A 57,671-nucleotide genomic window follows, 5' to 3' on the forward strand; every position below is an offset into this window, starting at 1 on the left:
TTAAGCCCCTCATGGCCGATGGTACTGCACTATCATGCGGGAGAGTAGGTAGTTGCCATATTCTTTTAAAAGCCTCACTTCTAGTGGGGCTTTTTTATTTTATACCATTGACGTAAACAAGCATGCCCTTATCTCGGAGCTGGATTTGTCATCATCATTTTTTCTGCCCATCTCAATCAGACATAACCAGTGCCCCCCCGCTAGTATTGACGCAATTTTTATTAGTACATATTTTCCTCAGTTTAATTCATCTCTGGTCAGTAATCAAATCGAATAATGCCCAGGAAATAAGCTATCTATTTTGATCATGAACTAAAGGGCTACATACACAGTTTTTTGTCATTTTTTTAATAGCATAATAACAAGCTCATAGCCGAATTTTTCACTGATTTTTCCCATTGCTTCGTTAGATTTGTTACATGCGTATTTTTCTATTGCTTGGCATATTGACTGCTGGATATTTTCAACGTGAAACTTGGCTAAAGAAACAGATCAGTGGTTTTGCTCAGGGTACAACTTATCACATTACTTATTATTCTGGTGATACAAGTATTACTCAAGCTAACGTAGACAGTGTCTTAAATTCAATTGACAGTTCTCTTTCGATCTACAAACCGTACTCCACAATTACACGATTTAATCAGTCCGAGAAAGGAACTGTAATTGATGCGCATTTTATCAAGGTCTTCAATAAATCAATAGAAACATACAAGGCTACAAATGGTCTTTTCGATATTACAGTAGCTCCTCTTGTTACCGCCTGGGGATTTGGCGCAAAAAAGAATAATAGCATGCCTGATTCGGCTCAAATAGAGCAATTGAAAGAATGTGTAAGTTCTGATCTTTTGAAACTGGAGGGAAATTTTTTGAGGAAGGAGAAGCCGTGTGTTCAGGTTGATGTAAATGGTATTGCTCAGGGTTATACCGTGGATGTGCTTGCTGATTATTTTGAAAGTCGGGGCATTACAAATTACATAATAGAAGTAGGCGGTGAAATAAGAGTTAGTGGCAGAAAAATGCCATCAGGAGAAGAAATGAAAATTGGTATTGAATCTCCAGGCGATGATGAGATTGCTCCGGAAATCATGCAGCAGGTTGTCAAACTGAAAACCGGCGCAATAACAACCTCCGGAAACTATCGAAAGTACTATGAAAGTGACGGAAAGCGGGTCTCTCACCTTATTGATCCCAGAACCGGCTATTCACTGCAGAATGAAATGATTAGTGTTACTGTATATGCAAAAGATGCCATCACGGCAGATGCATATGATAATGCGCTAATGACAATGGGAAGGGATAGTGCTTTGAGGTTTGTAGAGAACAGAAATGATATTGCGGCATATATGATTTATAAAAGAAAAGATGGCGTTGTAGCTGATACGGCGACTTCAAAATTTTATGAACTGATGAAACAATGATTCACATAACTTTAAAACTAAAATAAATCACTCTAACGATGATCCGAAGAAACTTCATTAAACAAGGCGGTCTTTTAGCCGGCGGTTTGTTATTACATAATCAGATGGTAAAAGCATTTTCTTCCAGCGCAGTTGAAGACAAAATAACAGTTGGTGTTATTGGTTGTGGAGACAGAGGGAAGGGAGTTATGCAAATGATTAATGAACTTCCTGACGAGTTTAACATCGTGGCCATTTGTGATGTGATGGATTTTAGAATTGAAGAAGCAAAAAAACAAAATCCTTCCGCTAATTATAAAGTGTATAAAGATTACAAAGCGCTGCTGGATGATAAGTCCATCCAGGCAGTATTGATTGCCGTTCCTTTGTATTTGCACCACGATATGGCTGTAGATGCATTAAAAGCCGGTAAGCATGTATATCTTGAAAAGACTATGACCTTTACTATTCCTCAGGCAGAGAACCTGGTTAAGGTGGCAAAACAATATCCAAAACAAACCTTGCAGGTTGGGCATCAGTACAGGTATTCTCCCTTATATTTTAAAGTTAAGGAGTATGTAGAAAAAGATTACCTGGGTAAAGTAACACAGATCGATTGTCGCTGGGACAGAAACTGGAACTGGCGCAGACCTGTACCTTCTGGCTTGTCTGATAAAGTAATCAACTGGAGGATGTATAAGGCTTATTCCGGCGGTCTGGCTGCAGAATTATTGTCGCACCAAATGGATTTTATCAATTGGGCATTTAATACGCATCCGGATGAAGTATTTGGAACAGGAGGCATAGATTTTTATAAGGATGGCAGGGAAACCTATGATAACCTGCAAGTGGTGCTGCGGTATAATAACGCAGGCATGATTGGAAACTTCGGTGCAACCTGCGGTAATGCTCATGATGGATATATATTTAAAATAAAAGGCACAAAGGGTGCTATTCATTTATTGGTTAATGACGGCATCTATTATCCCGAGCCAGGTCACAGAAAAGAACTGGAGACTGTTGACGGCGTTACTGCCGCCACAAAAATTGAATGGAACAAAGAAGGCGGTGTGCCCATTTTAAAAGAAAAATTGAAAGACGGCACATGGTATGCGTTGAAAGATTTTTATAAGAGCATTACCACAAAAACGCCTCCTGCATCAAATGTATTAACAGGAGCAACTACTGCGTTCTGTGTACATCTTGCTAACAATGCGGCTTATTCAAATACCGTACAAAATTGGAAAAATGAGTACACTCTTGCGTAAGGAATAGTACATATTATAAACAGCTTATAAACAAGAAGGCAAAATCATAGATGATTTTGCCTTCTTGTTTATTGTAAAGATTAACTAATATCCCTGGTAAATAACTATACTTTGGGTTCCCAGCCTTTCTCATATTCTCTTCTCCATAATTTCATTGCGTCTTTATTATTGGTTATATGACCATTTGAGGGATCACAGTGCAGTGTTGAATTGGAGCGCTGTGCAATATTGGCCAGATGGCAAAGAAGCACGCTCTTATGGCCTTCGGTTGCAGGCGAGTTAAGCGTAGCTTCACCCTTTATACTTTTAATAAAATTATTGAAGTGATATAGATCCAGATTGCCGGTTGCACTTACAGGATTTGTCGGATCTGCTTTTTCATCGCTCTTTACTTCCTTTACAAGCTTATTAGCAACATCAAATACCTTATAGTCGCCGCCACCGTAATTCACAAGTGTGCCCTTGTCACCATAAATAATAAAGCCTCTTCCTGCTCCTTCAACAGGGAAAATATTGCAGCTTCTGCTTTCCCATGAAATTGATTTGGAATCGCCGAATTCAAAACTGGCTACTTGCGTATCCGGTGTTTGCCAATCATCTTTAAATGCATATCTACCACCTGAAGATGTTACCTGAGTAGGGTAATCAACTCCTAAAAACCATCTGCAGCAATCTATTTCGTGCGTACCGTTGTTGCAGGCTTCTCCTGTACCCCAATGCCAGAACCAGTGCCAGTTGTAATGCACCAGGTTGTCCTGGTAATCTCTGCGGGGTGCCGGACCTTGCCACAATTCAAAATCAAGCGTAGAAGGAACTGCTACTTTCTTGCCAATGCCAATGCTCTTGCGGTTATTGGCATACCATGCTTTAGCAAAGTATGCGTTACCAATAATACCCTCGCGTACCTCTTTTGCCGCTTGTATTAGCGTTGGCATCGAGCGGCGCTGGTTGCCCATTTGTATCAGCTTATTGTATTTCTTCATGGCTTCCCCGAGAAGTTCTCCTTCGTAGGGATTCTGTCCACAAGGCTTTTCAACATAGACGTGCTTATCGTGCGACACGCCGAGAATGGCTGCCGGAGCATGCCAGTGATCGGGCGCAGCAATGATCAATGCATCAAAATCTTTCTGGGCAACAAGTTTTCTAATATCTTTTACAATGCCGGGTTTGCGTGGCGCTTTTTTCAATGCCTCCAGGCCGTTCCCAATTGCCTTTTCTTCAACATCACATATATACCCAACTTCTACATTTTCCAATTCAGAATAACATTTAGCCAGGTATGCACCGCGGCTGTTTACGCCCATTACAGCTACGATAACCTTATTGCTGGGAGCATTTTTCCCAAATACCGGAAAGTTAAGAATAGTAAGGCCTGCTGTAGCCAGAGAAGTGTTTTTTATAAATGTTCTTCGTTGCATATGGCATAAATAATTAAATGTTACTAAATGTATAATTATTTTTGGAAGTAGATATGAGCCAAATGAGACTAATTAAATTTATTCGAGGAGTTACAAACTTTTTTCGGTTGCCATGAAAAAAATTTCAATAAAAGATATTGCATCGAAGGCCGGCGTTTCAGTTTCTACGGTATCCTTTGTTTTAAACAATAAAGCAAAGGAAATGCGTATAAGTGATGAAAAGGTTCAGATCGTTAAGAAGATAGCTGCCGAAGCTGGTTATAAACCGAACCTCCTTGCAAAAAGTCTTCGGACCGGCAAAACGAAAACCATTGGTTTGATGATAGACGATATTTCCAATAATTTCTTTGCCAGTATAGCAAAAGTGATTGAACTGGAGGCCAAGAAGCTTGGATATAAAGTGTTTTATTGCAGTACCGAAAATGATCCTGTACGTGCCAAAGAAATCCTGCAGTTACTGGAAGATGCTCACGTAGACGGATTTATTATAACGCCTACTGAAAAGCTGCAGACAGAAATAAAGAGACTGTTACAAATAAACAAGAAAGTTGTACTGCTGGACAGGTATTTTCCCGACATAAACGCCACCTGCATAATGGTCGACAGCTATAAGGGCGCCTATGATGCAACCAGCTTGCTGCTGAAGAAAGGTTATAAAACAATAGCACTTGTTTCAAATGACCTGCACATGATTCAAATGCAACAACGCGAAAATGGTTACAGGGACGCCTTAAAAGCAATGAAGATTAAATACGATCAAAAATTAGTGACCAGGCTGCATTATATTGGAGGTGAAGAGGAAGATATGGTTGACAGGCTGGTTGATTTTTTTGAACGTTGCCCTGATGCTGATGCTGTATTCTTTTTGAATAATTCATTAGGGATTGTAGGATTGAAAGCACTTCGGAAACTTGAATATAAAATAGGCAAGGATATAGCTGTTATAAGCTTTGATGATAATCTTGTATTTGCGCTGAACACACCTGCTATCAGCGTTGTATCACAGCCAATACAGGATATAGGGACACAGGCAGTGGAGCTTCTCATCAGATCAATAGAGGAGGGTAAATCGTTGCCCGGAAAGACTATTTTAAAATCAGGGAAGGTTATTGTTCGTGAATCATTTTGATCCCACAAATACATTTAAATATAAACGAAAAAAAGCAGGCAAAAAAGCCTGCTTCTTTGTAGTTAAACATAGGAATAAGTTATAGCTCATTGCCATTATGGTCAACTGTTAATACCGGTATATTCGATTTGTATGACAATAATTTTTGTGTGATCTTATTCCACAGTCCGGGAAGGCAATACTCCTTCATGGAGGTAATCATAATAAGATCTGCATTTATTTTCTTTGAAAAATCGAGCGTTGCTTTTGCAAGGTTCTTTCCCTCAAGTATAAAAGATTGTACGGGAATTGTAGTAAGGCTTTGAATGATTTCAAGCGTATCATTTAAGATAGGAATGTCTGCACCGTTGTCTTTCTTTAATGACAATACATAGATGGTTGATTTAAAGTAGCGGCCCAGCATGGCTGCAAACCTTATTCTACGCATGGGCACATGATCATGCAATGGCAATACGATCTTTTTAAAATGACTAATCAACCCACTTGAGCGAACAGCCAGTACAGGAACATTCGTTTTTCTTGCAAGCGAACTGATGGAAACTGTTGACCATATTCTGTGAAGTAAATTAAATCGTGACAAACCTTTGATCACAAGATCCATTTTGTATTTGTCAATATAATCGGCGAGCACCGCCTGCGGGTGTCCATGTAACACACTTATCTCAATTTTACCACCGCTGCATAAATGATTTTCATACTGCGCTTTTAGCAATGCCAGTTTTTTGCCGGCATACTCCATGTCGGTTGTTGCATCGTAACTCCATACATACCCGGTATCACTTCCAATAACAGGTATTGCAAACGACGATACTACATGCACCAGGTGAATGTTACATGTAAATGTATTTGCAAGTTCTATTGCCTTGGCTATAGCCCATTTACTACGGGCAGTGAAATCAACGGGAACTAAAATATTGTATAAAGTGTTTGGCATGGGCAATATTTTTTGGGGTTAAACAATTTGGTTATTCTATTTCATTTAGTATTGATTGAAACTTGTATTCGTTAATTTCCTTCGTTGCCATTTTTTTAAGGATGTCATCCTTTGAACAAAATGCAAATCCTTTACCTGCGTGTCCTACAATGCATCTGTCGTCCTTACTATCTCCAATGGCAATGCAGTTTTTAAATTTCACATTGTACTTTTCACAGGCATACTGCATCGCATTCGTTTTGCAATATGCATGTCCGCAATTGCTGTCGGGCGAGGCGAAGAAATAAGATGGCATATTTACTTCACCTGTTGCCTTTCCTTCGAATAATTCCAACTGATTTGCATAAGAAAAATCAGCACCGATATTTTTCATAAGATAATTTGTTATCAATGTATAGCTGTTGCTGATTATGCCGACAGTATAGCCTCTTTCCTTAAGAGCACTGATAACGGGTTTAACATCTTCTACTATCTCAATGTTGTGGACTACGTCAAGCAATTCGTCAATCGTTCTTCCCTTTAATAAAAGTCCGATGTGTTTTGTAAGGATGATGGGGTCTGTATCTCTTTCCCTTAGATCTTCAAGTTTAGCAGAAAAGCCGAACTTTTTTGCACAGGCATCAATGAACCTGCCTTTTAAAATTGTATCGTCCATGTCGAATATAGCCATTTTTTTGAAGCTGGCTAATTTTTCCTGCAAAACATCGTGCATCTGCCTGTTAATTTCTTCCAGGGATTTAACATATTCTTCATCTACCTCAGTTGGATTTTGCTGTTGTGTCTTGGCAATGATTGCTTTTGCAACCTCCTTACTCATTTTTCCGAGTGCTTCCCAGGGCTTACTCTTATTTTCTATATAGCCAATATTAACTTCTTTAATTCTGGCTTTCATCAAATACATATCTATTAAAATGCCAACATCAACGCCATAGTCGTTATAAAACTTTATTCTGTCAAAAAAGTTCTTTTTTCCAGCGATCATTCCGCTTAATGGTTGAGAAAAATGGGCGAGACCAGGATAAAATATTGTGAGTAATGGCTTTGCAACGAGCTCTGTTACACGCCCGGCATTTCTAGCGAAAGTACCTTTTACAAAATCGACCTCATTTAGCAACAACGGCTCCGTTAACAGCGCAATTGTTTCGTCAGGATAGGGATTTATATCCCCATCAAGAAATACCAGTATTTCATTTGAAGCCTTATTAATGCCATCTCTCATCGAGATGCCTTTTCCCCGGGTTTCGCTGATGACCACAGTAGCACCACCAGAAGTAGCTTCTGCAACTGTGTTATCTTCTGATTTGTCATCCACCACAATAACTTCATTTACCAGGGGATTTTGCAAGCAAAACAGTACAATGCTTTTAATCGTTTTTTCTTCATTTAGTGCGGGGATAATAACACTCACCATAAAATTTCCTCCCAATTTTATTTTGTTTAGTTTTCCGGTTAAGAACAAACGCTCTGTTAATGCTATTGGTGCGCGTATTTACGCAAATGATCAGGTAATGCTATGAAGGCCTTCAAAGATAGTGGTTATCATTTATAATAATTCAAGCCCGTAAACACCGAAAAATTTTAAAAAGGCGGGTAAAACACTGATAATTCAACCTGGGATTGCGGAAGATCTAAAAAGCTTTTAAAGAGAGAACAAAGCCTCATAATTATTATTGCAGGCTTGTTAATTCATATAGGATTTGGGAGGAGATGGTGCTTTTGTCATTTTTTTCCAGTACCAAATTGATGGCAAAGAAAAAGTCCGGCATAAGCCGGACTTAACATGAATTGAGACTTTATTCTAATGTGATGATTAATAACGGTTGTATCCACCGCCGCCTTCGCCACGGTTGCGATTGTATCCGCCACCGCCGCCACCGCGGTTGAAGCCGCCACCGCCGCCGCCACGGTTAAATCCACCGCCGCCGCCGCCGAAGCTTTTCTTTTTAAATCCACCACCGCCACCATTGTCTTGTTTTGGTGCAGACTCGTTTACAACAATCTTACGGCCAGAGATCTCGCTTTCGTGCAGTTCGCTGATAGCTTGTCTCGCTGCGCTTTCATCACCCATTTCAACAAAGCCGAAGCCTTTGCTACGGTTGTTATTAAATTTGTCGGTAATAATTTTTGCGGAAACAACTTCTCCGTAAGGTGAGAATAAATTGTACAAATCATCACTGGTCATGTTCCAGTTAAGGTTTCCAACGTAAATGTTCATGGTAAAAAATTAAATAAATAAATAAAACCAAAAATTCAGTAGCCCAAGAAACCAAAAACATTTACGCTAAACGTTAAGGAAAAATGGAAGAACTGCATCTTGGATGATACAAAATTGTAAAAAAAATTTGGGATTTTCCAATATTTTTTTTAAGAATTTCCATTAAAAAACGCCTTAAAATGAAGCTTTTTTGCGATGTTCTTGCGTTATTTCAAAGAAGTTACAGAAATTAAAAATGAAGTTAAAATAATTAGCGTTCAATTGCTACTTTTGCGCCCTAATTAAAACTTTAAAACGATTATATGGCAACAACTTCTGATATCAGCCGTGGTATGATCTTGAAGCTGGATGGTAGTTTGTATACCGTTATTGAATTTGGCGAAAATAAAACCGCGAGAGCCGCAGCTAAAGTTTGGGCCAAATTGAAAGGGGTTGACAACAAACGCTCTATTGAAAAAACCTGGAACAGCGGTGAGAACATTTACCCGGTTCGTGTAGAAAAGAAAGCATTTCAGTATTTATATAAGGATGAATCGGGCTATAACCTGATGAACAACGAAACTTTTGAGCAAATTGCCCTGGAGGAAGAGATGATTGATGCTCCTCAGTTTCTGAAAGATGGAAGCGAGGTTTTTGTATTTATTAATACAGAAACCGAACAACCAATAGGAGCTGAGTTACCTGAAAAAATAGTTGTGCAGGTTACTTATTGCGAGCCCGGGTTAAAAGGCGATACCGCAACCAGGGCTTTAAAACCAGCTACTGTTGAAACGGGTGCAACCGTGCAGGTACCTTTATTTGTGAACGACGGAGAGCTTATACGTGTAAACACCAAAACTGGTGAGTACGTAGAAAGAGTAAAGGAATAATATTGTTTTTCTGCAATTATTGTGAAGGATGGCCCAAACCATCCTTTTTTAGTCAGCGTATACAAAAGTAAAAAACACCAAAAAACATAAGATTTTTAGCTTTTTTGCCTATTTTGCCACTCATTTTGGGTAAAAAAGCCATTAAATTAATCCAAACTCCAAAATCTGTCGTATGGACTATAAACAAATTCAGGAGTTGATAAAGCTTATCAACAAGAGCAACATCGGAGAAGTAAGCATAGAGGAAAAGGACTTTAAAATTACTATCAAACAAAAAGAAGAACCGGCTCAAACCCTTGTAGCTGCGCCTATGGCACAGCCAACTTATATGCAGGCTCCGGCTTTTTCGCAAGCACCTGCTCTATCATCTGCTCCGCTACAGGAACAGCCCAGGGCCGCGGCATCAGCTGCAGAACCCAAAGCTGACAACCTGATAACGATCAAGAGCCCGATGATCGGAACTTTCTATCGTAAATCAGCTCCCGACAAACCCAGCTTTGTAGAAGTGGGAGATGATGTAGCCCCGGGTAAAGTTGTATGCATTATTGAAGCAATGAAGCTTTTCAACGAAATTGAAAGTGAAGTAAGCGGTAAAATTGTAAAAATTCTGGTTGATGACGCCAGCCCGGTAGAATACGATCAACCACTGTTTTTAGTAGAACCATAAAATAATCTGAAATATGGCAGCTTGACGATCTGAAATTGGAAACCCACTTTCATTTTATCAGGTTGCTTTTTTTTAATTATCATTTTTCAGATTATTTAATCTTCAAATTTTCAAATTGATTAAATGTTTAAGAAAGTACTTATAGCCAATCGTGGTGAAATTGCATTGCGTGTTATACGCACATGCAGGGAGATGGGCATTAAAACTGTTGCAGTTTATTCCACCGCAGATAAAGATAGTCTGCATGTAAAATTTGCCGATGAAGCGGTTTGTATTGGTAAACCCCAAAGCACTGATTCTTATTTAAATATTCCTCACATAATGGCAGCGGCGGAAATTACCAATGCTGACGCTATTCACCCCGGCTACGGTTTTTTAGCTGAAAATGCCAAATTCTCGCAGATCTGTGCTGATCATAACATTAAGTTCATCGGGCCAACTCCCGAAATGATCAACAAGATGGGCGATAAAATGACGGCGAAAGAAACCATGATCAAAGCTGGAGTACCTGTTATCCCTGGAAGTGACGGGTTGCTTGAAAGTCTGGAACAAGCAAAAGAGCTAGCAAAAAAAGTTGTTGGATACCCTGTTATATTGAAAGCTACTGCCGGTGGTGGAGGCAAGGGGATGCGCGTTGTATGGCGCGAAGATGAGATGGAAAGAGCTTACAACACTGCAAAAGCAGAAGCCGGTGCCGCATTTAAAAATGACGGGATCTATATGGAGAAGTTCGTTGAAGAACCTCGCCATATTGAAATTCAGGTTGCGGGTGACAGGTATGGAACTGTTTGTCATCTAAGCGAAAGAGACTGCTCTATTCAGCGCCGCCACCAAAAACTGGTAGAAGAATCTCCTTCCCCCTTTATGACGCCTGAGCTCAGAAAGAAAATGGGAGAGGCAGCGATTAAAGCAGCCAGCGCAATCAACTACGAAAGCGTTGGTACCATTGAATTTCTTGTAGACAAGCACCGCAATTTCTATTTCATGGAAATGAACACACGTATCCAGGTAGAACATTGCGTAACTGAAGAAGTGATCAATTTTGACCTCATAAAAGAGCAGATAAAAATTGCAATGGGCGAGAAGATCTCCGGAATGAATTATGAGCCGCAAATGCACGCAATCGAATGCCGGATAAATGCAGAGGATCCATATAATGACTTTCGTCCTTCTCCCGGAAAAATAACTATTCTAAACACTCCTGGCGGGCACGGCGTACGTGTTGACAGCCATGTATATGCAGGATACGTTATTCCTCCTTATTATGACTCAATGATTGGTAAACTGATCACTATTGCGCGCACACGCGAGGAAGCGATCAACACAATGTATCGTGCGCTGAGTGAGTATGTTATCGAAGGTGTGAAAACAACCATTCCGTTTCACCTCCAGTTAATGCAGAATGAAGATTTCCGCAATGGAGATTTTAATACAAAGTTTTTGGAATCATTTGAAATGAAACCAATGTAAAATTTACAATACAGACTTGTTAAAAAAAAGCTGCATCAGGTTCTGGTGCGGCTTTTTTTATGCGGCTTTGTGGCACCTTTTTTTGCCATCAGGAGGAACGGTGACGAATGTCATAAATTAAAGAAAAGTCCTGCAATAGTTTTGCCCCCGTAATAGAATTTACCTGGCCTCAACGATCGCAATGTCATTCGACTATTAATGAGTATAGTATGGCTTCGGGCTTTTTTACACCGTCAGAGATTACGAAATATGTGGTAGAAACAGGTTACAAAAAATCCATTTTACCTGCAAAAAAAATGTTGCTTTTAAGCATTATGGCAGGTATTTTTCTCTCTCTGGCTGCCCATGGAACAGTAATAGCGTCACACAATATACAATACCCCGGAACTGCGAGAATTGTGAGCGCTATTATTTTTCCCGTGGGACTTGTTCTTATTCTTTTAAGCGGCTGTGAGTTATTTACCGGCAACTGTCTCATTATAGTTAGCTGTCTGCAGAAAAAGGCCAGGTGGCAATATTTTATGAAGAGCCTTCTCCTTGTTTATCTGGGAAATCTAATAGGTTCATTGGTTGTTGTGCTTTGTCTCTCATGGTTTAACAAAATAAGTCATACCGATCCGTTAATCAGTGCATATAATATAAAAGTTGCTGCATACAAAAGTACTCTAACCCCGGTTGCAGCTTTGGTTTCAGCAATCTTTGCCAATTTACTTGTATGTATGGGAGTATGGTTGTGTTATGCTGCAAAAGACATATCAGGAAAAATTATGGGGGCTTTTTATCCCATTTTCTTATTTATCGTTCTGGGCCTGGAGCACGTTGTTGCCAACATGTATTATATCCCTATGGGACTGTTGGCGAAAAATGACGTGGCCGGTATTCAGGCCGCTACAAAGCTTGGCGTTTCTGCTGAAAAATTATCTCGTCTGACATTATCCAACTCAATCATAAACAATTTTATTCCCGCCACTATCGGAAACATTGTTGGCGGAGCTATTGCTGTTGGTGCATTTTTCTGGCTCGTGTTTTTAAAGGATGATAACCCTGTTGTTTTTAGAACGAAAATGAATGACAGGCAGCCAGAACTACTTCATGAAGAAGCGTAGGCTTTTTTTTGTCACCCGATTTCGATCACATTAAAATACATAACTATGAACACGGAAGTCCAGCCAAAAGAGTTTGTAAAAGGAGCGTGGAATATTACGATTGATCCTGCTGATTTTGTTCAAAAAAATATCAGGCCTTATGAGGGAGATGCTGCCTTTCTGGAAGGGCCGACAGATCGGACGCTACACGTTTGGAAAGCAGCTCAGCTGGCATTGCGCGAAGAACGGATCAACAAAGGCTGTCGTGCGATTGATACTGAAGTTATATCAAACATAACTTCACATAAACCCGGATATATAAGGAGGGACGACGAGATAATTGTAGGGTTGCAGACAGATGAAATATTGAAACGGGCAATGAAACCTTTTGGTGGTATGAAGCTCGTGCAAGGAGCGGTTGAAGAACGTGGGCTGGAGGTATCCAAACGTGTTCTTGATATATTTAACTATGCGCGAAGCCACAACCAGGCGGTGTTTGATGCATATGATAGTGAGATACGTGCATACCGTTCTAACCATGTGTTGACAGGATTGCCCGATAATTATGCGCGTGGACGTATTATCGGCGATTTTCGTCGCATGGCCCTATACGGGGCAGCTCAACTCATAGAAGCTAAAAAAATGGATTTTGCTCATGTAGGGGGTGAAATGACAGAGCATAAAGTGAGATTAAGAGAAGAACTGTCGCAGCAAATAGCAGCGTTAAAAGATATGATAACCATGGCTGGCTCATACGGTATTGATATTACCCATCCTGCACAAAATGCGTATGAAGCGGTTCAATGGACATATATTGCATATCTCGCTGCTGTTAAAGAGCAAGATGGAGCTGCAATGTCGCTTGGAAATGTGTCATCGTTCCTTGATATCTACATCGAACGTGATCTTGAAACGGGCTTAATAACCGAAGCTGAAGCACAGGAGTTAATAGATCAGTTTGTGATGAAACTTCGCCTGGTTCGTCATCTAAGGCCTGCATCCTATGACGAAATATTTGGTGGTGATCCAACGTGGGTAACTGAATCAATAGGTGGGCAACTTCATGATGGCCGGACAAAAGTTACTAAAACTTCATTCAGATTCCTGCAAACGCTTTACAATCTGGGACCGGCACCAGAGCCCAATCTTACCGTGTTATGGTCAAATGATCTGCCCGAAGGGTTTAAAAAATTCTGTGCACAGGTATCCATTGATACCTCTTCCGTGCAATATGAAAATGATGATCTGATGCGCAAGGTGCGCGGCTCAGATGATTACGGTATTGCGTGTTGTGTTTCTTACCAACCAATAGGCAAACGCATTCAGCATTTTGGCGCTCGTGCTAATCTGCCCAAAGCCTTGTTGATTGCCTTAAATGAAGGACGCGAAGAAGAAAAAGGAACGTTGATCATTAACGGAATTGCGGCGGTGCCGGATGGCGCATTGGATTATGATACCGTAATGTGCAGATTTAAATACGCATTGAGCCAGTTGGCAAGAGTGTATGCCAAAGCAATGTATATTATACATTACATGCACGATAAGTATTATTACGAAAGAGCGCAAATGGCGGTTGTTGATACTGATCCCGGCATTGATATAGCCTATGGTGCTGCAGGCATTTCCATCATTGCTGATTCGCTGAGTGCAATAAAGTATGCTAAGGTTATTCCGATAAGAAACGACAAAGGACTTACAACCGATTTTAAAATTGAAGGTGATTATCCAAAATACGGCAATGATGATGATCGTGTTGACAGTATAGCGCAGGAAATAACATCCTTTTTCATTAATGAGTTACGCAGGCACGATACGTATAAAGACGCAATACCTACGCTATCTTTATTAACCATTACGTCTAATGTAATGTACGGAAAGAATACAGGTGCTACGCCTGATTGCCGCAAAGCCGGAGAGTCATTTGCGCCGGGAGCAAACCCGATGCACGGCCGTGATTGCACCGGAGCTATTGCATCCTTAAATTCTGTTAGCAAGTTAAATTACGAAGATGCACAGGATGGCATATCCAATACATTCTCAATGGTTCCTAAATCGCTTGGCAGCACCAGGGAAGATCAGATTGATAATCTTGTAGCAACAATGGGTGGGTATTTTGGCCGCGGTGCACATCACCTGAACGTGAATGTGCTCAATCGGGAAACGCTGATGGATGCATATGAAAATCCCGAAAAATATCCGCAGTTAACAATCCGTGTTTCCGGTTATGCGGTGAATTTTGTAAGGTTGTCAAAAGCCCATCAGCTGGAAGTGATTGCCCGTACTTTCCATGAGAACATGTGAGGGAGCCTCAAAACTAAATAGTTGATTGTATCGCCAGGTATAATCACAACGACAATAGTATTAGTCACCTTGGTTTTTATTTAGAAGAGGTAGCATTTGATTAAGATGCTGCCTCTTATCCTGTGTAAAAGCGAAACACCATGTATTCCTCTATTAGCGAATCCGGCACAGATATGCTGGTTATTAAAGATCCTCATAGCATTCGCATTCATTCTTTAGAAACATTCGGTACGCACGATGGCCCTGGTATTCGAATGGTCGTTTTTGTTCAGGGCTGTCAGTTCCGTTGTTTATATTGTCAAAACCCGGATACGTTAAGTATGGCAGGTGGTACGTTGGTTTCGATTGACGAGTTGGTGCGGCGTGCAATTAATCAGAAAACTTATTTTGGCAACAAAGGAGGAGTTACAGTATCGGGCGGAGAACCTTTGCTGCAACGAACTAAACTGATCACATTTTTTAAAGAACTGCATGACAATAATATAAATACCTGTCTTGATTCTAATGGCCGGTTACTGGATGATGATGTGAAAGAACTTCTTTCACACGCTGATCTTTTGCTACTGGATGTAAAACATATCAACGATGAGTGGCATCATAAATTGACCGGAGTATCCAATAAGCCAACATTGAGACTGGCTGAATATTGCGAAAGCATTGGCCAGCGTATGTGGTTGAGATATGTACTGGTGCCCGGCTGGAGCGACCAACCTGAATTTCTTTTAGAATGGGCACAACATTTTGAAAATTATAAAACTATTGAGAAGGTTGAAATAATTCCCTATCACAAACTCGGTGTGCACAAATGGGAGTTACTGGGAATGCCTTATCAATTATCCGAAACCAAAGTCCCATCAACAGAAATCAAAGAAATGGCATTGAATATCTTTCAACAGCATTTTTCCAATGTGATCTTGAAATAATTAATAATGGTTTAATTAGCCTGTTTTTATATAAAAGGAAAATATGATAATTTAATGGCTGCGAATGTTATTTTTATGTGTGCTAAAACTTTCAGCCCAATCCTTTCCGATATTTATACAAAAGCAAGCTAATGGAAAACAACGTAATACTTCAGATCAGCAGCCGTATCAAAGAAAAGCGAAAAGAAAAAAAGATCACTTTACAATCATTAGCAGAAGAGGCCGGTGTGACAAAAGGACTGATTTCACAAATAGAAAACAACCGGACAGTACCTTCCCTTACAGTTTTGCTAAGCATCATCAAAGCGTTACACGTAGACCTGAACGAATTTTTTGAGAACCTCGGAGACAGGGTGGGAGCTGATCCGATATTAATCAGTAATAGCGAATACGAAACCATAGAGAAAGAACATACTGTTGGTTCTTATTACAACCGTATTTTAAGTTTTAAACTCAATGGCAAGCTGATTGATATTATAATATACCGGCAGGAAAAAAATGCCAAACGCAGTTTTGTATCAAGCAATGCACATGAGTTTAATTATATGATATCAGGCTCCATGCAATATACAATAGAAGACAAAATGTATATTTTACACGAAGGGGATTCTTTTTATTATGATGCGCGCAAACCACATCTTACAACCTGCCTTTCAGAAACTGATTATACAATGTTGGTCATCTATTTCTTCGATGAAGAATAAATAACCAGGTAATATTTAAGATAACGGAGCAGACTGACGAAGAGGGGTCTGCTTTTTTGTTTTCATCCAATTCATATTTCATGAACCTGAACATATCAGTTCTCTCCATGAGCAGGTTTAAATTTTATTAAAAAAAATAAAATGGAATCGAAAGCTTTAATTTAACAAATATTCTTTTTAAGTTTAGTATTAGTAAAATTATCATATTGTTAAGTGTGTAAAGTTTACAATTACTTCACTTTTTGTTAATGTGATTTTGTAGGCTAAGGTATTGAGGGGCTATACTTTTACAGCAGTTTACAAAACTACCTACGATATGAAGCACCCTTCTATTCACTACTTGAAGAGCTGTATACTATTGCTTACAGCTTGTTTTTTTTCCGTTATTTCATTTGGGCAGGACGTTACTATTAAAGGTAAAGTCGCCGAAACAACAACCGGTAAATCTATATCCGGTGCAACAGTTGCTGTTGCTAAAACTTCAAAAGTTACCACTTCCGGTAACGATGGTTCTTTTTCAATTAAAGCAAAGCAAGGCGATCAGTTAGTTGTATCATTTCTTGGATACGCTGACACTACAATAGCCATTGCAGATGCAAGTACATTTTTGGAGATAGCACTTTCTCCAAGTGTTAAACAACTGAATGATATAGTTGTAACAGCCCTGGGTGTTAAAAAGGAAGTTAAGAAAATTGGTTATGCCGTTCAGGAAGTAAAAGGTGAAGACCTGGTGAAAGCCAGGGACCAGAATCCAATTAGCGGCTTAACCGGTAAGGTTGCTGGTCTTTCCGTTGGCCCTTCTGCTGAAATGCTTAGAAAGCCTACTGTATTGCTCAGAGGTAATGAAATTACCCTATATGTAGTTGATGGTATTCCTATCAGTTCTGATACATGGAATATCAGCCCAGACGATATAGAAACTTACACTGTATTAAAAGGACCCACTGCTGCGTCTCTTTATGGTAGCCGTGCTCAATATGGTGCGATCCTGATCACAACAAAGAAAGGATTGAAACGTAAAGGCTACACTGTTGAGTTCAACTCTACCAATTCTTTCGATAAAGGTTTTATCGCGTTCCCACGTACGCAGGATGAATACGGTGGTGGTGAAAACGCCCTGTATGCTTTTGGTGATGGTAAAGGTGGTGGTTTAAATGATAATGACTATGATGTATGGGGGCCGCGTTTTGAGGGCCAGTTAATTCCTCAGTATGATGGTAAGTACGATCCTAATACGACTTATACTACTACATTTCCGGGTGGTTTAAAATTTACAGGACACACTCAACCTACTCCTTACGTCGCAAGGGGAAAGGATAATATGAACCGCTTTCTTAGAACAGGTTTCCAAACAACGAACAACCTTTCTTTAAGCACAAGTGGTGATAACTACAATATGCGTTTTTCTGTATCTCAGTCATATCAGCAAAGCATTATACCTAACATGTATTTGAACATTACCAACTTTAACATGTATGGTTCTTACAATGTTAGCAAGAAATTTAAACTGGAAGCAAACATCAACTACAACAGGCAATACACGCCCAACTTTCCGGATGTTGATTATGGCCCCAACAGTTTGATCTATAACATGTCTGTTTGGACAGGCGCTGACTGGGATGTAACTGCACCAGATATTACAGGTATATGGCAACCAGGTAAGGTTGGTACCCAATCTATTTTCGCGGAATACCAGCGTTATCACAATCCATGGTTCATGGTGAAGGAATGGTTAAGAGGTCATTACAAGACAGATATTTACGGGTACATTGCGGGTAACTATAAATTCAATGACAATCTGAATCTTACTGCGCGTACACAAATCACAGGTTACGACCTGCTTCGCTCGGAAAAAATGCCATATTCTGCGCACCCTTACGGACGTGAACAGAATATGGGCGATTACAGAGAAGATAGAAGAAACCTTTTTGAAAACAACACAGAGCTTCAATTAAACTATAATTATAACATTGGTCGCTTTCTTAATCTTTCCGGTTTAGTTGGTGGTAACATCCGCACATTTGGATATAACTCAAACTTTACTTCTACTGATTATTTAACCGTTCCTAATGTATACAGTTTCAGCAACTCTTTGAACCCTGTTCAGGCGAGCAGCTTTAATTCAGACATGCGCGTGTATAGTGCTTATTATTCTTTAGATGCGTCATTGGGTAAATATGCAACAGTAGCAGTAACCGGTCGCGTGGATAAATCATCTGCGCTTCCTTCATCGCATGATAGTTATTTTTATCCCAGCGTTTCTGTGGCTTCTGTGATCTCAGATTATGTGAAGCTTCCTGACTTTATCTCCATGTTGAAGGTGAGAGGTTCATACGCTGCAGTGCACGGTGATAAGACATCATCAACCGTTGGTGTAGCTCCGTTTAATACCATTACAGCCTTCGGTGCAAACCCTGGCGGTACATCGTTGTATGATTATCCGTTGGATTACGGCAATAACTATTTATCTCCTTATGGCGGCCCGGATTATGCGCTTTCAGCAGTTTATTCAACAAGCAAACCTTATAATAATCAAACAGCAGCTTATTACACCAGCAATATTTACGATCCGAATATCAGAACCTTCAATCGTGTGAATTTTGAAGGTGGTTTTGATATCAGGTTCCTGAAAAACAGGTTGGGATTAAGTGCCACAGGTTTTCAGTATATAGATGGCCCACAGATCCTGGCAAACCCAATCTCTTCTGCAACCGGATATAGCTACTACTACATCAACGCACTGAAAACAAAGAAGACAGGTTACGAATTATCTCTTAGTGGAAATCCTATAAAGACCCGCAACGGTCTTAACTGGGATGTGTTAGTGAACTGGAGCACCTTCCAGGACAAGTTTGAAGAATTACCTCCGGGACAGGATACTTATAATACATTCTTTCACAAAGGTGATCGCGTAGACAAATTTTATTCAAGTGCATTCGTGAGAACTGAGGATGGACAGATCATTAACGATGCGGCTGGCAAACCACTTACTCCCAATCGTGTGAGTCAGTTCATGGGATATCTGAATGCAGATTTTCAGTGGAGCATTTATAACAAATTAAGTTGGAAAGGATTGTCTGTTGGCTTCCAGTTCGACGGAAGTGTTGGTGGTGTTACAACTGACTATATGCACAACAAAACAATGCGTGGTGGCAGAAATATTGAAACAGCAGAAGGTAAGTTGGGCGATGCCAGAAAATCTGATGCCAACCACGCAGGTGATGTAACCGGAAACTATAAAGGTATTTATGTTGGCGAAGGTGTGGTTGTTTCAAATGGTGCAAGCATTAACTATGATTCGAAGACTGGTGAAATCATCAACTACAAAGATCTCCAGTTTGCACCGAATACACAAACTACTCAGGTGCAGGATTATGTAAGTAAATATTATGGCGTTTCAGAAGCTAACCTGATGAGCAAAACATTTGCAAAACTTCGTGAAGTAACAATTGGTTATGATCTTCCTCAAACATGGTTGAAAAACACCTTTATCAATAAAGTAAGTGTGTCTTTGGTTGGCCGTAACCTGATCTACTTCTACAAAGATCAGCGCTTTAAAGATGTTGATCTTGACCAGTACAACTATGCTTTGGGTGGTACAGCGTTGCAATCGCCTACAACACGCAGGTTTGGTTTTAACGTAAATGTTGTCTTCTAGTTTCCAGTTAAAATCAGTTAATCAATACTTTTTTGTGCGATGGATTTTGGAGGATAGACAAAAAAGATAAAACGCAAAAAAACAATGAAAAAGATAATCCACATACTCATATTTCCGGTACTTATAATTATGATAGGTACGGGTTGTAAAAAGAGCTTCGACACTTTGAATCAGAACCCCAATAAACCTACATCCGTTCCTTCATCTTTGCTGCTCAACGGCATATTGAACGATATCTATGACGGACCCGCTGGTGATTACGAAAAATGGGGTCAATACTTCTTACAGAATTATGATTACTACGGTAATAATAAATATGAATTTGGTTCTGGAGCTGACTACTATGCCACTCTGCGCAATGTGATAAAAATGGAAGAAGAAGCTGTAAAGTCTGGTCTTCCTGCGGGCAATGCGTACGAGGCTATGGCCAAGTTTTTAAAAGCATATCTTTTCGTAAAGATGAGTCTTGAAATGGGCGATCTGCCAATGAACAACGCGTTAAGAGGTTCAGCGGATCTTACACCTGTGTATAATACGCAAAAAGAAGTTTTTCAGCAGGCATTCGTTTGGCTTGATAGCGCTAATCTGCAACTTGGCAAGCTGGTAGCCGCAGGAGAAACATCTTTAAGTGGTGATATTTATTTCAGCGACAACAATATCGCACATTGGCAAAAAGTAACAAATGCTTTCAGGTTAAGAGCCCTGATTCATTTAAGCAAAAAAGTTACTGATGCTGATCTGAAAATAAAAGAGCAGTTTGCTGCCATAGTTCAGAATCCAACTCAGTATCCTTTAATGGATGGCAGTGGGGACAATTTTCAATATACCTTCATTCACCCGACAAATGATTATCCTCAAAATCCCGGGTCTTTTGGTTTCAATGCGCTGCGTGAAAATTGCTCTGCAACATATGTAGGCTTGCTTACCAAATTTAAAGATCCAAGGGTTTATATGACCACAGAGCCTGCGAGTGCCTTAGTTGCGGCAGGTACGCCTCCAACAAGTTACAATGCTTTTGTTGGTGCAGATCCCGGGGAAGATCTTGGTATCATGTATGTAAAAGCAAATGCCGGACAATATTCACTCATCAACAGACACTATTATTATGAAACATATACAGCAGAGCCAAGTGTGCAGGTTGGCTATCCTGAAATGTGTTTCAATATAGCAGAAGCAATAAACAGAGGTTGGATTGCGGCTGGCCCTAAAGGCAATGCTGAATATTATTACCAGGAAGGTATTAAAGCATCCAGAGCTTCATATGGTATTCCGGTGACTGGTAATATGACTGTGTACTTCCTGAAATCAGGTAGCCCTGGTAGTTCCGCAGTGTATAACACCTATACTGCTGCTGTTGACTATGACACATACTATAATCAACCTTTAGTAAAATATTCAGGAAATAACGGTACAGGATTGACGCAAATATTACAGCAAAGATACATTGCACTGTTTCGTCACTCAGGATTGGAGTCTTATTACACTTATCGCAGAACGGGCGTTCCAACCTTTACAACAGGACCAGGAACAGGTAACAGCGGACGTATAGCTATGCGCTTTCAATATCCCAATATTGAAAAGGTTGCCAATGCTGAAAATTACCAGGCAGCACTGCAAGCTCAATATGGAGGTAATGATGACATCAATGGTTTAATGTGGTTGCTCAAATAAGCTTTCTTAAATAAAATATTTTTAAGCAGACACATGGTATTTGTACCAGGTGTCTGCTTTATTAAAATTAGCTTCATGAAAAAAATATTGATCGTTGTGCTTTCTGCTGTCATCACAGTTTCATCGTTTGCACAAAAACACAAGACGGAAAATGTTGTAATCGTAACGCTGGATGGCATGCGTTGGCAGGAAATATTTAACGGAGCTGATTCGGCTTTGATCGCAAGCAAGGAATTTACACATGATTATTCCGGGATTGTAAAAAAATACTGGAACAACAACACGGAAGAAAGAAGAAAATTGCTGTTCCCTTTTCTATGGAGCACAGTTGTTTCTAAAGGGCAGTTGTATGGCAACAGGGCGTATGGAAATTATGTAAATGTTACCAACCCTTACTGGTTTTCTTATCCAGGCTACAATGAGATATTTACCGGCTATCCAGATACCGCTGTAAACTCAAACGACAAGATTTTAAACAAGAATGAAAATGTGCTTGAGTTCATTAATAAACAACCCGGCTTCAAGAATAAAGTAGCTGCATTCTCCACGTGGGATTGCTTTCCTTATATCTTAAACGAACAAAGAAGTGGTGTGTATGTAAACTCAGATTTGAGCACGCTGAAATTTGACAATAGTAATCTTAAACTGATTAATGATATTCAATTTTTAACGCCTATGCCAAGTGGTGCAAGGCCCGATATACTTACATACGCTGCCGGGAGAGAATACCTTAAGAATTTTAATCCCAGGGTGTTGTACATCGCTTTTGATGAGACAGACCATTTTGCGCATGAGGGATCATATGACCTTTATTTGGGAGCCGCTCACGCAGAGGATGGCATGCTGGCTGATCTGTGGAATACCCTGCAATCTAATCCTCAATATAAAGACAAGACAACGCTGATTGTTACCTGTGATCATGGACGGGGGGATGTCGTGAAGAGTCAGTGGAGATCACACGGCAGTGATATCAAAGGTGCTGATCAGATCTGGTTGGCGGTTATCGGACCAGACACCAAGCCATTGGGTGAAGTTAGAACAAGCGGACAGTTATACCAAAGACAATGGGCTACTACAATCGCCTCATTACTTGGACTTCAATTCAAACCATCGCATCCAGTAATGGAACCTGTTCAGGCGGTTTTGAAATAACATAAAACGTAGCGCCTGAACGACAAGTAGCAGGGTGATTGTCGTCTCAAAGAAAAGTAGTATTTTTTAGAACTGTTTTCAACTAACCAGAAAAACACTCGTATGAAATATCCGGTAGAATTGGTTGTGTTTGATATAGCAGGAACAACCGTTAAAGACAACGGAGAAATAGTAGTGGCTTTTCATGATGCCATGAAGGAATATGGCTATAGTATTCCCATCGGTACGATCGGTTTGTTGATGGGTTATAAAAAACCTGAAGCAATAAGAATGATGCTGGATGAATATGAGCCGGATACAGCAAAGGTTACTCCTGAGTTTGTTGATGCAATACACGAACGCTTTCTGGAGTTGATGATAGAATATTATTCAACTACCAATGATCTGAGTCCTTTACCTCATGTGGAAGAGGTATTTAAATACCTGAAAGATAAAAGTATTAAAGTCGGACTTGACACGGGTTTCTCCAGGGATATTACCGATGTAATTATTGACAGGTTAGGCTGGGTGAGAGATGGAAAGATTGATTATGTAGAGTCGAGCGATGAAGTGCCCGCCGGAAGGCCTCAGCCCTATATGATTCAACGTATGATGGCGGAAGCCGGGATAGAAGATTCTTCCAAAGTAATTAAACTGGGCGATACTGAAGTTGATGTAAATGAAGGTAAGAACGCCGGGTGCCTTTTTTCGATTGCTGTTACTACCGGTGCTTTTACAAAAGAGCAACTGGAGCTGTATGAACCTTCATTCATAATTGATGAGTTAAAGGAACTGATTAACATTCTTGAAAATTAAAAAAGGGTTTGCATGTTTATTTACAAGCAGTGGCAGGATAAGTTGAAAACGATGCCTGCATGGTTTATATCAATATACGCGGCCGTTTGTGCCTTTGGTGTTTACTTCTGTATGTATGCGTTTAGAAAACCGTTTACAGCAGCAAGTTTCCATGGTATGAGCTTTATGCATATTGAGTATAAAGTGTGGTTGGTTACTGCGCAGGTAATAGGTTATATGCTAAGCAAATTCTACGGTATAAAATTTATATCGGGAATGAAAGGCGAAAAAAGGGCTTCGACAATTGTTTTGTTAATCACAATAGGGTGGATCGCGTTATTGTTATTTGCTATTACTCCCGCGCCTTATAATATCATATTCCTGTTGATCAATGGTTTTCCGTTGGGAATGGTGTGGGGGCTTACATTCAGTTTTTTAGAAGGCAGAAGGGCAACAGAGTTCATGGGTGCCGTATTGTCTATCAGTTTTATATTTTCATCAGGTGTTGTTAAAAGTGCCGGTAAATCTGTTGTGTTAGACTGGCACGTAACAGAAACATGGATGCCCTTTATAACGGGGGCACTCTTTATGCTGCCGATGATCATTTTTACCTGGTTGTTAAATCACACGCCACCGCCTACGGCAAAAGATGTACAGAGCCGGAGCATACGTAAACCAATGAGCGCAAAAGAAAGAGCCGAGTTTCTGTCTATGTTTATGCCGGGCATTGTAATTATTGTTACTACCTATGTGCTGCTTACAGTATTGCGTGATTTTCGCGACAACTTTGCCAATGAACTTTGGACCGAGCTTGGTTATGCTAACAACGCGGCGATTTTCACCAGGACAGAAATTCCTGTGTCAGTAATCGTATTGGCTTGTATGAGTTTACTCATCCTGGTAAAAAGCAACATCAAAGCTTTTATGATCAATCACTACATCGTAATGTTTGGTTATGCACTTACACTTGGCGCGACAATATGTTTCAGTAAACATATGATTGACCCGGTAGTTTGGATGACACTTATTGGCACGGGTCTGTATCTCAGTTATGTACCATTCAACGCACTATATTTTGAACGAATGATTGCCAGTTACCGCGTTAATAGCAACGTAGGGTTTATCATGTATATAGCTGATTCATTCGGTTATCTCGGCAGTGTGCTTGTATTGTTTATAAAAGAATTTAGCGGAATGCATTTATCCTGGACCGCTTTCTTTATAAAAGCCATCATCGTCGTTACTACTATTGGCATAGTAGGTACATTTATGGCTTCAATTTATTTCAGGAGAAAATATTTATCACGTCAATCATCTATTCAAACGTCTTATGCCTAAAAAAAGTGCAATTGTTGTCGGAGCCGGAATAGTAGGGCTTGCCATTACCAGAAGTCTTGCAGAAAGAGGTTACCAGGTTATTGTTTTTGAACGTAATGAAAAAGCGGTTAGTGCATCTATTCGCAATTTTGGAATGGTATGGCCAATTGGTCAGCCGCTCGGTCAAATGTATGAAAGAGCTTTGATGAGCAAACGCATCTGGAAAGAAGTGTGTGAAGGAGCGGGGCTTTGGTATAATGAAGTCGGTAGTTTGCATCTTGCACATAGCGACCTTGAATGGAAAGTGATCAATGAAATTGCTGATACAACAAAAGATCAGCGACCAGTAAAAATATTGTCTGCCGGTGAAGCACTGCACAAAAGTGGTGCCGTTAATCCGGATGGTTTAAAAGGAGCTTTGTGGAGTGAAGATGAAATGATCGTTGAATCCCGCGTTGCCATCGAAAGAATACCAGGTTATTTAACGGAGAAGTATGGCGTCAACTTTAATTTCAGTACAGCCGTGACCGCAATTCAGTATCCATCTGTTACTGCGGCTAACAAAGAATACAGTGCTGACGAAATTTATGTTTGCAGCGGCGCTGATTTTGAAACGTTGTATCCGGAAATTTTCATCGCTAATAATTTTACCAAGTGTAAACTTCAGATGATGCGATTAACTGCGCAACCGGAGGGATGGAGGATTGGACCTTCACTTTGTGGCGGTTTGTCTCTTATTCATTATAAAGGTTTCGAAGTAGCAGCATCATTGCCGGAATTGAAAGCTCATTACCAGGAGACGATGGCGGATTATCTCCATTGGGGAATTCACGTAATGGTTTCTCAAAATGCGGAGAGCGAATTGACGATTGGCGATAGTCACGAATATGGATTGGTATTCGATCCGTTTGATAAACAGTTCATCAATCAACTGATCATCGACTACATGAAGAAGTTCGCCCAATTTAAAGATTGGAATATGATTCAGAGTTGGCACGGCATTTATCCAAAGATGACCGATGGCAGAACAGACTTTATTTATACTCCCGAAGAAGGTGTTACAATCGTTAACGGACTGGGCGGCGCCGGCATGACCTTAAGTTTTGGTTTAGCAGAAGAAGTGATCAGTGGAAAATTACAACCAGTCAATGCGCAAACTTCTTTAGCAACATCTTAAATAGGATCTAAGTATTTCTAGTGTGTAAATAGCTGACGATTAACTTGTTAACCAAGTCCGTCGGCTTTTTTTCTTTATGAAATCCAGCATGAATTTTACTTAAAGCGAAGATTTATCAAGGCATGAATAGTCAATTAGTTAGCGTTTATCCGTTATTTATACTGAGAAAAAACATAATTATAACATTTTAAGGCAACGGAAATCTTTTCAATATGTTAAAATGAATTACCTTTGCGCCCTAAAAATCGACGAGCCCGGTTTTTAATAAAACAACAAAAACATTCATCATTTTATGGCTGATCTTAAATTACAACGCAACTTTGGTATTGCCGCGCACATTGATGCCGGTAAAACCACTACAACTGAGCGTATCTTGCGCTACACCGGTATGATCCACAAAATTGGAGAAGTACACGATGGCGGCGCTACCACTGACTGGATGGAGCAGGAAAAAGAAAGAGGTATTACCATTACCTCAGCAGCTGTAAGTTGCCAGTGGAATTTCCCTACTCAACAGGGTAAAGCAACTCCTGACACAAAAAAATATTATTTCAATATCATCGATACTCCGGGCCACGTGGACTTTACCGTTGAGGTAGAGCGTTCTATGCGTGTACTGGATGGTCTGATCGCTTTGTTCTCTGCTGTTGATGGTGTTGAGCCTCAATCTGAGACTGTATGGCGCCAGGCTAACCGTTATGGTGTTCCCCGCATCGGTTTCGTAAATAAAATGGACCGTGCTGGTGCTGACTTCCTGAACGTTGTAAAACAAGTAAGAGAAATGTTGGGTGCTAAAGCTGTGCCTTTGCAGTTGCCTATCGGTGCTGAAGACAACTTTAAAGGTGTGGTTGACCTTATCCAGATGAAAGGTATTATTTGGGATGACGCTACTGAAGGTATGACTTACAATGAAGTGCCTATTCCTGATGATATGAAGGAGGATGTTGAATACTGGAGAGCACAATTAATTGAAGCTGTGGCTGAGTATGATGATCAACTGATGGAGAAATTCTTCGATGATCCAAACTCTATCTCAGAAGCTGAAGTTCACGAAGCAATCCGTAAAGCTGCTATCGATCTTAGCATCGTTCCGATGATGTGTGGTAGCTCTTTCAAAAATAAAGGCGTTCAAACTGCATTAGATGCTGTATGTCGCTACCTTCCTTCTCCTTTGGATCTGCCTGATACTGTAGGTACTGATCCTGACAGCGGAGAAGAGATCACTCGTAAGCCTAGCGCGAAAGAACCTTTCGCAGCGTTGGCTTTCAAAATCATGACCGATCCTTTCGTAGGTCGTCTGGCATTCTTCCGTTGTTATAGCGGACATTTGGATGCGGGTTCTTATGTTAAGAACATGCGTAGCGGTAAAAACGAGCGTATCAGCCGTATCATGAAAATGTTCGCAAACAAACAAAACCCAATTGATTTCATTGAAGCTGGTGATATTGCTGCGGCAGTAGGTTTCAAAGAAATTAAAACAGGTGACACGCTTTGTGATGAAAACCATCCTATCGTTCTTGAAAACATGTTCATTCCTGAGCCGGTAATCGCTGTAGCGGTTGAACCTAAAACTCAGGCTGACGTTGACAAAATGGGTATGGCGATCGCTAAACTGATCGAAGAAGATCCTACATTGAGAGTTAAGACTGACGAAGATACTGGTCAGACTATCCTTTCAGGTATGGGTGAGTTACACCTTGAGATCATCATCGATCGTATGCGTCGTGAGTTTAAAGTAGAAGTTAACCAGGGTAATCCTCAGGTTGCTTATAAAGAAGCATTCGGAAATACTATCGAGCACCGTGAAGTGTTGAAGAAACAGTCTGGTGGTCGTGGTAAATTCGCCGACATCCAATTCTCTATCGGCCCTGCTGATGAAGAATGGCTGAAAGCAAACGAAGGAAAAAGCTTCCAGTTTGTTAACGATATCTTCGGTGGATCTATTCCTAAAGAGTTTATCCCTGCAATCAGCAAGGGCTTTGAAACCGCAATGGGAACGGGTGTACTTGCAGGTTATCCTGTAAACAACATGAAAGTTCGCGTATTCGATGGTAGTTACCACGATGTGGATTCTGACTCTATGTCTTTCGAACTTTGTGCAAAATCAGGCTTCCGTGAAGCTGGTAAAAAAGCAAAACCAACTTTGCTTGAGCCAATCATGAAAGTTGAGGTTACTACTCCTGACCAATACATGGGTGACGTTACAGGTGACTTGAACCGTCGTCGCGGTATGTTGGAAGGTATGGACAGCCGTAACAACGCACAGGTAATTAAAGCTAAAGTTCCATTGAGCGAAATGTTCGGTTATGTAACGCAATTGCGTTCATTAAGCTCCGGACGTGCAGCTTCAATCATGGAATTCAGCCACTATTCTCCTGCTCCGAACAACATCGCTGAAGAAGTGATCGCTAAGAGCAAAGGGAAAGTGAAAGTTGAAGACTAATAACCAAGTTTCAATCTTGACTTCATATAAAGCTCCGCTGAAAAGCGGGGCTTTTTTTTTGAACCACGGAGGCTCGGCGACACAAAGAGGCACGACGTTTTAGTCAATTGACAATGGAAAATTGATAGTTGAAAATGGTCCGCGGTTTCATAGTTCTTAGTGAACGTTATCATCGTGTACTTCTCTTGGTTCAAAAAACAAAACTTTGACGGCTTAAACTGATTCATCATTTTCAATTGTCAAATTTTAATTGTCAATTAAAAAATCCTCCGTGCCACATTGTGTCGCCCTGTCTCCGTGGTTATAAAACGCAAACGTTTGCTTACCTGTCTTTTCCCCAATTCCCTTATCTTGAAGCAGATATAAAGAGTATTTACATAAAACCTCCTCCGTTATGAAGTATGCTGCTGTATGTTTTCTCTGTTGTATGACGTTTGCCTTTGCCAGTGCTCAAAGCCAGGCTCCGTTAGATTATAATGAAATGGCGGACCCGAGTCCGGTTGATAGTGCTTCGTGGAATGCTATGCCTGCCGACAGGCTGATTAGTTTTGGTGATGTAGATGTGCGTTATTCAAAAAGACAAGTGCCCGCTCTTCAGCAACCAACAACTACATGGAAGACTATTGCCTGGAAAAATGAAAGGGTACATACACAGTTCGTTGTAGCATCCCGCAAGAAAATATTTCAATTGCAGGTGGAAGCCGGAAGTTTAACTGACGGCAAAGGAAATAACATAAATGCGGCTAACGTTAAAACCGGGTTTGTACGTTATGTGATGACAGATGAGTTGAATAAAGACGGCGGCGGCTGCGGTTTCAGGCCTGATACCAGGGCTTTTGATTCTTCGCTTGTTGCCGATGGCATCGATTTTATTCCGGTTAAAAACGTTACAGCTTATTCTGTGCAGCCTGTTTGGCTAAGTGTGAAAGTGCCGGCAAATGCGCCTGCAGGAAACTATACCGGAACAATCAAGGTGAAGCAATATGGGGGAGAAGTGTTGCAGACGCTTTCTTATTCAGTTGAAGTAAAGAATTATACTTTACCTGATCCCAAAGACTGGACATTCTATCTTGATCTCTGGCAAAATCCATTTTCTATCGCACGTGTGCACGGCGTACAATGCTGGTCGGATGAGCATTTTGCTATCATGCAACCTTATATGAAAAGCCTGGCTAATGCCGGGCAGAAAGTCATTACCGTTAGTATGATCTATGATCCGTGGAATGAACAAACCGAAGATCCTTTCTATAGCATGATCAAATGGACCAAAAAGAAAAACGGCAGCTGGACTTATGATTATACCATTTTTGACAAATGGGTAAACTTTATGATGGCGCAGGGAATAAACAAGGCCATTAACTGCTACAGCATGATTCCGTGGGGATTGAATTTCAAATATTACGATGAAACCATTGGGCGTGATACATTTATCATTGCAAAAGCCGGTTCTCCTGAGTATAACGCTCATTGGAAACCAATGCTGGCCGATTTTGCAAAACACTTAAAAGAGAAAGGCTGGTTCAATAAAACTGCGATTGCAATGGATGAGCGCGAGATGAAAGATATGCAACAGGCAATAGCGCTGATCAAGAGCGTTGATAAAAACTTCAGGGTTTCACTTGCAGGTAACTATCATCCCGAAATACAACAGGATATCGACGATTATTGTATCGCATCTGCACACAACTTTCCGGATGATGTAAGAAAGCAGCGCGAAAAGGCTGGAATGATTTCTACTTACTATACTTGTTGCGTAGAAGGTTTTCCAAATACCTTCACCTTTTCGCCCCCTGCGGAAGCTGCATGGATTGGCTGGTATGCAGCAAACAAAAACTTTGATGGTTACTTAAGATGGGCCTATAATAGTTGGACGGCAAATCCATTAACTGATTCACGTTTCAGAACCTGGGCTGCAGGAGATACGTACCTTGTTTATCCCGGTCCGCGTTCTTCCATTCGTTTTGAGCGTTTGATCGAAGGCATTCAGGATAACGAAAAGATCCGCGTGCTCAAAAGCACATTTGCAAAGAACAAAGACAATCAGAAGTTGCAGCAACTCAATGCAATGTTGGCTCCGTTTGAAATTGCAGATATAAAAAGCAAAGGCGCCGCCGTTATGTTGAATGAAGGAAAGGCTGCGCTGAATCAGTTCTAGCGCGAGAGGAAAATCAAAGTCAAAAGTAAAAATTCCCCGCCTGAACGTCGGGCAGGAAAAGTCAAAAAAAGGGTGCGAAAAACTTCACTGTTTTTGCACCCTTTTTGATTAAATATTTTTCTAGTTAAAATTAATAATCAAACACCGCATAGGGCTTTTGACTTTTTACTTTTGAATTTTGACTTTTCTAAACTACTCCGCCCATTAACGGATCACTTTTCGTCGGTTTGCCATTTTCCACGCGACCGGCATATCGCCTGGCGTGTTCTTCAAAGCCTTTCACTCGCGCGGTGAAATCATACCAGTTATGGCTTTTTGATGTGTCTATGATAACTGTAATACTGCTGCCTGCATTAACATTGATTGATCGTTTGGCTGACTTATAAGCATTGTCAATTATTTCAATAACCTGTCCTTTAGCAGAGGCGTTTCTAATAAATAACTGAACGTTGCCTGTTAGTTTCTTCTTGTCATTTTTTTCAAGTTCGTACTTACAGGAGATCTCAGTTATTGGATCTTTGCTATTGCCAATAAATTCGCGATAGAAGCCGTTAGGTCCGTATACCCGAAGATGATAGGATTGGTTCTCAAATGAACTTAACGACCACTCATCGGTAATAGTATCACCTGCGGCTACAGCATAAGACCAGGTTTTCACCGGTTGAAGTGACTTTTCTCCATTCTCATTAGCTTGTAGGTACTTACCCGGTGCATATATATTAAATGGAACGCCGGAAGCCTTTGTTCCAAATACGTCAGTCGCAGCAGTTAGCTGAATACGGAATATTTGCTTGTCTCCCGATAAATTGCCGTCAACATAAATTTCATATGGCAGAACACAGGATGACCGAATGCCTTTTTCCTGTTTCGGCATGTATGGTGAAGAAGAAGGGTTCTGGTTAATCTGCTGAACTTCTTCTTTAGTTAACAACTTGAAGTCAGAAGGCAGTTTTTTGAATTGCGCCTTATGAATACTTTCAAGAACGGCGTCCTTTGCCAGGAATTCCGGCTGAGCGATCTTCTCCCCGTTATATGGTCTGAATACTGAAGTTAGATCTCCGCAAACGGTTCTTCTCCAGTCTGTTATATTTGATTCTGTAATTTCCTTTTTTAGTTTGTGTTGAAGAAAAATTTCAAGAAACTGCAGGTTGGATGTATGATCGAATACTTCAGAATTAACCCATCCACCGCGGCTCCACGGCGAAGCAATAACTAAAGGAACACGATAGCCTAAACCTATAGGGCTTTCTCTTGAATATTTTTTAGGCTTGCGTTTTAGTTCCTGTTCCATCGTTACCCACTCTGCTCTCGTATCAATACCTTTCGAAACAGTGCCGGTATCTTTTCTTTCAAAATGAGGTGCCACAAATGGGGGAACGTGGTCAAAACAACCATCATTTTCATCATAGGTCAAAATGAAAATTGTCTTCTTCCATACTTCCGGATTTTGCGTTAGTATATCCAGCACTTCTGATACATACCAGGCACCATACCACGGCGCACCGGGGTGGTCAGAAAAGTTTTCCGGCGCCACTAACCAGGATACGGTTGGCAGCTTACCATTTTTTACGTCTTCTCTGAATTGATGCAACACATCACCCTTTGGAACCTTCATTCCACGCTCCACCGTTCCATCGTTGTATTTCAACGTGGACAGCTCTCTGTAGTAAGGATCATTCACGTTTGTTGTGAATGCTTTGCTGTGAATGTTCTGGTGCAGTTGCGACAACTTTGCAAAATTTTCAGGAGTATATTTCTGAAGGTCTTCCTGTAAAGAGGTAAGCGCTTCTTTTTTCTCCTTTAGCTGTTTTTCAAGTTTAGCTTTGTTGTCATCACTCGCCGGTAACACAGCAATTTGTTCTTCAAGCTTTTTTATTTCGCCAGGTAATATGTTCACCTGTTTTTGTGCATACAATAAATGTGTCTTAGAGAAACGAACATTATATTGAGTAAACCATTCAATCGGGTTGTCTGTAAAGTTTGCCAGCCATCCATCTTCTTCTCCTTCAAAACCAGAATCAAGACTTATTTCATTCTGATAGATCTTCCATGAGACATTGTTTTCTTCAAGTCTTTCGGGAAAAGTTTTCCAATGCGCTTCCGCACCATAATCTACTTCTTCGTTTCTGATGTTCGCCTGCACATCGCCATTTTGTTCTTCACGAACAGTTCCTGTCCAGAAATACAAACGGTTGGGTGTTGTTCCGGTTAGTGAAGAACAAAAATGCTGATCGCAAACAGTAAATGCATCTGCAAGCGCATAATAGAAAGGAATGTCTTCGCGATTGTAATAGCCCATCGTCATTGGCATATCCGCGAATTCTTTGTGTCCGGATTTTTTTACATCAAGCCATTTGTCGTATTTACCATCATTGCGGGCATCCACCTGGTTTTCCCACGAATGTGGTAATGAGCTCATCCATGTAGCTTTCGTATCCTTTATATTCAGGCGAAAAGGTGCGTATGTTTCACCTTTTTCGTTGTATTGTGCCCAAACCAGATTTTTGTTTGGAAGATTTATGGCCCGTGGGTCATTAAAGCCACGTACCCCCTGCAATGTGCCATAGCAATGATCAAACGATCTGTTTTCCTGCATTAGAAAAACAATATGTTCTGCATCAAGGTAAGTACTTCCTTCTGCAGGATTTATAGCCAATGCCTTTTGTACAGAAGCAGGCAAAGCATTCCATAATCCCGCTCCGCCTGATAACAATGCAGCTTTCTTTAGAAATTCCCTTCTTGAATCCATTGAAAGAAAATTTGTTGGTTGTTATTGAAAATTCAAAAAATTAAAAAGTTGATAATGGTTATCCTTCACAAGCATCAACAATCATCATGGGGATAGCCACTCATGCGTATTGTTAATTTCAGTATTATGAATATACAACAATGACACGAATAAGCATACGCCAGCCACTCGTGCCAATACACCAGTGCTAAAAATAGGACTAATCAATAAGACAAGCGGGGGTACAATAAATCTTTATAAAAGCTTAAAGAAGCGTTGCTGATCAGCAATGTCTGCCAACAAAATATTACGTTATAAAGGGAAAACAATTTGAATGGATAAACCGGTTTTTTGAGCGGCATTCCGTTAAATCATCCGCTTAATCACTTTCAGTTTATGCGTTCTTTCGTTGGTATCAACGTTAATGATGCCATTACTGTCCAGCTTATCTAATCTTACTCGACCGGACGAGTGAATAATTTCATCATTGTTTAAAATAATTCCTACATGTGTTATTCTTCCTTCTTCATTATCAAAGAAGGCGAGGTCCCCACACGCCGCATCTGCAATATTTGCTACTTCATTTCCTTGCTCAGCCTGCTGATAAGCATCCCTTTTTAAAGGAATGTTCATCATTTTAAACACTTGTTGTGTAAAGCCGCTGCAGTCAATGCCACTGTTGCTTTTTCCTCCCCACAGGTAGGGCGTGTTTATATACAACATTGCAAGGCTCTTGATGATGTAGTAATCCCTGGGCAGACTGCCAAGATTCCATATCATCGGTTCATCGTACAACAGGTTGAAATGAGCAGTTTCAATTTTTTTGTAAACAGGGGTCGCAATAGGCAGGAAAAGTTTATCATCCTTAAAAATGGCCTTGCTGCCCGGCTTGTAGATATAACCAAGCGGAGCTGTCTGCGTCATTTTTTTGGAAACTTTATCTAACTGGGAATTTTGAACCCAACCTTCATAGTCATCGTATAAGCATTTCACTTTACTGAAGGTCTTTTCTGTTTCGGTGATTTCAACAAACTCACCAAACAATAATTGGCTCACCATTTCACTGGTATGTGACGGAGCTTTTCTGATAGGACTAATGGATACAATACAAACGCCAAATGTCATTAGCGAAATTTTTTGCCGTTAAGTTATGGAATTATATATATGTTGCATCTTTATTAGGAAAAATTTTTATAGCTGCCAGTGGATACTAACAGGTACAGACATATCAACGACGGTGAATTACTGGAAAAATTCTATGAGACGAAGGATAACCAGTGGCTTGGTATGTTGTTTCAACGCTATACCTTGTTGCTTTTGGGTGTTTGCATGAAGTATTTAAAAAATGAAGAGGAAGCGCGTGATTGTGTTCAACAGGTATTCTTAAAAGCAATTACAGAGTTGCATAAATATGAAGTGGAGTATTTTAAGAGCTGGCTTTATACCATAGCCCGCAATCATTGCCTGATGCGGCTGAGGGATAGGCAGGGCAAAATTCCACGGGAGTTAAATGAGTCTTTACCTGTGGCCGCGGAAGAAATAGACACTAAGGGACTTGAGGAGAAAGAAAACCTGTTTGATAATATAGAACTGGCACTTGAAGAGTTGAATGAAGACCAGAAAACCTGTGTAACTTTATTTTATCTTCAAAAGAAAAGCTATCAGCAAATTGTAGATACCACCAATTATACTTTGTTGCAGGTAAAAAGTCACATACAGAATGGGAAAAGAAATTTGAAATTATTGGTAGAAAAGAAATTGAAGAAAGTATAATGTCAAACAATAATAACATATTGCCCAATTTCAGTAGTGTGACTGAAGAACAAATGCTTAACTATTTGAAAGGCAACTTACCACCCGAAGAATTGCACGAAATAGAAAAGCTGATGGTTGAATCAGATTTTGTAAATGACGCGGTTGAAGGCTTACAACAATTTGGCTCCGATGCCCAAATGGAGGCTTATGTTAAACAGCTAAACACACAGTTACATCAACAATTAAGCGACCGCAAAGCAAAAAAAGAAAGGCGAAGCATAAAAAACATGCAATGGACAATAATTGCCGTTGTAATTGTGCTATTGCTTTGTTTGCTTGGTTATGCTGTTATCACGTTATACCAGCGCACTCACTAAAGTTTCTCCGGCCATGCTTTTATATTATTCCAATGCAACAGGGCGATTGAATCGGCCTTTTGGCATCCGGGTTTATCAGCACAAAAAAAATCTCAAAAAACTTAATTAAACGTTTGTTTGAATTAAACGGTTGTTTAACTTTGCACTGTTATAGTCACTGAATGAACGCGGAAAAGAAAGAACAAATAATGAATGCTGCCGTAGAGCTCTTTGCTGTTAAGGGGTTTGAGGGTACGTCGGTAAGGGAACTTGCTTCAAAAGCCGGTGTAAACCTTGCGATGATCAATTATTATTTTGGTTCGAAAGAGAAGCTTTTTGAAAATATTGTTGAATGTAAAGCAGTCAATACGCGGGAAGAACTGGAAGAGATTGCGAAGGACAAGGAGTTGGATGAAATTGGGAAAATAGACAAAATGGTTGACAACTACGTGAGACGCCTTTTTTGTAACAGGTATTTTCACCGGGTCATTCATCATGAACTGATGCTGAACCAACGGGAAGAGCTTCAGAATATAATAGTGACGAAACTGTTTCCAAACAGCAATATTATAAAAGGTGTTCTCGAAGATGGCATAAAAAAGGGCGTATTTAAAAAGGTAGATATCGAACTAACTATCGCCTCGCTTGTTGGTACAGTTAACCAGGTGCTTTTGTCGAAGAAGTTTTGTAATAAAATGATGAGCAAACCTGAAAATTATGTCCCTTACGATGATGAGAAGTTCATAAAACGGGTATCGGATCACATAAAATCACTTATGCGCTCGCATATACTTAAATAAACTTATTATAACTTTTTTACAGTTGGTTAGGGTGAAACCGGGCGGCTTTTAATTAAAAAGCTGCCCTTTTTTTATGTTAGATGTACGGTGTAAGATGTACGGTGTACGGTGTAAGATGTACGATGTATGGTGTGCGATGTTTGATGTGCTGCTCCTTATCCCTCATACCTCATGCCTCACACCTCATACTCCATAGCTAATAGCTCACAGCTGATAGCTAACAGCTAAAGATGGAACCACACCGGTGTTTTATCTTCCGGATCCGCGTTGTAATTAATGCATAGCTCTTCGCCTTTTTTTATTGGCTTTATAGCTTTCACGCTTATTGTGCTTGCTTCAAAATCCATTTCGTACTCGCAGTTGGCTGAATAGTCATGATTGTACATGGACACATAACCCAGCGCTACACAACCCTGTTTACGGGTTTTTCCCCATTCAAATATATAGTGGTACAATTTGGTTTCTTCTATGGCTTTACGCTCGGAAGCACTTAGAACAATTACCGGTGAAATTTCTAAAATAGTGTCAGCATCTATGTTTTCGGTTGCAAATACGCCGCGGCCACCTTTGCCGCCCTTCGGGCTCGGCGCAATAACTAAGCTTGGTAGGATCATTATTGAATTTAAGATTTGAAATTTGAGATTTGAAATGTGGTGTTTCGTTTAGAAAAATAAGTTGGCAAAATAAGTAAAGCAGGTTGAAAATAATAATTTCAAATATGAAATTTCAAATCTCAAATTTCAAATCCCCAAATCTATCCTTAATTTGCACGCATGAGCTACGAGTTTGAGCAATTATCCCTGGCAGAACAGTTTGAGCAGCTTATGGCCAAAAACGATAAGCTGGAAATGCGTGACTTTTTAAATCACCAGAACATTAGTGATGTCGCGGAATTGCTGAACGAGTATCCTGAATTTGAAGCACAGATCATTGCAAACATGGCCATACACAGGGCCGTTAGCGTTTTTAAAATCCTTGATCTTACTGCTCAGAAACGCATTGTAAGAGAACTGCCATCCTTCAAAACTGCCGAACTGCTGAATGAATTGCCCGCGGATGACAGAACTGACTTTTTGGAAGAACTGCCCAAAGAAGTAATTCGCGACCTGATCAAGTTACTGGATCCTGAAGAACGTAAGATCACATTATCCCTTCTGGGTTATCCCGATGACAGTGTTGGGCGCCTGATGACGCCGGACTATGTTTATGTATATGCTGACAACACGGTAGAAGAAGTATTTTCAACCATCAGAAAATTCGCGAAAAACAGTGAGACTGTTGACGTTATTTATATCATCAATGAAAATAGTGAACTGATTGATGATATCAGGATAAGGGATGTAATTCTTGCTGCACCCGATAAACGTATTGATGAACTGATTGATGGCCGCGTTATTGCCCTAAACGTAAACGATGACCAGGAGCATGCACAACAGGTGTTTAAAATGAACAACCGCGTGGCCCTTCCCGTTACCGATAACAATAATATTCTGCTGGGAATTGTTACCATTGATGACATGCTTTGGGTTGCGAACGAAGAATATAGCGAAGACATTCAAAAGATAGGTGGTACCGAGGCGCTTGATGAACCTTATCTTGAAATCTCTTTTTTTAAATTGATTAAAAAAAGGGTGGGCTGGCTGATCGTGCTGTTTTTAAGTGAAATGTTAACTGCAACTGCGATGGCTTATTTCGCGGATGAGATAGAGAAAGCGGTAGTGCTGTCCATTTTTGTTCCGTTGATTATGTCCAGCGGAGGTAACAGCGGCTCGCAGGCTTCTACGCTTATCATCCAGGCAATGGCTGTAGGGGAGATAGCGATAGCCGACTGGTGGCGGGTAATGCGCCGCGAGATCTTTAGTGGTCTTATGCTGGGAAGCATTCTCGGTTTGATAGGCTTTCTGCGTATTTGCGTGTGGCATCTTTTAATGAATCATGGTGTAATACAAGATCTATATGGTCCACACTGGATGCTGATCGGTTTTACCGTAGGAATTTCTCTTATCGGCGTTGTGTTGTGGGGAACGTTGTCCGGATCTATGCTCCCAATAATTCTAAAAAGACTTGGCGCTGACCCTGCAGTTTCTTCCGCGCCGTTTGTGGCAACGTTGGTAGACGTTACCGGGCTGGTAATTTATTTTAGTGTGGCGTATTTGTTTTTGCAGGGACTGCTTTTGTAGCCATCAGCTGTCAGCTATGAGCGATTAGCTAGTTTCAACTATCCTGATAGCTATTCGTCAAATAAATGATTTATAGACGTGTGAAGTAGCGTAGATCTGAACGAACTCTCCGCAACTACATAATTAAACCGGAATTCTTAATATAATAAATCACGCATTTTATTCAATAGGAGAATGCAAGCTTCTAGCTAGCCAATTCAAGCTGATTGTGGCAACGTTGGTAGACGTTACCGGGCTGGTAATTTATTTTAGTGTGGCGTATTTGTTTTTGCAGGGACTGCTGTTGTAGCTGTCAGCTATGAGCGATTAGCTAGTTTCAACTATCCTGATAGCTATTCGTCAAATAAATGATTTATAGCGTGTGAAGTAGCGTAGATCTGAACGAACTCTTCGCAACTACATAATTAAACCGGAATTCTTAATATAATAAATCACGCATTTTATTCAATAGGAGAATTCAGCTTCTAGCTAGCCAATTCAAGCTGATTGTGGCAACGTTGGTAGACGTTACCGGGCTGGTAATTTATTTTAGTGTGGCGTATTTGTTTTTGCAGGGACTTCTTTTGTAGCTATCAGCTATGAGCTGTTAGCTGGTTTCAACTATCCTGATAGCTATTCGTCAAATAAATGATTTATAGACGTGTGAAGTAGCGTAGATCTGAACGAACTCTTCGCAACTACATAATTAAACCGGAATGCTTAATATAATAAATCACGCATTTTATTCAATAGGAGAATGCAAGCTTCTAGCTAGCCAATTCAAGCTAATTGTGGCAACGTTGGTAGACGTTACCGGGCTGGTAATTTATTTTAGTGTGGCGTATTTGTTTTTGCAGGGACTTCTTTTTGTAGCTATCAGCTGTCAGCTATGAGCGATTAGCTAGTTTCAACTATCCTGATAGCTATTCGTCAAATAAATGATTTATAGACGTGTGAAGTAGCGTAGATCTGAACGAACTCTTCGCAACTACATAATTAAACCGGAATTCTTAATATAATAAATCACGCATTTTCTTCAATAGGAGAATGCAAGCTTCTAGCTAGCCAATTCAAGCTGATTGTGGCAACGTTGGTAGACGTTACCGGGCTGGTAATTTATTTTAGTGTGGCGTATTTGTTTTTGCAGGGACTTCTTTTTGTAGCTATCAGCTGTCAGCTATGAGCTGTTATCTAGTTTCAACTATCCTGATAGCTATTCGTCAAATAAATGATTTATAGACGTGTGAAGTAGCGTAGATCTGAACGAACTCTTCGCAACTACATAATTAAACCGGAATGTTTAATATAATAAACCACGCATTTTATTCAATAGGAGAATGCAAGCTTCTAGCTAGCCAATTCAAGCTGATAGCTCATAGCTGACAGCTGATAGCTCCCTACCATTCCAGTAACTCCTTCAAATGCTCCTTTATCCTGAAGTTCCATTCTTCTTTCAAAATACTTAGCACAATAGAGTCCCGGCGGCCACCATCACGGTTAGGCATGTTGCTTCTTAATATGCCGTCTACGGTGCAGCCAATGCGTTTCATCGCGGCAACACTTCTGCTGTTCAAAACATCCGCGCGAAACTCAACACGCTCCATTTGCAATGTTTCAAATGCGTACTTCAACAACAGGTATTTACAATGTCTGTTCAGACCCGTACCCTGAAAATCTTTTCCATACCATGTATAGCCTAGCTGAAGGGTTTGAAATGGAAGATTGATGTCGTAAAAACGTGTGGTGCCGGCATACTTTTCCTGGAGCTTGTCATAAACAATAAACGGGTATTCTTTGCCTTCGTTTCTACCGTCAATAGCCAGTTTCATATAATTCCTCAGGCCTTCAACTCCTGCTGCGCTTACAAGAGAAAATTTCCAGATATGCGGCTCGTTTAATGCAAAAGGTAACAGGTTCGGGTGGTCATCCATGCTAAGCGGTCTCAGCAATACTCTTTCATTTTCTAGTATAATGTTCTCCGGAAAACTTTCCAATACAGGCATATTATCAAATTTGATGGATTAAGATGTCTTCAAAAATAACAAAGCAATTACAGAAGCAGAAAATAAAGGGAGAATGTTAGCCAGATGTTTAGTACCGATATTTATAATGATTTTAATTAATGCAAACGTTTGATATTTTTTAAAATGGCTATCTTTCACCCTTTATTTTTTTTCACCAGATATTAAAATTGAATTTTTTATGTGTGGAATTGTTGGATATGTTGGGCATAAGGAAGCTTATCCCATAGTATTAAAAGGACTAAAACGATTAGAGTACCGGGGATATGACAGTGCTGGCGTTGCTTTACTGAACGGGGGGCTCAAAGTGTATAAGAAAAAAGGAAAGGTAGCAGAGCTGGAAGAATCTGTAGTGGGAAAAGATCTGCATAGCAACATAGCTATCGGTCATACAAGATGGGCCACACACGGCGAGCCGAATGATAGAAATGCGCACCCCCACATATCTCAAAGCGGCGAGATCGCAATGATCCATAACGGTATTATCGAGAATTATGCGCAAATAAAAAGAGAGCTTGTGGCCAAGGGCTATTCTTTTAAAAGCGATACAGATACAGAAGTATTATTGAATTTTATTGATGATATTAAACAGCACAACGAATGCTCTCTTGAAGAGGCTGTGCGGATTGCATTGAAACGTATTGTTGGTGCGTATTGCATTTTACTGATACACAAAGATGACCCGGAAACAATTATTGCTGCGAGAAAGGGTAGCCCGCTGGTGATCGGCATAGGAAAGGGCGAACATTTTCTGGCATCCGATGCGTCGCCAATTATTGAATATACCAAGGAAGTTGTTTATGTGAACGACTATGAGATTGCGATTGTACGGCCGGATGAACTTATCCTGAAAAACCTGGGTAATGAAAAGCAAACGCCTTTCATTACAGAGCTCGACATGGAACTTGCTGCAATTGAAAAAGGTGGTTATGATCATTTCATGCTGAAAGAAATTTTTGAACAGCCGCAAACGATTTATGATTGCTTACGGGGCAGGCTTGACGCAGACAAGGGAATGATTACAATGAGTGGCATTGAAAAATATGCTGAACAGATCATGAATGCTAACCGGATTATGATAGTTGCCTGTGGAACTAGCTGGCATGCGGGTTTGGTTGCAGAATACATTTTTGAAGAGCTCTGCCGCATACCGGTAGAAGTGGAATATGCATCAGAATTCAGGTATCGAAACCCGGTAGTGCATCAGGGGGATGTTATTATTGCAATTTCTCAAAGCGGAGAAACCGCGGACACACTTGTAGCCATAGAGAACGCCAAAGAGAACGGTGCGATCATTCTGGGTGTGGTGAATGCCGTTGGATCATCTATTTCAAGATTGTCACACGCGGGCGCCTATACGCACGCGGGGCCCGAGATAGGCGTAGCCAGTACAAAGGCATTTACAGCACAGCTCGCGGTTCTTACAATGATCGCTTTAAAAATAGCACATAAAAAAGGAACGATATCTATCGAAAAATATTCAATACTCTGTAAAGAACTGGCCGAAGTGCCTGACAAAGTAGCCGAGGTTTTAAAGCTGGATGATAGCATTAGGTTACTGGCTGAGAAATATAAAGACGCCTATGACTTTCTTTATCTCGGCCGCGGTTATAACTTTCCCATTGCATTAGAAGGCGCACTCAAATTAAAAGAGATTTCTTACATACATGCAGAAGGATATCCGGCTGCAGAAATGAAGCACGGTCCCATCGCATTGGTGGATGAACATTTGCCTGTTGTGTTTGTGGCAACAAAAGATGCTTATCATGAGAAGGTGGTAAGCAATATGCAGGAGATCAAAGCAAGAAAGGGCAAAGTAATTGCGGTAATAACTGAAGGAGACACCGTTACTCCATCCATTGCAGATGATGTAATTATCCTGCCGCCGGCCCATGAAATTATTGCGCCGATGCTAAGCGTAATTCCATTACAGTTGTTGGCTTATCATATCGGCGTTGCAAAAGGTTATGATGTAGATAAGCCGAGGAATTTGGCAAAAAGCGTTACGGTCGAGTAGGTCAATAGTGAATGGTCAATAGTGAAAGGTGAAAGGTGGGAGAGCAAAACTGATAGAAAACCGTTCAATATTAAATTTGAGTTTGTTTATCGCAGTAAAGCGAGATTGCATAAAACAAAAGGGCTCGCACATTTCACTATTCACCATTCACCATTCACGATCGTCCCCTCTCATCACAAATCACAACCTCTTCCTATGTCTCAGAATTTAATAAAAAAAGTACCGTTTTCGTCGTTAGGTAACGGCTTTATACCAACCCAGTTTTTACCGGAAGGAAAGGATGAATATCATCTGCGGAACATACAAAACAGGAGTGGTATCGACTATAGACGTTTAACAGCATATGAAATTGAAGTGCTCGTTCGCAACGGTAATACCAGTGCGGATTGGAACATGATACTGGTAAGCGATGCATTTAATCCTGAACTTGTTAAGAACTGTAAGTTTTATGGCCTGGTGCGCATCGGCAAACTTGAGCCATACTGTTTAGAATACAGTGATCTGATCATGCCTGTGGGCCTATATAACTCAACAATCATTAGTTGCGATTTTGGCGATAACGTTGTCATTGATAATGTAAATTATTTATCACATTATATCATCGGCAACGAAGTGATGATTGTGAAAGTGAATGAACTTTCAACAACCAATCACGCAAAGTTTGGTAATGGAATAGTTAAACATGGCGAAGATGAAAGCATTCGCATCTGGCTTGAGATATGCAACGAGAATGGCGGCAGGAGTGTTATTCCGTTTAACAGCATGGTGCCGGGGGATGCCTGGTTATGGAGCAAGTACAGAGAAGATGAAGTGATGCTTAAAAAGTTTGTTGAATTTACCGAGCATGAATTTGATATACAACGCGGTTATTATGGCAAGATTGGCGACCGGACGATTATTAAAAACACGCATATTGTAAAGGATGTCTGGATTGGCAGCGATGCCTACATTAAAGGTGCCAATAAGCTCAAAAACCTCACGATCAATTCAGGGCCTGAAGGCCGTTCCCAGATTGGCGAAGGCTGTGAATTGGTAAATGGAATTGTTGGATTTGGCTGCAGGATCTTTTATGGCGTAAAAGCCGTTCGTTTCGTAATGGCATCTCATTCCCAATTAAAATATGGCGCAAGGTTGATCAATTCATATCTTGGTAACAACGCAACTATCTCATGTTGCGAAGTGCTGAATTCATTGATATTTCCAGCACACGAGCAGCATCACAATAACTCGTTTCTGTGCGCGGCGGTTGTTATGGGACAAAGCAATATTCCTGCAGGCGCCACAATCGGTTCTAATCACAATTCAAGAAGTCCGGATGGAGAAATCATAACAGGGCGTGGCTTTTGGCCGGGATTATGTGTGAGTCTGAAACACAACTCAAGATTTGCCTGCTTTACAATTCTGGCTAAAGGTGATTATTCTTACGAACTTGATATACCAATTCCTTTTTCACTTGTCAGTAACGATCTGGCTAATAACCGGCTGGTCGTTATGCCCGCATACTGGTTCATGTACAACATGTATGCAATGGCGCGCAATGCGTGGAAGTATGTAGACCGCGATAAACGTGTTGAACGCATACAAAAAATAGAATACGATTTTCTTGCACCTGACAGTGTGAATGAAATGTTCAATGCGCTGCGGGTTTTTGAAACCGAAACGGGCCGGGCATTTTTCAGGATGGAGAATCCAACGCTTGTTGTTGACGATGCAGACTGCAGAGAGCAGGGATTTGAATTATTGTCGAAGCAAAAACCAGTAGTAAATGATCTGGAAGTAATGGCCGAAGGCTTTGAAAATAATAAACGCAAAACCGTTATCATTAAGATTCAACAGTCGTATAATATCTTCCGCCAGATGATTGAATATTATGGAATGACCCAGCTGATAGCATTTATGCAAAATGAAGATATTACTGATATTCAGCAAAGCTTTAAAAAGCTACCGCATATTGGTGAAAGAAATAACTGGTTGAATGTTGGGGGGCAACTTATTCCTTCTGACGAAGTTGATGTTTTAAGAAAGAATATACGTGAAGGTGCAATTGATTCGTGGAATGATCTGCATGATGAGTATGTACGACTGGGGGAAGCGTATGCGAATCTTAAGTTGGTCCATGCGCTCGCTTCTTTGCAGGAAGTCTCTGGCATACAGATCAAAACAGTAAGTAAGGAAACATTCAATGAATTACTGGATAAAACAGTGGCAACCAAAAAGTGGATAACTGAAAATATTAAAACATCCCGCTCAAAAGATTACACGAACCCATTTCGTAAAATGATTTATGATAGCCAGGAAGAAATGGATAAAGTATTGGGAAAACTTGATGATAACAGCTTCATCAATCAGCAGCAACAAGCGTTTGAGGAGTTTGTCGCACTCGCACAGCAACTGAAGTTATAAGTTGTAAGTTATACGTTGTACGTTGTACGTTTTAGCCCTTGTAATTAATATACCATGGGAAAAAACGTACAACGCACTCCTTAAAACAGTTCTTCCCTTAAATAAACCAACAACGTACCACGTATAACTTAAAACTATCTTTCGCTTCGATAAATGTATAACGTACAACTTACAACGTACACCTCCTTACAACTTCACATTCAGCGACAGCATATAATTAATCCCCGCCATCGGGAAATAGTAGTTGTCATTAACCTTTACGTTGTTGCTGATATACGGATAGGCTGCACCGTTAGATTCATACATTCTGTTAAACACATTATTCACCTGGGCGGCAATGTTCCATTCTTTAAACAATAGATGTTTGATGGTGTAAATGGCGCGAACATCCTGTGTATAGTAATCGCTGATCTTTCTTGTGTTATCCTGTGTGTTGTCAAGATATTGTTTGCCAACATATTTGCTTAGCAGGCTGAGCTGAAAATTAGCACATGGCAAAAAGTTAATCGAGCCATTGGCAATAATAGATGGTGAAAAAGAAATATCTACATTTTTATGTTCATAGCCCACCTGTTTGCCATTATCGTAGTCATCAAGGTATTCAGTAAACGCTTTGATCTTGTTACGACTGAAAGTAGCGCCTGCATTAATGTTCAGCCAGTTGGTAATAACTGCGCCGGCCTGTAATTCTATGCCTGCACGATAGCTTTCAGGCGTATTTGTTCTTGTATATGCACCTACATCATTCATTTTTCCGGTTAATACCAACTGATCTTTATACATCATGTAATAGAACGTTGCACCGAAATTAAAGTGGCTGTATTTTTTTTCGACTGCCAGCTCAAAGTCTTGCAGTTGCTCTGCTTTAGGTTGGTCCACAGGGTTTGCTTCAAAATCATCCCTGTTAGGTTCTTTGCCTGCCACTGCATAGCTGGCATAAGCGGTCCATCCGTTATTGGTATAAGTTATGCCTGCTTTTGGATTAAAGAAGTTGAAAGGCCTTCTTATGTAAAGAGACGGATTGTCCTTAAAGCCGTCCATCTTGTACAACACATACCTGTATTGTGCATCCGCAAATATGCTCCATTGATTGTTAAAGCTGTGCAACCATTTTGCGTACACATTTATGTCAGTCTTATAGGCGTTGTTATCATACCATTGATAGTCGGACGGAACGCCGCCAAATTCAGCCCACAATACTTTCCCATAATGGCCACCATCATATTTGTTCCAGCCGCCACCAAAAGTCAGTTCATTATTTTGTTTTTTATAATGAAGGGAAAATACCTGTCCATAAAAATAGTTGTCAAGCCATTGCCTTTGTATAAGATCAGTTTGTGTAATGGTATCGCCATTAAAAACAACATTGTTCAATCCGTAGTCAGTATAATTTCTTTTGCCTTTGTATTCCTCATAATAACCTTTGCCGTGCACGAGAAAAGTGGCAATGTTGAACGAAAGGTTATTGTTGATGGCCTGATTTACGAATAGCTGATAATGGTCCTGCTGGTAATTATCTGTTTGATTATCGTAAGGAGCTCCAGGCTTATCTGTTCCCAGTGAATTATACGTCCTATCTGTTGATAGCATACTTTCCGGAACTCCGTTCCATGCCTGGTATGTTTTTTCTTTACCGGAGATAATATTGAATCTTACAGACGTTTTTTTGTTTACATAAGCAGTAGAAAAATAGAATGACTGCAGGTTGCTGCTCGCCCTGTCAATATATCCGTCGCTGCTTATGCGGCTAAGACGTGCATCAACTGTAAAGTGATCATTGATCAAACCGCTTCCTACTTTGATGGTGTTTTTCCAACTGTTGAATGAGCCGTAGCTGTTATTGGACTCGGCATAAGCCTTGTCATTGAACTCATTGGTGCTAAGGTTAATTGTTGCGCCAAAAGTTCCTGAGCCATTGGTAGAAGTTCCTATACCGCGTTGAATTTGTATGGAGTTAACAGAAGATATTGCATCTGGCATATCCACGAAAAATGTGCCCTGACTTTCGGCATCGTTGTAAGGAATACCGTTTAACGTTACGTTGATGCGTGTTGCATCAGTACCCCTGATACGAATACCCGTGTAGCCAATGCCAGTGCCGGCATCTGAGTTAACCACAACGGAAGGTGTTTGGTTAAGGATAAAAGGAAGGTCCTGCCCAATATTATTTTTCTCGATCTCAGCTTTAGCAAGGTTGGTTTTCGTGAACGGGCTTTTGTCGGTTGCACGCAAAGCCTTTACCTCTAATGGTTCGAGGAAAAAATTGTTATCCTCCATAACGACATCAATAACAACATCGCTGTTGTCAACTGAAATATTTTTCGAAACCTTTTTCTTCCCGACAAATTCAAGATTAAGTGATCCCGATGAATTGTTAGAAAGTCCGGAGATGGCAAATGATCCATCTTCCTGGCTTATCGTTGACCGTGTTTTTCCTTTAACGTCGCTAAATACTGCACTTACACCTTTCAGTGCCTGGTGTTGTGTGTCGGTTACTTTTCCTCTGACGGAAAACTGTGCATGAACAAAAATAACAGTAGACAGAGCTGTTAGTGTTCCCAAAAGTTTCTTCATGTTCCTAATTTGTATTAATCAAATTTTGGGAACAGGGAATTGCTGTGGAGAGGACAAATAAAAGAAGTTCTTCGCCTTTCCCTTCGCAGGAATTACCCTGTTCAGGTTCTACGGGTATAATCTCAGCCTTCTTTCGAAAGCACCCCGAGGAAATCACCAACGGACCGCAGATTGCCGGTGATTTTTCAACCACAAAGTAACACCTCAAGTTCTATTCAAAACAAATATTAAAAGTTTGCATGCGAGAAAGCAAGCTTAAAGCCTAAAGCTCAAAGCCTAAAACTTAAGAGCTATACACAACTCTTGACGTGATTTTTTTGAGACTGAGCAAGCGAATGACGGGAAATTTGCCTTCTTAGCCAGTATTCAAAAACATGACAGTAAAAGTTTTAAGCTTTGAGCTTTAGGCTTTAAGCTTGAAACTACTTTTTTGTATCTTCCTGTAACCTTTTTCAAAAAAAATCGTTGAACAGCAAACATATATTCCTTATGAAGAAGTTTTTGATTTTGACAGGTTTACTTTTCCTGAGCATAATGGTGCTGAAAGCTCAAAACCTGGTTTACGACCCTAACGCCAGTATTAGAACCGTTGATAAATTTAACGGCGTGAGTGTAGGTGGCGGCATTAACCTGTATTTGTCACAGGGCAAAGAGCAGGGTGTTGCAGTTAGTGCTGGTGAGGATAAGTTTACGGCTAAAATAAAAACTGAAGTAAAAAATGGCGTCCTGAAGATCTACCTCGAAAATGGATTTTGGAACGGATGGAGCTGGGGTAATAAGAAAATCAAAGCATATGTAACTGTCACAGATTTGAACTTCCTTGACCTCAGTGGTGGCTCTGTGGGTAAAATTGCTGACCCCATAAACGTAAATAACCTGAAAATGGAATTAAGTGGAGGAAGCATTGCTGAAGGCAAGTTTACAGGGAACAGTTTAAACATAGATTTAAGTGGCGGCAGCATCGCGAAATTGGATGGCGCTTTTGACGCTGCAAGCATCGAAGCCAGCGGTGGTAGCATTTTTAAAGATTTTGCAATTGCCGTAAACAATTGTAATGTGGATGCGTCCGGAGGATCTGTGATCAACATCACCATCAATAAAGCGTTAAAAGCCGATGCCAGCGGAGGAAGTATAATCCATTACAAAGGAACAGGTGTTATTATGAGTGTTGATGCGAGCGGAGGTTCTAGCATTAAAAAGCAGGATTAGTTAATTGAAAATTGAAAGTTGACAATTGAAAATTAGGAATGGATGTATTTCATTATCAATTGTCAATTTTCCACTGTCAATTAAAAAATATTCTAGAATATTTTGGCTGGTAACAATTATCCCCCTACATTTGCAATCTCAAATCGCGAAGTAGAGCAGCGGTAGCTCGTCGGGCTCATAACCCGAAGGTCGGAGGTTCGAACCCTCCCTTCGCAACCAGAAGGCCTCGCAAGAGGCCTTAACTATTTAAAAACTAATCTGATAGGTTTTCATCTGTTAGAGGCCGTAAGGTATAAATGAATAATTGCAGAGCCTCTTAGAGGCTTTTGTGATTTATAATGGTTGTACCGGACGTTTGCACTTGCGGCAATCGTTTTGATTTGTTACTTTTTATTGTTGATTTGAAAATGAAAGCAGGTTTTGTAAACATATTTGGTAAACCTAATGCAGGCAAAAGCACTTTGCTTAATGCTTTGCTGGGCGAAAAACTTGCGATTGTTTCATCAAAAGTGCAAACAACAAGGCATCGCATTAAAGGTTTCTTAACAGAGCCGGGGAAGTACCAGGTGATCTTTTCAGACACACCGGGAATCATCGAACCCAAATACAAGCTGCACGAAAAAATGATGCACAGCGTAAAAAGTGCGTTGGAAGATGCGGATGTTGCCCTTTTGATCGTTGATGCAAATGATGATATACAGGAAAATCACCAGCTGTTCAGCTCACTTAAACTAAAAGTTCCTTCTATTGTTGTTGTAAACAAAGCTGACAAGGCATCGAAGGGCAAGCTGGAAGAAGTAATATCATTTTTTGGCAATCAACGGTATTGTAAGAAGATAGTTTCTATTTCTGCGTTGAAAAAGGCGAATCTTGAGCAACTTCTTGAAGCTATCATTGAACTAATGCCGGAGGGTGAATCTTTTTATAGCGAGGATGATTTGACCGATCTGCCTACCAAGTTTTTTGTCGCGGAGATGATCCGTGAAAAGATCTATGAACTTTTCGGTGATGAGATACCTTACCATACCGCGGTAATGGTCAATGAATTTAAAGAGAAGGATACATTAATAAAAATTCAGGCAGACATTATCGTTCAGCGCGAAAGCCAGAAAGCAATACTGATCGGAGAGAAGGGAAGTATGATTAAAAAGATCGGAACACTAGCAAGAACAGATATTGAAAATTTCCTTCAGCAAAAAATATTTCTTCAGTTGTTTGTTAAGGTGCGTCCGAAGTGGCGTGATAACGACATGCAATTGAAAGAGTACGGATACCATTAAGGAGTAAGGTTTAAGGTGTGAGGCATAAGGTTCGGGGTTAGACAGTGTCTGCCTGATACCTGAAACCTGCTACCTGACGCCCATAAACAATTTTAAGATTATGAGTTTTACAGTAGCAATAGTAGGAAGGCCAAATGTTGGAAAAAGTACATTTTTCAACCGCTTGCTTGAACAACGCAAGGCGATTGTAGATGATGTGAGTGGCGTTACACGTGACAGGCAGTATGGCATTACCGACTGGAGCGGTAAAACATTCAATGTTATTGATACCGGTGGATTTGTTCATGATGGAACGGACGTGTTTGAAGTTGAAATCCGCAAACAGGTGAAAATCGCTATTGAAGAGGCTGATGCGATCATCTTTATGACTGATTCAGCTATCGGGATTACCGATCTCGACGAAGCTGTTGCGGATCTTTTGCGTCGTGCTACGAAACCTGTATTCCTTGTTGTAAATAAAGTTGACAACAATAACCGCTATCTTGAAGGGACTGAATTTTACAGCCTCGGTTTTGAAAATACATACTTCGTCAGCAGTATGAGTGGCAGCGGTACCGGCGAGTTGCTTGATGCTGTTACAGCGCTGATTACTGAAGAAGAATCAGAAGACACTGTGCGCGTTGGTGAGCTTCCAAAATTCGCTATCATTGGACAGCCTAACGTTGGTAAATCTTCTCTTTTGAATGCTCTTATAGGAGAGGAGAGAACTATCGTGAGCGATATTGCAGGAACAACGAGAGATACCATTCACACGCATTATAAACTTTTCCAAAAGGAATTTGTCCTTATTGATACTGCCGGTATAAGAAAGAAGAGTAAAGAAAAAGATGATCTTGAATTTTATTCCATCATCCGAGCCATTAAAGCGATGGATGAGGCGGATGTGTGCTTATTGATAATCGATGCTGAAAAAGGTATTACAGCGCAGGATATAAGCATCTATTCACTGGCTGCAAGAAAAGGTAAAGGAATTGTTGTGTTGGTGAATAAATGGGATCTGGTAGAGAAAGAAACCAATACCGCGCGTGATTATGAAAAAGAATTAAAGAAACGCCTGGCTCCATTTAACGATGTGCCATTTATCTTTATATCTGCCAAAGAAAAAACAAGAATTTTCAAAGCTATCGAAGCAGCCCTGCAGGTATTTGAGAATAAAACCCGTAAGATCTCAACCAGTGAATTGAATGAGGTAATGCTTAAAGCTGTTGAATCTTATCACGCACCGGTTGTGCGCGGTCATTCCATCAAAATAAAATACGTAACACAGTTACCTACACATGTGCCGTCATTTGCATTCTTTTGCAACTTCCCCGACGACATCAAGCAACCTTACAAAAATTATCTTGAAAATAAGCTACGAGAGAACTTTGACTTTTCAGGTATACCGGTGAGGTTGTTCTTTAGGAAAAAATAGCAAGACAGTAAGATAGTAAGACAGTAAGAAAGGTGTTACTGCTGACTTTGAATTTTGTGTTTTATTGTAGTTGTAATTGCAAGAATTTGGGATATTTCGTTATGCAACTGAGAGATCCTTTCGTCGGTAACTATGTTGCTGTCTTGAAGCATCTCCAGCCAAAATTGAGTTTCGTCAGCCTCCTCCACAACAATACATATTTTACTGAAAAATTCTGCTTTTGAACGTCCTCTACATGCAGATCTGAAATTTGCAGCTACAGACGTAGCCGATCTTACTAATTGCCGGGCCAAAATCTTTGCGGATTCTATCCTAGGCAAATCATTGCTGAGAAAAATAACTTTTAATGCAAAGTCTTTAGTTCGTCGTCTTAACTGTTCGTTGAAGTCGGCATTTGACATTTTCATAAGGGTATTTTAGGCCTTCACAAGTTATTCTTATTATCATACCGCAATCGTATCTTATCGTACAAAAAAAAGACGTGCAAATGATTAGTCTGCACGTCTCTTACTATCTTACACGTCTTACTCTCTTACTATCTTCCTCAACTTCTGCTTGCCATTTGATCCACTTGCGCTTCTAATTTGTGTTGTTCTTGCAGGCGTTTTAGCTTACGTCCGTAAGAAAGTTTGGTTATTAATACAAACAATACAGGAACTACGAAGATCGCGAGGGTAGTGGCTGCCAGCATACCGCCAAATACGGTCCATCCGATTGTCTGACGTGACTGAGCCGCGGCACCGCTTGCAAATGCCAGCGGTAATACGCCGAGGATAAATGCCAGTGAGGTCATGATGATCGGACGTAAACGTAGCTGCACAGCCTGCAATGTTGCGTGAACTATATCAATACCACGGTCCACCCTTTCCTTTGCAAACTCAACAATCAGGATCGCGTTCTTCGCTGCAAGACCGATCAGTGTGATCAGACCGATTTGTGCGTAAACGTTATTGGTAATGTTCGGCAACAGCGTTAGTGTTATAATTGATCCTAAGGCACCAATAGGAACCGCGAACAATACAGAGAATGGTATTGACCAGCTTTCATACAATGCCGCAAGGAACAGGAATACGAACACAATAGAAATCGCGAAGATTATACCGGTGCTGCTTCCCGCTTTGATCTCTTCACGGCTCATGCCGGAAAACTCATAGCCATAACCTTCCGGTAAAGTTTGCGCGGCCACTTCTTTCAAGGCGTCAATTGCCTGACCACTACTAAAACCTGGTTTTGGCGTTCCATTGAATTCTATTGAACGATAGATATTGTAGTGAGAAATAACTGCAGGGTTTTCTACCAGTTTTGTTGTTACCAACGAACTCATCGGTATCATGTTGCCCTGGCTGTTTCTTACATAATAATTCTGAAAATCGTTGAGTGATGTACGGAACGAACTGTCCGCCTGTGCCATTACACGGAAGTTTCTTCCGTATAAGTTGAAGTCATTTACGTAACTACTACCTAATAAAGTAGACATGGTCGCATAAACATCCGAAACAAGTACACCCAATTTTTTGGCCTGGTCTTTATTTACGTCAACGCGGTACGTAGGCGTTTTTGTTGAGAAGAAGGTAAAAGCAACACCAATCTCCGGACGTTTCATTAACTCCATTTGGAACTTTTGTGCAACCTTTTCAAATTGTTGAATACTATCTGTACTGGTTGTTTGCTGTAATTCGAATGTAAAACCGGATGTTTGTCCAAGGCCCGGAATGGCAGGTGGCGCAATAGGCAGCACGCGCGCCTCTTTAATGTCTCCGGTCTTCATCATGATCTGTTTTATCACCCCTTGCAACTCTTCATCCTTAGATGTACGTTTGCTCCATGGTTTCAAACTCACGAACATGGTACCGGAGTTTGATTTGTTGGAGAAGCTGATAACGTTCAAACCTGCGAGACCACCTACAACCGCCACAGAGGGGATCGACTGCACTCTTGCCATCAGGTCCTTCATCATCGCAACGTTTCTTGTTGTTGAAGTACCTTCCGGCATTTCATACGTCACATACAGACGACCTTCGTCTTCTGTAGGAATGAATCCTGTTGGTTTGTTTTGAAACAGGAAGAACAAACCAACAAACAAACAAACCATCATCACGAGAACATATGGCGTTCTTTTTATCCATTTACCAACACCACGGGTGTATTTATGAGATACATTTTCAAACCACCTGTTGAAAGCAGCAAAGAACTTTTCCAACAGATTCTTTTTTGCAGTTTCATCTTTCGAAGGCTTCAACATTAATGTACATAAAGCCGGGGTGAGTGATAACGCAACAAAGGCAGAGATAATCACAGATACCGCAATGGTAATAGCGAACTGCTGATACAACCGGCCTACGATACCTGGTACAAAGCTCACCGGTACGAATACTGCAGCAAGGATTAACGCAATTGCCACAACCGGTCCCGAGATATCGCGCATCGCTTTTTGCGTAGCCTCTTTAGGCGAGATCTTTTCATGGTCAATATAGTGTTGTACCGCTTCAACCACCACAATGGCATCATCCACTACAATACCAATCGCCAACACAAATGCGAACAGCGTTAGCGTGTTGATGGTAAAGCCAAATGGTATAAAGAAGATAAATGTACCGATCAGCGAAACCGGGATCGCCAGTACCGGAATAAGCGTAGCGCGCCAGTTCTGAAGGAACATGAATACCACAAACACTACAAGAATAAGTGCTTCAACAAGTGTATGGAGTACTTCTTCGATAGACACTCTTACTACGGATGCAGTTTCAAGTGGTACAAGGTAATCAACATCAGGTGGGAACGTCTTCTTCATTTGCGTAAGTGTCTTATTAATACCATCATACGTGTCAAGCGCATTGGCACCCGGGGCCTGATAAATCAGGATGAAGGCACATGGCTTACCGTTTACAAATGAATTATTTCCGTAGTCGAATTTTCCAAGTTCAACCCTTGCCACATCCCTCAAACGAACTATACTTGAATTGCCTGGATTTGTTCTTACAATAATATCTTCAAACTGAGCCTGCGTGTTGATGCGGCTGTTTGTTAGTACGCTGTATTCAAAACTTTGGGCAGTAGGTTGAGGGTTACCACCAATGGTTCCCGCAGCTACCTGCAGGTTCTGTTCGGTCAACGAGCCGATAATGTCTTGCGGTGTTAAGTTTAATGCCGCCAGTTTCTTTGGATCAAGCCACACACGCATCCCAAAGTCATCTGACCTCGTGAATATATCACCCACGCCTTTTACACGTAACAAGGCATCTTTAAGATAAATATTTGCATAGTTACCAAGAAACGTTGCATCATGTGTACCATTAGGTGAATACAATGCAAGCGCCATCATAATGCTTGGGTTACGTTTACGCGTGGTAAGCCCCAAACGTTTAACGGCATCTGGTAAGGTAGGTTCCGCAACGCTTACACGGTTTTGCACGTCAAGTGTTGCGATATTAATATCTGTTCCTACTTCAAAGTTTACAGTAATGCTGCTCTGGCCGCTACTGGTACTGTTACTCGTCATGTAAGTCATGCCGGGTGTACCATTCACCTGCGTTTCAATTGCAGTGGTCGTAGTTTGCTCAACAGTTTGAGCATCGGCACCAATAAAGTTGCCGGCAATAGAAACCGTTGGCGGTGTAATATCAGGATACTGTGCAACAGGCAGTGTTGTCATCGAAATTAACCCCACCAGCACAATCACTATTGAAATTACAATAGCCGTCACAGGTCGTTTTATAAAAGTATCTGCTATCATCTGCTTTAGTTATAATTAATGCCTATCAAAAAGGTGTAAGGTATAAGGTGTCAGGTAATACATCGTACATCGTACATCGTACACCGTACATTGTACACCAGCTTATTTTTTCTGCTGCTGAGGTGCGCCCGGTTGCTGTGGAGGAGCGGTTGTTATAACTGCACCCTCACGAAGATTTTGTACACCCTGCACAACAATTTTTTGTCCTGCTTCTAAACCATCTTTTATTATCACGTTTGTTCCTATCTGTTTACCCAAATGCACCTTGTGTTGGGCAACCTTGCTGCTGTCGCCAACCGTATATACAAAGAACTCACCCAGTTGCTCAGTAACAGCTTTATGAGGAATAATAACTGAAGGCGTAGAGCTACTGTTCTTAACTTTTACAACCGTGTTCATACCGGCTTTTAGCAGGTTTTTGTCATTTGGGAATACAAGCCTTGTTTTAATTGTGCCGGTTTGTGGATCTACGGCACGGTCAATTAAGCTGATCTTTCCAGGCTGAGGATATACATCGCTTCCAAATGCAATAATGAATGTCGAATCTTTTGGATCATTCTTTTGTTGCAATTGTGAAAATCTGTAGATCTCTCTTTGGTCAACGGCAAAGTCAACAGCCATCGGGTTATCAGTAGAAACAGTGTTTAATACGGTTTGACCCGCTACAACTGAAGTGCCCACTTTTACAAGTGAAATACCAATGGTGCCGCTGAATGGTGCATAGATGGTAGAGAATTTAACATTGGCCTGTACGCTGTTAACAGTTGCTTTTGCTGCTGCAACTTGTTTCTTCGCAGCTTCCAGTGCGGCATCAGCATAGTCTACCTGTTGCTTGGCTATCGCATCGTTTTTATCAAGCTCATGATAACGGTCCGCGTCTTTCTGCGCTTTTATAAGATTGGTTTCCTGTACCTGTAAATTGGCTACAGACTGCTGATAGTTAGCATCGTATATCTGTGCATCTATCGTATACAGTTTTTGTCCTTTGCTTACTTTGTCCCCATCTTTAAAAAAGATGCCGGTAATATAACCACTCACCTGCGCGGTTAATTGAATTTGATTTAAAGCCGTTAGAGTGCCCGGGTACTCATCGTAGTAAACGGCGTTTGTAGTTGTAACGTCTGCAACGGTAACCGGTATTGCTGCCGGAGCCTGCTGTTGCTGTTGTTGTTTGCCGCCACAGGATGCAAGTATTATCAATCCTGCCAAATTAAAACCTGCCCAACGTAATCTATGTTTCATAAAATATAACGGGTTTACTTTTATTAATATTGAATGGTTCCTAAAGCCTGTTGTACATCCAGTTTACTGCTTAACAACTGGTACAGGGCATTTATATAATTGATTTCTGCAGAGCGCAGATCAGATTCTGCTGTTATTACTTCCAGGTATGCTTTAACACCTGATTTGTATTGTAGCTGGATAGTATTGTACACATCTTGCGCAAGCTCAAGATTCTCTTTTAAAGCATTGTAACTCGCAAGGCTGCTTTTGTATCCCGCCATAGCCTGGGTAAATTGTGAACTGATGGCATTTTTAAGAGAAATAAAATCATAATCAACGCGCTTCAATTCCAGCTCTGCCTGTTTAATCTGCTGAGTTCGCTTGGTGCCCTGAAATATAGGCCACGCAACGGAGAAGCCTCCAAAAGAACTTGGATATGTCTGGTTGTAAAGCTCAGAAAATTTATTGCTCTGAAAGTTGTAATTGTATTGAGCAAAAGCGCTTACACTTGGAATGTAACTCCATTTGTAATACTTAAGATTATCCTCCTGTAATTTTTTCGCTGTCTGCAACTGTTGAAATTCTATTCTGTTTTGGTAAGTAACAGTTTGAAGCGTATCTACAAATGCATCTTTTTCCATGGTTGTGGTGTCGTATTGCAGCTTCAATATAGAATCAGAAGGATAGCCCATCTGCTCTTTCAGGTAAGCATATTTAGCTTTTAATCCTTCCTCCGCACTTTTTTTCTGTGCCTGGGAATTGTTTAATGCAATTGTTGCGCGCTTATAATCTGTTTTGTCAACAATGCCAGCTTTGTATTGACTTGTTGCGTCTTTAAGACTTTGTTTCAGTCGTACAATATCATCGTTTAAAAGGTCGATTTGTTGTGTGGTAAGCAACACGTCATAAAAAGCCTTGCTCACTGCGACTGTAGTAGAGATCTTATTGTTTACTGTATTCTGCTGGCTTTGAGTGCGTACATCTTTGGCACTCCGTTTTGCCAGTAAAACATCTTTGTTGAAGATAGTCTGGTTTAAAACAAACTGCCCTGCAGAGGTATTATCAACACCGAATTTAATAAGTTGACCGTTGATGACTGATTGTTGTAATTGAAAGTTGCGTTGAAAATTATAGGCAAAATTCACTTGTGGGTACCAGTCAGCCAGTTTGGCTTTAATTTGTCTTTCTGTAATCTGCTCATCCAGCAATGCCTGTTGAACAACGGGTTGCTTAGCCAATGCATATTGCACACAATTTTGCAGTGTGGCGCT

The 57,671-nt window shown here is 40.6% G+C and carries 40 protein-coding genes, 1 tRNA gene and 1 riboswitch (1 of these 42 cut by a window edge); of the genes, 28 read left to right on the top strand and 13 right to left on the bottom strand.

Annotation, left to right across the window (positions count from 1 at the left end; all coding sequences use genetic code 11):
• Positions 1–419: 419 nt before the first annotated feature.
• Positions 420–1,418 carry an FAD:protein FMN transferase gene (locus tag QTN47_RS24240; RefSeq protein ID WP_369332026.1) on the top strand — a complete coding sequence of 333 codons (999 nt, stop codon included), beginning with the start codon at positions 420–422 and terminating at the stop codon, positions 1,416–1,418.
• A 38-nt stretch (positions 1,419–1,456) separates the two neighbouring features.
• Positions 1,457–2,665 carry a Gfo/Idh/MocA family protein gene (locus QTN47_RS24245; protein WP_369332027.1) on the top strand — a complete coding sequence of 403 codons (1,209 nt, stop codon included), beginning with the start codon at positions 1,457–1,459 and terminating at the stop codon, positions 2,663–2,665.
• Positions 2,666–2,769: 104 nt separating this feature from the next.
• Here QTN47_RS24245 and QTN47_RS24250 read toward each other — a convergent pair whose 3' ends face one another.
• A complete protein-coding gene (locus QTN47_RS24250; protein ID WP_369332028.1) occupies positions 2,770–4,083 on the bottom strand; it encodes a Gfo/Idh/MocA family protein in 1,314 nt (437 codons plus the stop codon).
• 112 nt (positions 4,084–4,195) lie between these two features.
• On the opposite strand from QTN47_RS24250, the gene QTN47_RS24255 reads away from it, so the two are divergent.
• Entirely contained in the window at positions 4,196–5,212 is a 1,017-nt protein-coding gene (locus QTN47_RS24255) for a LacI family DNA-binding transcriptional regulator (RefSeq protein ID WP_369332029.1), read from the top strand.
• Between the two features lie 79 nt (positions 5,213–5,291).
• Here the strand turns inward: QTN47_RS24255 and QTN47_RS24260 are convergent, their stop codons facing one another.
• From QTN47_RS24260 to rbp, 3 genes are all read right to left on the bottom strand, one after another.
• Positions 5,292–6,146: a universal stress protein gene (locus QTN47_RS24260; RefSeq protein ID WP_369332030.1), complete on the bottom strand. Its 855-nt coding sequence runs from the start codon at positions 6,144–6,146 to the stop codon at positions 5,292–5,294.
• A 31-nt stretch (positions 6,147–6,177) separates the two neighbouring features.
• Positions 6,178–7,557 carry an HAD-IB family phosphatase gene (locus tag QTN47_RS24265; RefSeq protein WP_369332031.1) on the bottom strand — a complete coding sequence of 460 codons (1,380 nt, stop codon included), beginning with the start codon at positions 7,555–7,557 and terminating at the stop codon, positions 6,178–6,180.
• Between the two features lie 399 nt (positions 7,558–7,956).
• Positions 7,957–8,361 (bottom strand): RNA-binding regulator, encoded by a 405-nt coding sequence (rbp, locus tag QTN47_RS24270; protein WP_369332032.1) that lies wholly within the window; start codon positions 8,359–8,361, stop codon positions 7,957–7,959.
• 302 nt (positions 8,362–8,663) lie between these two features.
• Between rbp and efp the strand changes: the two genes are divergently transcribed.
• The 15 genes from efp (at position 8,664) to QTN47_RS24345 (ending at position 30,727) form a co-directional block, all read left to right on the top strand.
• Positions 8,664–9,230: an elongation factor P gene (efp, locus tag QTN47_RS24275; protein ID WP_369332033.1), complete on the top strand. Its 567-nt coding sequence runs from the start codon at positions 8,664–8,666 to the stop codon at positions 9,228–9,230.
• 172 nt (positions 9,231–9,402) lie between these two features.
• Positions 9,403–9,897, top strand: coding sequence for an acetyl-CoA carboxylase biotin carboxyl carrier protein (gene accB / locus QTN47_RS24280; protein WP_369332034.1), 495 nt, complete (start codon positions 9,403–9,405; stop codon positions 9,895–9,897).
• 123 nt (positions 9,898–10,020) lie between these two features.
• Positions 10,021–11,367, top strand: a complete 1,347-nt coding sequence (gene accC, locus QTN47_RS24285) for an acetyl-CoA carboxylase biotin carboxylase subunit (protein ID WP_369332035.1) — start codon at positions 10,021–10,023, stop codon at positions 11,365–11,367.
• A gap of 209 nt (positions 11,368–11,576) precedes the next feature.
• Positions 11,577–12,473 (top strand): formate/nitrite transporter family protein, encoded by an 897-nt coding sequence (locus tag QTN47_RS24290; protein WP_369332036.1) that lies wholly within the window; start codon positions 11,577–11,579, stop codon positions 12,471–12,473.
• Between the two features lie 45 nt (positions 12,474–12,518).
• Entirely contained in the window at positions 12,519–14,753 is a 2,235-nt protein-coding gene (gene pflB, locus QTN47_RS24295) for a formate C-acetyltransferase (RefSeq protein ID WP_369332037.1), read from the top strand.
• Positions 14,754–14,893: 140 nt separating this feature from the next.
• The gene (gene pflA, locus QTN47_RS24300; RefSeq protein ID WP_369332038.1) at positions 14,894–15,676 is read left to right on the top strand and encodes a pyruvate formate-lyase-activating protein; all 783 of its coding nucleotides are present in this window, start codon (positions 14,894–14,896) and stop codon (positions 15,674–15,676) included.
• A 131-nt stretch (positions 15,677–15,807) separates the two neighbouring features.
• Positions 15,808–16,380: a helix-turn-helix domain-containing protein gene (locus QTN47_RS24305; protein ID WP_369332039.1), complete on the top strand. Its 573-nt coding sequence runs from the start codon at positions 15,808–15,810 to the stop codon at positions 16,378–16,380.
• 316 nt (positions 16,381–16,696) lie between these two features.
• Positions 16,697–20,038 (top strand): SusC/RagA family TonB-linked outer membrane protein, encoded by a 3,342-nt coding sequence (locus QTN47_RS24310; RefSeq protein WP_369332040.1) that lies wholly within the window; start codon positions 16,697–16,699, stop codon positions 20,036–20,038.
• An 84-nt stretch (positions 20,039–20,122) separates the two neighbouring features.
• The gene (locus QTN47_RS24315; protein WP_369332041.1) at positions 20,123–21,709 is read left to right on the top strand and encodes a SusD/RagB family nutrient-binding outer membrane lipoprotein; all 1,587 of its coding nucleotides are present in this window, start codon (positions 20,123–20,125) and stop codon (positions 21,707–21,709) included.
• A gap of 75 nt (positions 21,710–21,784) precedes the next feature.
• Positions 21,785–22,861, top strand: a complete 1,077-nt coding sequence (locus QTN47_RS24320) for an alkaline phosphatase family protein (protein ID WP_369332042.1) — start codon at positions 21,785–21,787, stop codon at positions 22,859–22,861.
• A 102-nt stretch (positions 22,862–22,963) separates the two neighbouring features.
• Entirely contained in the window at positions 22,964–23,656 is a 693-nt protein-coding gene (locus QTN47_RS24325; RefSeq protein WP_369332043.1) for an HAD hydrolase-like protein, read from the top strand.
• 12 nt (positions 23,657–23,668) lie between these two features.
• A complete protein-coding gene (locus QTN47_RS24330) occupies positions 23,669–24,973 on the top strand; it encodes a DUF5690 family protein (protein ID WP_369332044.1) in 1,305 nt (434 codons plus the stop codon).
• Positions 24,966–26,129 (top strand): TIGR03364 family FAD-dependent oxidoreductase, encoded by a 1,164-nt coding sequence (locus QTN47_RS24335; RefSeq protein ID WP_369332045.1) that lies wholly within the window; start codon positions 24,966–24,968, stop codon positions 26,127–26,129. Before QTN47_RS24330 ends, QTN47_RS24335 begins: the two co-directional genes overlap by 8 nt.
• Positions 26,130–26,421: 292 nt before the next feature.
• Positions 26,422–28,572 carry an elongation factor G gene (fusA, locus tag QTN47_RS24340; protein WP_369332046.1) on the top strand — a complete coding sequence of 717 codons (2,151 nt, stop codon included), beginning with the start codon at positions 26,422–26,424 and terminating at the stop codon, positions 28,570–28,572.
• Between the two features lie 394 nt (positions 28,573–28,966).
• The gene (locus tag QTN47_RS24345; RefSeq protein WP_369332047.1) at positions 28,967–30,727 is read left to right on the top strand and encodes a DUF4091 domain-containing protein; all 1,761 of its coding nucleotides are present in this window, start codon (positions 28,967–28,969) and stop codon (positions 30,725–30,727) included.
• Positions 30,728–30,914: 187 nt separating this feature from the next.
• On the opposite strand, the gene QTN47_RS24350 is transcribed toward QTN47_RS24345, so the two are convergent.
• A complete protein-coding gene (locus QTN47_RS24350) occupies positions 30,915–33,476 on the bottom strand; it encodes a phosphocholine-specific phospholipase C (protein ID WP_369332048.1) in 2,562 nt (853 codons plus the stop codon).
• A gap of 345 nt (positions 33,477–33,821) precedes the next feature.
• Positions 33,822–34,580, bottom strand: coding sequence for a C40 family peptidase (locus tag QTN47_RS24355; RefSeq protein WP_369332049.1), 759 nt, complete (start codon positions 34,578–34,580; stop codon positions 33,822–33,824).
• A 78-nt stretch (positions 34,581–34,658) separates the two neighbouring features.
• On the opposite strand from QTN47_RS24355, the gene QTN47_RS24360 reads away from it, so the two are divergent.
• The 3 genes from QTN47_RS24360 to QTN47_RS24370 all read left to right on the top strand — a co-directional run bounded on the left by QTN47_RS24360 (position 34,659) and on the right by QTN47_RS24370 (position 36,366).
• Complete coding sequence (locus QTN47_RS24360; RefSeq protein WP_369332050.1) at positions 34,659–35,228, top strand: RNA polymerase sigma factor; 570 nt, start codon at positions 34,659–34,661, stop codon at positions 35,226–35,228.
• The gene (locus QTN47_RS24365; protein WP_369332051.1) at positions 35,228–35,587 is read left to right on the top strand and encodes a hypothetical protein; all 360 of its coding nucleotides are present in this window, start codon (positions 35,228–35,230) and stop codon (positions 35,585–35,587) included. Before QTN47_RS24360 ends, QTN47_RS24365 begins: the two co-directional genes overlap by 1 nt.
• 161 nt (positions 35,588–35,748) lie before the next feature.
• Positions 35,749–36,366: a TetR family transcriptional regulator gene (locus QTN47_RS24370; RefSeq protein ID WP_369332052.1), complete on the top strand. Its 618-nt coding sequence runs from the start codon at positions 35,749–35,751 to the stop codon at positions 36,364–36,366.
• A gap of 224 nt (positions 36,367–36,590) precedes the next feature.
• Here the strand turns inward: QTN47_RS24370 and QTN47_RS24375 are convergent, their stop codons facing one another.
• The gene (locus tag QTN47_RS24375) at positions 36,591–36,980 is read right to left on the bottom strand and encodes an SET domain-containing protein (RefSeq protein ID WP_369332053.1); all 390 of its coding nucleotides are present in this window, start codon (positions 36,978–36,980) and stop codon (positions 36,591–36,593) included.
• Positions 36,981–37,139: 159 nt separating this feature from the next.
• On the opposite strand from QTN47_RS24375, the gene mgtE reads away from it, so the two are divergent.
• Entirely contained in the window at positions 37,140–38,546 is a 1,407-nt protein-coding gene (gene mgtE / locus QTN47_RS24380) for a magnesium transporter (RefSeq protein WP_369332054.1), read from the top strand.
• A 1,376-nt stretch (positions 38,547–39,922) separates the two neighbouring features.
• Here the strand turns inward: mgtE and QTN47_RS24385 are convergent.
• Complete coding sequence (locus QTN47_RS24385) at positions 39,923–40,528, bottom strand: GNAT family N-acetyltransferase (protein WP_369332055.1); 606 nt, start codon at positions 40,526–40,528, stop codon at positions 39,923–39,925.
• A 199-nt stretch (positions 40,529–40,727) separates the two neighbouring features.
• On the opposite strand from QTN47_RS24385, the gene glmS reads away from it, so the two are divergent.
• Positions 40,728–42,563, top strand: coding sequence for a glutamine--fructose-6-phosphate transaminase (isomerizing) (glmS, locus tag QTN47_RS24390; protein ID WP_369332056.1), 1,836 nt, complete (start codon positions 40,728–40,730; stop codon positions 42,561–42,563).
• Between the two features lie 195 nt (positions 42,564–42,758).
• Positions 42,759–44,966, top strand: coding sequence for a DUF4954 family protein (locus QTN47_RS24395; protein WP_369332057.1), 2,208 nt, complete (start codon positions 42,759–42,761; stop codon positions 44,964–44,966).
• 186 nt (positions 44,967–45,152) lie between these two features.
• Here QTN47_RS24395 and QTN47_RS24400 read toward each other — a convergent pair whose 3' ends face one another.
• A complete protein-coding gene (locus QTN47_RS24400) occupies positions 45,153–47,540 on the bottom strand; it encodes a TonB-dependent receptor (RefSeq protein ID WP_369332058.1) in 2,388 nt (795 codons plus the stop codon).
• Positions 47,541–47,600: 60 nt separating this feature from the next.
• Positions 47,601–47,697: riboswitch (TPP riboswitch) on the bottom strand.
• Between the two features lie 332 nt (positions 47,698–48,029).
• Between QTN47_RS24400 and QTN47_RS24405 the strand changes: the two genes are divergently transcribed.
• The 4 genes from QTN47_RS24405 to der all read left to right on the top strand — a co-directional run bounded on the left by QTN47_RS24405 (position 48,030) and on the right by der (position 51,443).
• Complete coding sequence (locus QTN47_RS24405) at positions 48,030–48,749, top strand: head GIN domain-containing protein (RefSeq protein ID WP_369332059.1); 720 nt, start codon at positions 48,030–48,032, stop codon at positions 48,747–48,749.
• A 144-nt stretch (positions 48,750–48,893) separates the two neighbouring features.
• A tRNA-Met gene (locus QTN47_RS24410) sits at positions 48,894–48,968 on the top strand.
• 161 nt (positions 48,969–49,129) lie between these two features.
• Positions 49,130–50,029, top strand: coding sequence for a GTPase Era (era, locus tag QTN47_RS24415; RefSeq protein WP_369332060.1), 900 nt, complete (start codon positions 49,130–49,132; stop codon positions 50,027–50,029).
• 100 nt (positions 50,030–50,129) lie between these two features.
• Positions 50,130–51,443 carry a ribosome biogenesis GTPase Der gene (gene der / locus QTN47_RS24420; protein WP_369332061.1) on the top strand — a complete coding sequence of 438 codons (1,314 nt, stop codon included), beginning with the start codon at positions 50,130–50,132 and terminating at the stop codon, positions 51,441–51,443.
• Between the two features lie 35 nt (positions 51,444–51,478).
• On the opposite strand, the gene QTN47_RS24425 is transcribed toward der, so the two are convergent.
• The 4 genes from QTN47_RS24425 to QTN47_RS24440 form a co-directional block, all read right to left on the bottom strand.
• Positions 51,479–51,850, bottom strand: coding sequence for a four helix bundle protein (locus QTN47_RS24425; RefSeq protein ID WP_369332062.1), 372 nt, complete (start codon positions 51,848–51,850; stop codon positions 51,479–51,481).
• Positions 51,851–51,987: 137 nt separating this feature from the next.
• Positions 51,988–55,176, bottom strand: coding sequence for an efflux RND transporter permease subunit (locus QTN47_RS24430; RefSeq protein WP_369332063.1), 3,189 nt, complete (start codon positions 55,174–55,176; stop codon positions 51,988–51,990).
• 102 nt (positions 55,177–55,278) lie between these two features.
• The gene (locus QTN47_RS24435; protein ID WP_369332064.1) at positions 55,279–56,418 is read right to left on the bottom strand and encodes an efflux RND transporter periplasmic adaptor subunit; all 1,140 of its coding nucleotides are present in this window, start codon (positions 56,416–56,418) and stop codon (positions 55,279–55,281) included.
• Positions 56,419–56,441: 23 nt separating this feature from the next.
• Positions 56,442–57,671, bottom strand: the 3' portion of a protein-coding gene (locus tag QTN47_RS24440; protein WP_369332065.1) for a TolC family protein. The gene runs 87 nt beyond the window's last position; the window shows 1,230 of its 1,317 coding nt (coding positions 88–1,317); its start codon lies beyond the right edge, outside the window; its stop codon occupies positions 56,442–56,444.

The organism is Danxiaibacter flavus (genome assembly GCF_041060425.1).
Classification (GTDB): domain Bacteria; phylum Bacteroidota; class Bacteroidia; order Chitinophagales; family Chitinophagaceae; genus Danxiaibacter; species Danxiaibacter flavus.

Coding starts and splice junctions, on each gene's coding strand:
- QTN47_RS24355 (WP_369332049.1), bottom strand. CDS start 34,580: ATGACATTTGGCGTTTGTATTGTATCCATTAGTCCTATCAGAAAAGCT.
- QTN47_RS24325 (WP_369332043.1), top strand. CDS start 22,964: ATGAAATATCCGGTAGAATTGGTTGTGTTTGATATAGCAGGAACAACC.
- QTN47_RS24425 (WP_369332062.1), bottom strand. CDS start 51,850: ATGAAAATGTCAAATGCCGACTTCAACGAACAGTTAAGACGACGAACT.
- QTN47_RS24310 (WP_369332040.1), top strand. CDS start 16,697: ATGAAGCACCCTTCTATTCACTACTTGAAGAGCTGTATACTATTGCTT.
- rbp (WP_369332032.1), bottom strand. CDS start 8,361: ATGAACATTTACGTTGGAAACCTTAACTGGAACATGACCAGTGATGAT.
- QTN47_RS24245 (WP_369332027.1), top strand. CDS start 1,457: ATGATCCGAAGAAACTTCATTAAACAAGGCGGTCTTTTAGCCGGCGGT.
- QTN47_RS24265 (WP_369332031.1), bottom strand. CDS start 7,557: ATGGTGAGTGTTATTATCCCCGCACTAAATGAAGAAAAAACGATTAAA.
- QTN47_RS24375 (WP_369332053.1), bottom strand. CDS start 36,980: ATGATCCTACCAAGCTTAGTTATTGCGCCGAGCCCGAAGGGCGGCAAA.
- QTN47_RS24315 (WP_369332041.1), top strand. CDS start 20,123: ATGAAAAAGATAATCCACATACTCATATTTCCGGTACTTATAATTATG.
- QTN47_RS24395 (WP_369332057.1), top strand. CDS start 42,759: ATGTCTCAGAATTTAATAAAAAAAGTACCGTTTTCGTCGTTAGGTAAC.
- QTN47_RS24365 (WP_369332051.1), top strand. CDS start 35,228: ATGTCAAACAATAATAACATATTGCCCAATTTCAGTAGTGTGACTGAA.
- QTN47_RS24255 (WP_369332029.1), top strand. CDS start 4,196: ATGAAAAAAATTTCAATAAAAGATATTGCATCGAAGGCCGGCGTTTCA.
- QTN47_RS24335 (WP_369332045.1), top strand. CDS start 24,966: ATGCCTAAAAAAAGTGCAATTGTTGTCGGAGCCGGAATAGTAGGGCTT.
- QTN47_RS24250 (WP_369332028.1), bottom strand. CDS start 4,083: ATGCAACGAAGAACATTTATAAAAAACACTTCTCTGGCTACAGCAGGC.
- QTN47_RS24345 (WP_369332047.1), top strand. CDS start 28,967: ATGAAGTATGCTGCTGTATGTTTTCTCTGTTGTATGACGTTTGCCTTT.
- QTN47_RS24370 (WP_369332052.1), top strand. CDS start 35,749: ATGAACGCGGAAAAGAAAGAACAAATAATGAATGCTGCCGTAGAGCTC.
- glmS (WP_369332056.1), top strand. CDS start 40,728: ATGTGTGGAATTGTTGGATATGTTGGGCATAAGGAAGCTTATCCCATA.
- der (WP_369332061.1), top strand. CDS start 50,130: ATGAGTTTTACAGTAGCAATAGTAGGAAGGCCAAATGTTGGAAAAAGT.
- efp (WP_369332033.1), top strand. CDS start 8,664: ATGGCAACAACTTCTGATATCAGCCGTGGTATGATCTTGAAGCTGGAT.
- QTN47_RS24320 (WP_369332042.1), top strand. CDS start 21,785: ATGAAAAAAATATTGATCGTTGTGCTTTCTGCTGTCATCACAGTTTCA.
- QTN47_RS24430 (WP_369332063.1), bottom strand. CDS start 55,176: ATGATAGCAGATACTTTTATAAAACGACCTGTGACGGCTATTGTAATT.
- pflB (WP_369332037.1), top strand. CDS start 12,519: ATGAACACGGAAGTCCAGCCAAAAGAGTTTGTAAAAGGAGCGTGGAAT.
- QTN47_RS24290 (WP_369332036.1), top strand. CDS start 11,577: ATGGCTTCGGGCTTTTTTACACCGTCAGAGATTACGAAATATGTGGTA.
- QTN47_RS24400 (WP_369332058.1), bottom strand. CDS start 47,540: ATGAAGAAACTTTTGGGAACACTAACAGCTCTGTCTACTGTTATTTTT.
- QTN47_RS24350 (WP_369332048.1), bottom strand. CDS start 33,476: ATGGATTCAAGAAGGGAATTTCTAAAGAAAGCTGCATTGTTATCAGGC.
- mgtE (WP_369332054.1), top strand. CDS start 37,140: ATGAGCTACGAGTTTGAGCAATTATCCCTGGCAGAACAGTTTGAGCAG.
- pflA (WP_369332038.1), top strand. CDS start 14,894: ATGTATTCCTCTATTAGCGAATCCGGCACAGATATGCTGGTTATTAAA.
- accC (WP_369332035.1), top strand. CDS start 10,021: ATGTTTAAGAAAGTACTTATAGCCAATCGTGGTGAAATTGCATTGCGT.
- fusA (WP_369332046.1), top strand. CDS start 26,422: ATGGCTGATCTTAAATTACAACGCAACTTTGGTATTGCCGCGCACATT.
- QTN47_RS24435 (WP_369332064.1), bottom strand. CDS start 56,418: ATGAAACATAGATTACGTTGGGCAGGTTTTAATTTGGCAGGATTGATA.
- accB (WP_369332034.1), top strand. CDS start 9,403: ATGGACTATAAACAAATTCAGGAGTTGATAAAGCTTATCAACAAGAGC.
- QTN47_RS24260 (WP_369332030.1), bottom strand. CDS start 6,146: ATGCCAAACACTTTATACAATATTTTAGTTCCCGTTGATTTCACTGCC.
- QTN47_RS24385 (WP_369332055.1), bottom strand. CDS start 40,528: ATGCCTGTATTGGAAAGTTTTCCGGAGAACATTATACTAGAAAATGAA.
- QTN47_RS24330 (WP_369332044.1), top strand. CDS start 23,669: ATGTTTATTTACAAGCAGTGGCAGGATAAGTTGAAAACGATGCCTGCA.
- QTN47_RS24405 (WP_369332059.1), top strand. CDS start 48,030: ATGAAGAAGTTTTTGATTTTGACAGGTTTACTTTTCCTGAGCATAATG.
- QTN47_RS24240 (WP_369332026.1), top strand. CDS start 420: ATGCGTATTTTTCTATTGCTTGGCATATTGACTGCTGGATATTTTCAA.
- QTN47_RS24305 (WP_369332039.1), top strand. CDS start 15,808: ATGGAAAACAACGTAATACTTCAGATCAGCAGCCGTATCAAAGAAAAG.